Below are 56,376 nucleotides of genomic sequence, written 5' to 3'. Positions count from 1 at the left end.
TCGCCAGCCTGATCCTCTGGGGCGGCCTGGCCACGCTGACCGGCATGGTCCGCGACGTCTACCTGCTGGTGGGCATCCGCTTCCTGCTCGGCGTGGTCGAGGCGGCGGTGATGCCGGCCATGCTCATCTACCTCTGCCACTGGTTCACCCGCGCCGAACGCTCGCGGGCCAATACCTTCCTGATCCTCGGCAACCCGGTGACCATCCTCTGGATGTCGGTGCTCTCCGGCTACCTGGTGAGCCGGTTCGACTGGCGCTGGATGTTCATCATCGAGGGCCTGCCGGCGGTGCTCTGGGCCTTCATCTGGTGGCGCCTGGTGGATGATCGCCCGGCCCAGGCCAAGTGGCTCGACGAGGCCGAGAAGGCCGCGCTGCAGCGCGCCCTGGCCGCCGAGCAGCAGGGCATCAAGCCGATGAAGAACTACCGCGAGGCGTTCCGCTCGCCGAAGGTGATCATCCTCTGCCTGCAGTACTTCTGCTGGAGCATCGGCGTCTACGGCTTCGTGCTCTGGCTGCCGTCGATCCTCAAGCAGGCCTCGGGCCTGGACATCGTCAGCGCCGGCTGGCTGTCGGCGCTGCCGTACCTGGTGGCGGTGCTGGCCATGCTCGGGGTGTCCTGGGCCTCGGACCGCCTGCAGAAGCGCAAGCGCTTCGTCTGGCCGCCGCTGCTGGTCGCCGCGCTGGCCTTCTACGGCTCCTACGCCCTGGGCAGCCAGCACTTCTGGGCCTCCTACGCGCTGCTGGTGCTCGCCGGGGCCTGCATGTACGCGCCCTACGGGCCGTTCTTCGCCATCGTCCCGGAGGTGCTGCCGAGCAACGTCGCCGGCGGCGCCATGGCGCTGATCAACAGCATGGGCGCGCTGGGCTCGTTCTCCGGCTCCTGGCTGGTGGGCTACCTCAACGGCGCCACCGGCGGGCCCGGCGCCTCCTACCTGTTCATGTGCGGCTCGCTGCTGGCGGCCGTGGCCCTGACCGCCGTCCTCAACCCCTCGCAGAAAGCCGAGCGCCTTCGACCGGCGCTGGGCCACTAGGAAGACACGACCATGAAGAAACGCATCGTCCTCTACAAGCGCCTGTCCGACGCGCTGATGCAGCGCCTGCAGGCCCACGCCGACGTGACCCTGGTCGAGGACCCGGCCGCCGACGGCCTGGCCCGCCTGCGCGCGGCGCTGCCCGGCGCCCGGGGCCTGCTGGGCGCCAGCCTGCGCCTGGACGCCGGGCTGCTGGACCTGGCGCCGCAGCTGGAGGTGGTGTCCAGCGTCTCGGTGGGCGTGGACAACTACGACATCGCCGAGCTGGACCGCCGCGGCGTGCTGCTCACCAACACCCCCGACGTGCTGACCGAGACCACCGCCGACACCGGCTTCGCCCTGCTGCTGGCCAGCGCCCGGCGGGTGGCCGAGCTGGACCGCTGGATCCGCGCCGGCCACTGGCAGGCCGGCATAGGCCCGGCGCAGTTCGGCTGCGACGTGCACGGCAAGACCCTCGGCATCGTCGGCATGGGCCGCATCGGCGAGGCCCTGGCGCGCCGCGCCCAGGCCGGCTTCGGCATGCGCGTGCTGTACAGCGCGCGGCGCCCGCGGCCGGAGGTGGAGGCCCGCCACGGCGCGCGCCACCTGCCGCTGGAGGCGCTGCTGGGCGAGGCCGACTTCGTCTGCCTGTGCGTGCCGCTGAGCGCTGAAACGGAGGGGCTGATCGGCGAACGCGAGCTGGCGCTGATGAAGCCCTCGGCCATCCTGGTGAACATCTCCCGCGGCCGCGTGGTGGACGAAGAGGCGCTGTTGCGGGCCCTGCGCGAGCGGCGCATCCGTGGCGCCGGGCTGGACGTGTTCGTCCGCGAGCCGCTGCCGGCGGATTCGCCGCTGCTGCAACTGGACAACCTGGTGGCGACGCCGCACATCGGCTCGGCCACCGGGGATACCCGCGAGGCCATGGCCCGCTGCGCGGTCGACAACCTGCTGGCCGCGCTGGCCGGCGAGCGCCCGGCGAACCTGGTCAACCCCGGCGCCTGGGCCCGTCGATCCGGCTGAACCACCCCCCATGAGGCCGGTCCCACCCAGATGGACCCCCGTTGCCAAGGACACACTGCCATGTTCAAACCTGCCGCCCTGACCCTGCTACTGTGCGCCAGCACCGGCCTGTTCGCCGGCCCGGCCGGCGCCGCCCAGTACTACGACCTGCTGGTCGGCACCTACACCGGTGCCGGCAGCCAGGGCATCTACCGTTACCGCTTCGACAGCGCCAATGGCCGGATCCAGGCCAGGCCGCTGCAGGTGGTGCCCAGCGAGAACCCCTCCTGGCTGACCCTGGGCCCCGACCAGACGCGCCTGTACGCCGTCAACGAGAACGGCCCCGGCGGCAGGGACGTGGTCGGCAAGGTCAGCGCCTTCGCCATCGACCCGGCCAGCCACCAGCTGAGCCCGCTGAACCAGGTGGAAAGCCACGGCGACGAGCCCACCCACTCCAGCCTGGCGGCCGGCGGAAGGCACCTGTTCGTGGCCAACTACGCGGTGCACCCCGACCCCGGCGGCAACCTCGCGGTGCTGGGCATCGACGAGCAGGGCCAACTGACCGGGGTGGTGCAGCAGGAGCGCCACGGCGCCTCCCGCGTCAACCCCGAGCGCCAGGCCAGCAGCCACGTGCACTCGGTGGTGTCCGGGGTGGACGGGCGCCATGTGTACGTGCAGGACCTGGGGGCGGACAAGGTCTTCGTCTACCGCTACGACGCCGCCAACCGCGAGCACCCGCTGAGCCCGGCGCAGCCGCCGGCGGTGGACCTGCCGCCGGGCAGCGGCCCGCGCCACCTGCTGTTCAGCCGCGACGGCCGCTACGCCTACCTGACCCTGGAGATGGCGGGGCAGATCGCCATGTTCGAGGTGCGCGACGGCCAGCTGCAGCGCAAGCAACTGGTGGACATGGCCGCCGGCCAGGACGCCGCGCACAAGGCCGCCGCCGCCGTGCACCTGTCGCCGGACGGGCGCTTCCTCTACGCCAGCAACCGCGGCAAGGCCAGCGAACTGCTGGTGTACGCGGTGGACCCGGCCAGCGGCCAGTTGAAGGAGCTGCAGCGGCGCCCGGTGGAAGGCGTCGAGCCGCGCGAGTTCAGCCTGGACCCCAGCGGCCGCTTCCTGCTGGTGGCCAACCAGAAGAGCAACCAGGTCGTGGTCATGCGCCGCGACCCGGCCAGCGGCAAGCTGGGCGAGACGCTGCAGAAGCTCGCCATCGATGCGCCTTCCGATCTGAAATTCCTGCGGTGAGGTTGGGGTGGTGATGACGTTAATCCGGCGTCATCCCGGGTGCGTAGGGCGGATAACCGTTCGCGGTTATCCGCCGTCGGCCGTGCCACCGGGACGTCCGGCGTGGCCGGTGAATCCAATCGCGGACAAAGTCCGCTCCTACGTCCGTGCTCCCCTGTAACCGTAGGAGCGGACTCCGTCCGCGATTCGGCGGATAACGCCGTAGGCGTTATGCGCCCTATGTAGACATATCCGCCGGTGAGCTTTCGATAGCCACCTATGCTTACCGACACGAACAACAGCCCCGCGCGCCCAGCACCACCGGCCGCAAAAGGGGCGAGAAGACCTACACGACCTGATCGACCTGTTGGAAAAAGGAGATACCCAGCCATGTCCAACGAAGACCCCAGCGCCGCGCAACCGGCGCGGCGCGAGTTCCTGCGCAAGTCCCTGACACTGATCCCGGTGGCCACCCTGGCCGGCGCCGGGGTGGGCAACGTGGTGCTCGGCGAGCCGGCCCAGCCCGCGCCCACCCCGCAACCCGCCGCCGAGCCGGGGCAGGGTGGGGCGCGCGCCTACCAGCCGACCTTCTTCACCGCCCGGGAATGGGCCTTCGTCCAGGCCGCCGTGGCCGTGCTCATCCCCACCGACGGGCTGGGGCCGGGGGCGGCGGACGCCGGCGTGCCGGAGTTCATCGACCGTCAGCTGAACACCCGCTACGGCAGCGGCGGGCTCTGGTACATGCAGGGGCCCTTCCACCCGGACGCTCCGGCGGAGCTGGGCTACCAGCTCAAGCTCAGCCCGCAGGAAATCTACCGCCTGGGCATCCAGGAAACCGACGCCTGGTGCCAGGCGCAGTGGGGCAAGCCCTTCGCCGGACTGGAGGCCGCGCAGCAACAGCAGGCGCTGGAGACACTGGACGCCGGCAAGGCCGCGTTCCAGTCGGTGCCGGCGGCGACCTTCTTCGCCATGCTCTGGCTGAACACCCGCGAAGGCTTCTTCAGCGACCCGCTCCACGGCGGCAACCAGGGCCTGGCCGGCTGGAAGCTGATCGGCTTCCCCGGCGCCCGCGCCGATTTCATGGACTGGGTGGAGCGCGACGAGCGCTATCCCTTCCCCCCGGTTTCCATCAGCGGCGAGCGAGGTTGAGGCGATGGCCCAGGTATTGAAGAAAGTCGACGCGGTCATCGTCGGGTTCGGCTGGACCGGCGCCATCATGGCCAAGGAACTGACCGAGGCGGGCCTGCAGGTGGTGGCCCTGGAGCGCGGCCCGGCCCGCGACACCTACCCCGACGGCGTCTACCCGCAGACCATGGACGAGCTGACCTACAACTCGCGCAAGAAGCTGTTCATGGACATCTCCCGCGAGACCGTGACCCTGCGCCACGGCCTGAACGACATGGCCGTGCCCTACCGGCAGTTCGGCGCCTTCCTGCCCGGCACCGGCACTGGCGGGGCGGGGCTGCACTGGTCGGGCGTGCATTTCCGCGTCGACCCGGTGGAGCTGCGCCTGCGCAGCCACTACGAGGAACGCTACGGCAAGGCCTTCATCCCCGAGGGCATGACCATCCAGGACTTCGGCGTCGGCTACGACGAGCTGGAGCCGTACTTCGACTTCGCCGAGAAGGTCTTCGGCACCTCCGGCACGGCCTGGTCGGTCAAGGGCCAGGTGGTGGGCCGCGACAAGGGCGGCAACCCCTTCGCCGCCGACCGTTCCAGCGACTTCCCGCTGCCGGCGCAGAAGAACACCGTGTCCGCGCAGCTGTTCGAGAAGGCCGCCCGCGAGGTCGGCTACCACCCCTACAACCTGCCGTCGGCCAACACCTCCGGGCCCTACACCAACCCCTACGGCGTGCAGATGGGGCCGTGCAACTTCTGCGGCTTCTGCAGCGGCTATGCCTGCTACATGTACTCCAAGGCCTCGCCCAACGTGAACATCCTGCCGGCGCTGCGCCAGGTGCCGAACTTCGAGCTGCGCAACAACGCCCACGTGCTGCGGGTGAACCTCAACGCCGAGAAGGACCTGGCCACCGGCGTGACCTACGTCGACGCCCAGGGCCGCGAAGTGGAGCAGCCGGCGGACCTGGTGATCCTCGGCGCCTTCCAGTTCAACAACGTACGCCTGATGCTGCTCTCGGGCATCGGCAAGCCCTACGACCCGGTGAAGAACGAGGGCGTGGTGGGGCGCAACTTCGCCTTCCAGAACATCTCCACGGTGAGCGCCTTCTTCGACAAGGCCAGCCACCACACCAACCCCTTCATCGGCGCCGGCGGCAACGGCGTGGCGGTGGACGACTTCAACGCCGACAACTTCGACCACGGCCCCCACGGCTTCGTCGGCGGCTCGCCGTTCTGGGTCAACCAGGCCGGCACCAAGCCCATCGCCGGGGCCAAGGTGCCGCCGGGCACGCCCAAGTGGGGCAGCGCCTGGAAGGCCGCCCTGGCCGACAGCTACCGGCACATGCTGGCGATGGACACCCACGGCGCGCACCAGTCCTACCGCGACAACTACCTGGACCTCGACCCGGTCTACAAGGACGCCTACGGCCAGCCGCTGCTGCGCATGACCTTCGACTGGAAGGACAACGACGTGAAGATGAACCGCTTCATGGTCGCGCAGATGCGCAAGATCGCCGATGCCATGGGCGCCAAGGTGGTCACCGCGCCGATGAAGGACTTCGGCCAGCACTTCGACGCCACCGTGTACCAGACCACCCACCTCAACGGCGGGGCGATCATGGGCACCGACCCCAGGACCAGCGCGCTGAACCGCTACCTGCAGGTGTGGGACGTGCACAACGTGTTCGTGCCCGGCGCCTCGGCCTTCCCCCAGGGCCTGGGCTACAACCCCACCGGGCTGGTGGCGGCGCTGACCTACTGGTCGGCGCGGGCCATCCGCGAGGTGTACCTGAAGAACCCGGGCCCGCTGGTGCAGGCATAGGAGGCCGGAGCATGAAGAGATTCCCCATCGCCGCCCTGGCCCTGGCCGCCAGCACCGCGCTGCACGCCGCCGACGCCGCCGACCCGGCACAGGTGAAGCAGGGCGAATACCTGGCCCGCGCCGGCGACTGCGTGGCCTGCCACACCGCCAAGGGCGGCCAGCCGTTCGCCGGCGGCTTGCCGATGGCGACGCCCATCGGCACCATTTACTCGACCAACATCACCCCGGACAAGACCGGCATCGGCAACTACAGCTACGAGGACTTCGAGCGCGCGGTGCGCCAGGGTATCGGCAAGGGTGGCAGCACCCTGTACCCGGCCATGCCGTACCCGTCCTACGCGCGCGTCAGCGACGAGGACATGCGCGCGCTCTACGCCTACTTCATGCACGGCGTGGCACCGGTGGTGCAGGAGAACAAGGACAGCGACATCCCCTGGCCGCTGAGCATGCGCTGGCCGCTGGCGATCTGGCGCAACCTGTTCGCCCCGGAGGTGAAGCCCTTCGCGGCCGCCGGCAACGACCCGGCCGTGGCCCGCGGCGCCTACCTGGTGGAGGGCCTGGGCCACTGCGGCGCCTGCCATACGCCACGGGCGCCGACCATGCAGGAGAAGGCGCTGAGCGCCGCCGACGGCCCGGCCTACCTGGCCGGCAGCGCGCCGCTGGAGGGCTGGATCGCCAAGAACCTGCGCGGCGACCACAAGGACGGCCTGGGCAGCTGGAGCGAGGCGGAGATCGTCGCCTTCCTCAAGACCGGGCGCACCGAGCGCACGGCGGTGTTCGGCGGCATGGGCGACGTGGTGGAGCACAGCATGCAGTACATGACCGATGCCGACCTCACGGCCATCGCCCGCTACCTCAAGACGCTGCCGCCGGTGAACCCGGACGACAAGCCGTTCCAGGAGGACCGCCAGGTCGCCGAGGCGCTGTGGAAGGGCGACGACGGCAAGGCCGGCGCCGCGCTCTACGTCGACAACTGCGCCGCCTGCCACCGCACCGACGGCAAGGGTTACGCCCGGGTGTTCCCGGCGCTGGCCGGCAACCCGGTGCTGCAGAGCGCGGACGCCACCTCGCTGATCCACATCGTGCTCGACGGCCACACCCTGCCGGCCACGGCGACGGCGCCGTCCACCTTCAGCATGCCCGGCTTCGCCTGGCGGCTGTCGGACCAGCAGGTGGCCGAGGTGGTCAACTTCATCCGCAGCAGCTGGGGCAACCAGGCCGAAGCGGTGGACGCCGGCCAGGTGCAGGCCCTGCGCAGCCAGCCCAGGCCGGAGTTGAAGGCGGCGACGCTGATCCGCGATACCACGGGGGCGCAGGAGGAACCGTAGGGCGCCACCGGTGGGGCCAATCGCGGACGGAGTCCGCTCCTACGAAAAGCGCTGCCAGCCGGTGATGTAGGAGCGGGCCCTGCCCGCGATTTCGCGCGCAGGGCGCGCTCCTACAGGGGAGTGCAGCGGTGGGGCCGCGTAGGAGCGGACTCCGTCCGCGATGGGGCTATCCGTGCCAGCGGAAATCATCGCGTTCGCCGGCAACTCCGGCGTAACCGGCGGGCTCTACGATTGCGCCTCATGCCGAACGGCTCCCTCTCCCGCTTGCGGGAGAGGGCGGGGGGAGAGGGCAAGCGGACTTCCCCCGACACTCCAGCCAAACCGCCCCTCAATACCTGGGCAACGACTGCACCCGCGGATCGATCTGCTGCCGGGGTATCTGCTGGCGGCTGGTGCGGTCCTTGCTGTCCGTCTGCTGCCCGGGGGTACAGTCCTGGCTGCTGCAGGCGGCCGTTCCCAGGGCCAGGATGATCAGCGTGGCAAGCGGGAAAAGGAACTGCCGTCGCATGGCGAGCCCTCCGCGAAGGTAGTGCTTACAGCAAACACGCGAATACCCGCCGGCGCCTAAGCAGGCGACGAGCGGAGGGCCGGCCCGGCCGACCACCCATCCCCCTGTCGCCGTGGCCGGTGAACTCATCGTGCCGTTGCGCTGTCTGTCTGCTGTCGGCCCACCCGGGCGGCGGGCCAGGGCCTGCGCCACCCGGGTGACTGCGCTGCCCTGATTTCCCAGTTCGTAGCGTCCCTGACCATTTGCCTGGCCGGCTTTTTACCGCGCCCGCTCGCCGGGGTTCGTTTATCGCCATGTGAAGATTGCCCATGTCCCTATCCCGTCATTTCCCCGCCTCCGTATCCCTTCCCACCCGCGCCCTGGGCGCCTGCCTGCTGGGTGGCCTGCTGGCGGCCTGCGCCGCGGCGCAGGCCGAGGAGGGCGCCGGCAATGCGCGCTGGGTGAGCGACAGCCTGACGACCTACGTGCGCAGCGGCCCCACCGACGGCTACCGCATCGTCGGCACCCTGACCTCGGGGCAGAAGGTCGAGCTGCTGAACACCCAGGGCGACTACAGCCAGGTGCGCGCCGAGAGTGGCAACAGCGTCTGGATTCCCAGCCGCGACCTGCAGGACAAGCCCGGCCAGGCCGAGCGCCTGCCGCAGCTGGAACAGAAGGTGAGCGAGCTGAGCGCCGAACTGGCGGGCATCGACGACAGCTGGAAGCGCCGCGTACAGGGCATGCAGGAAACCCTGGACTCGCGCAAGAAACTCATCGACGAGCTGCAGGCGGCCCGCGCCGGCCTCGACGACGAACTCACCAAGGTCCGCTCCGAGCTGCGCGCGGCGCAGGCGCAACTGGGCGACGAGAACAAGCAGGTGCTGATGCGCTACATGGCCTATGGCGGCAGCATCGCCGGCGCCGGCCTGCTGGTCGGGCTGATCCTGCCCACCCTGCTGCGGGTGCGGCGCAAGCGCAACGACCAGTGGATCTGAGGCGCCGGCGCCGCGCACGCTGCGTTGAGGCGCTGGAACCGGCCGCGATAACGGCTATGCGAAAGCCGTCTCAAGGCCGGCAGGGGGCGGCCAGCGCCCTGGCCTAGGCTTGCTCAGAGTCCGTTCGCAACGCCTTCTGCGCCGATGCGATGCCGCCTCTGGCCATGCCGGGGCGGCGCCGCGCAGGGGCTGGCCGACGGCTGACGGAGCATCGCAGCGCCTCCCTCTGCGCGGCCGCGGAGAAACGGCCCGCCGTCGTCTAGGCTGTCTGCAGGCCCTGTCGTCTCCCCATAGGGGCCAGGCACCGACCGCGACCAGCACTGCAAGGAGACTCTCCCGTGAAAAACGCCGTCGCTTTCATCGGCAGGTGCGTGCTGGCCGGCCTGCTGGTCGTCCTGCCGATCTACCTGGCGCTCCTGCTGCTGCTCAAGGGCATGGGCTCGGCCGGCCAGCTGGTGCGGCCCTTCACCCGGCTGCTGCCGGAGAGCCTGCCGGCCCAGGAGATTCTGTCCGTCCTGCTGGTGCTGGTGGTCTGCTTCGTCCTGGGGCTGGCCGTGCGCACCCGGTTGGGGCGGGCGGCCCGTGGCCGGCTGGAAACGTCGGTGTTCGGCAGGATCCCGGGCTACGAGCTGCTGCGCAACCTGACGCTGCAGGTGGCGGGCGAGAAGAACGACGGCATCTGGAAGCCGGCGCTGGTGGAGATCGAGGAGGCGCTGGTGCCCGGGTTCATCATCGAGGCCTTCGAGGACGGCCGCTACACCGTGTTCGTGCCCTCGGTGCCGACGCCCTTCGCCGGCGCCGTCTACGTGCTGGACGGGCCCCGGGTGCACCCCATCGACGTGCCCTTCACCCAGGCGGTCAAGGTCATTACCAAATGGGGCTCGGGCGCCCGGGAGCTGGTGGAGGCCATGGAGTCCGCCCGTGGCCGCGACGGCGCCCCGGCGGCCGCGCCAGGCGAGCGCTGATTTCGCTTACAGCCGCCCGAGCCGCATGTTGATGGGCCAGGCCACCGGCTGCCGGCTGGCGGGGTCGCCCCAGCGCTCGGCGAGGTCGGCCGCGAACCGATGGAGCAACGCTTCCCGCCCGGCGTCCCTGGCGCTACGCACCGCCGACCAGGTGGAGACGTAGCCGAGGAACGCGTCGAGGTTCCATTCCAGCCGGATGGCTATCGAAGGGCCCTCCAGCTCCGCGAAGGGAAAGTCGAGGGTGGAGTAGCCGCTGTCCACCAGCTTGCGTTCGGCGGGCCAGTAGGGGCCGATCTCGTTCCAGTAGAACTGTTCGAAGCGCGCCCCCAGCTCGCCCTCCAGGCGCAGCACGCCGTAGCTGACCAGCGCGAGCAGCGCGCCCGGCTTCGCCACCCGGCGAACCTCGCTGTAGAACCTGGGCAGGTCGAACCAGTGCGCCGCCTGGGCGGCGCTGACCAGGCTGGCGCCGTGGCCGGCCAGCGGCAGCGCTTCGGCCTGGGCGCAGCCGTAGTGGACGTTCGCCTGTGGCGTGGCGTGGGCGATCTGGTCCGCGCTCGGGTCGAACCCGAGCACCGCGCCGAAATGCGCGGCAAGGTGCCGGGTCAACTGGCCGCTGCCACAGCCGACATCGACCGCGAGAAGCCGGTCGGGCGCCACCGAGGCCAGGTAGGCGGCAAGCTCCGGCGGGTACTCCGGCCTGAACTGCGCGTAGGCCTGGCCGCCCTGGTCGAACCAGTTCTTCGGTTCCGTGGTGGCGTCATTCATCGTGGGAGGCTCCCGTCGCGAGGTTTTGCTTGATGTGGCTCAGGCGTTGCGAAAAGCCCTGGCGCTGCAGTGCCCTGGCCGCGTCTTCCAGCACGCGGCGCAGTGGGTGGCCGATTTCCTCTTCGAGCTGTTCGATGGCCTCGAAGGTCGCGGCCCAGTGCGAATCCAGCTTGCCCAGCAGCGTCTTCCCGGCCGGCGTCAGGCGGATGACGCTCTTGCGGCCATCCTCGCCGCGCTGGCGGAAGATCACCCCGTCGGCCTCCATGTGGCCGACCGTCTGGCTGATGGCGCCCTGGGTCAGGTGGCTGCGCGCGGTGATCTCCGTGACCGTCTGCGCGCCGGCACGCAGGGCGCGCAGCACTGGGGTGTAGCGCGCCCGGTAGTCCAGGCCCATCTGCCGGTAGTGTTCCTCGGCGCCCAGCTCCACCAGCTCCGACACATGGCGCAGCAGTTCTCCCAGGCCGGGCTCGTTCTTTCCGCTCATGACGGGTCTCCCTGGAGGTTGGCGGCAAATTACATTAGCGCTAATGGAATTTGCAAGCCGGCCTGCCCGTTGGAGGGAGTCGTTATCCGGAGCTTCGCCGCCGCCCTGCCGCCCGGTTTTCCTAGGGCATCAGCTCGCCGGAAATGGCCGTCGCGGTTTCCTGCAGCAGCCGCAGGTAGCGGCCTTCGGCGCCGGGGGACTCCAGCACCGCTTCCGGCCCGGACAGGTTGATGGCGGCGACCACCTGGCCGCTGCGGTCGCGGATGCCGGTGGCGATGGCCGTGGAGTAGTCCGAGCGGTGCAGCACCCAGCCGCGTTCGCGGTCCTCGGCGATGGTGTGCTGCAGCTCCAGCAGGGTGCGCGGCGCCGGTGGCGGGTAGTCGTCCAGGCGTACCTGCTGGTAGAGCTGGGCCAGGCCTTCCTCGTCCAGGGCGGTGAGCAGCACCCGGCCCAGGGCGGTGACGTGGCAGGGCAGGCGGGTGCCCACGGGGATGTTCACCGTCAGCCGCTGCGGGGCGAAGGCGCGGTAAATGTAGAGGCTGTCGGTCTGCTCGCGGATGCTCAGGTGGCACGACAGCGAGGTGCTGTCGCGCAGGGCATTGAGGTGGGGCAGGGCGATTTCCACGATGTCGCGGCTGCACAGGTAGGCGAAGCCGTCGGAGATCACCCGCGCGCCCAGCTCGTACTGGTTGCGCTCCAGGCGGTTCAGGTAGCCCATGTCCTGCAGCGTCTGGACGATGCGGTAGAGCGCCGAGGGGCTCACCCCCAGGCGCTCGGCCATCTCGTTCATGCCCAGGCTGCGCTGGCGGGCGTTGAACAGCCCGAGCAGGTTCAGGCCGCGTTCCAGGGCCGGTACGCGGTAGTCGCTTTCACTCATGGGGCCTCCACGGCGGCGCCCCTCGCGGGGGCGCCGCCGGCCGGTCAGTCGAGCAGGGCGTCGATGCCCACCGGGCGGCCGTCGAACTCGGCCATGGCGTCGAGCAGCGCTTCCCAGAAGTACTGCACCGAGGCGCGGTCGCAGAGGATCTGCAGGTTGGGCAGGTCGTCGCCGCTGGCGTTGATGACGATGACGTTGATCCGCGCCGCCGAGGTCTGCGCCACCGCGCCGGGGCCGAAGGCCTGCGGGCGCAGGTCGACGCCGCAGAGCTTGGCCATCACCGCCGCGTAGTGCTCGCCGCTCAGCTGCAGCCAGGCGTGGCTGTCCTGGCGCGGCAGCAGGTAGTTGGCGCTGTCGTCCAGCTGCCAGGCGGCCTCTTCGCCGGCGACGCGCGCGCCGCCGTCGTGGAGGCTGCCCAGCAGCAGGTACTCGGTCTGTGACAGGCGCGCCACCAGGCCGCCGTCGGCCTGGCGCAGGGCGCGGTTGGGCGCCTCTGGCAGGGCGTAGCCGCGGGCTTGCAGGTAGGCGGCGGCATCGGCGCCGCGGAAACCGGCGCGGGGCAGGTTGCTCAGGTCGATCAGCGCGCAATTGCGCAACTGCGCGTGTTCTTCCTGCTCGCCGTAGCGGGCGACTATGGCGGCGCTGCCCAGGGCGGCCAGGCGCGCGCCCCGGTGCAGCGGGTACAGCGGGCTGCGTTCGATGAAGTCTTCGGCTTTCAGGCTGGACATGGCTCAGAGCTCCTGGCGCAGGTTCTGCGGGTCGTAGAAGGGCAGCTGGACGACGGTGGCGCGCACCATCTCGCCGCCCTCCACGCGGATCGGGATCTGCATCCCCGGGGTGGCCTGGTGGGCGCCGGCGTAGGCCAGGCCGACGATCAGGCCGAGGCTCTGCGAGTACTCGCAGGAGGTGACGTTGCCGCTGATGTCGGCGCCGTCCAGCACCAGGTGGCCTTCCAGCGGCTGGGTGCTGCCCCTGGGCAGGGTGAAGCCCACCAGCTTGCGCTTGAGCGGCTGCGCCTCGAGGATCTCGATGGAGCGCTTGCCGACGAAGAACGGCTTCTTGCGGCCGATGGCCCACTGCATGTCGATCTCCGCCGGGTGGGTCATGCCGTCGGTGTCCTGGCTGATGATCACGTGGCCTTTCTCCAGGCGCAGCAGGCGCTGGGTCTCCACGCCGAACGGGCGGATGCCGTGCTCGGCGCCGGCTTCCATCAACGCGTCCCACAGGCGCTCGGCGAAGCGTGCCGGCACGTGGACTTCGTAGCCCAGCTCGCCGACGAAGCCCACCCGCAGGATGCGCGCCGGGATGCCGGCCACGCTGCCGCTGCGTACGCCCAGGTAGGGGAAGGCCGTGGCGGACAGGTCGACGTCCTCGCAGAGCTTCTCCAGCACCAGGCGCGACAGCGGGCCGGCGAGGTTCACCGCGGCCAGGGCGGCGGTGACGTTGGTGATGTCGACGTTGAGCCGCCACTGCGCGTTCCACTTGAGCATCTGCTGGTAGATGCGGTCGACGCCGCTGGTGGTGGCGGTGACGTAGAAGTGCCGCTCGCCCAGGCGCGCGCACACGCCGTCGTCGATCACCACGCCGTGCTCGTTGGTCATCAGCGCGTAGCGGGTGCGGCCGATGGCCAGCTTGGCGAAGCCGAAGGTGTACAGGCGCTCCAGCAGCTCGGCCGCGTCCGGGCCGCGCACGTCCAGGCCGCCGAGGGTGGAGACGTCGATCAGGCCGACCTTCTCGCGTACGTGGCGGGCCTCTTCCTGCATGCAGCGCTCGCGGTCCTCGGCCTTGCCGTAGAAGGCCGGGCGCTGCCAGATGCCGGCGGGCATCATTTTCGCCCCGGCTTCCAGGTGACGGCGGTGCATGGGCGTCTGCCGGTAGGGGTCGAAGGCGCGGCCGGCGACGTGGGCGAGTTTCTCCGCCTCGAACGGCGGGCGCGCGGTGGTCACGCCGGTTTCGCCGATGCCGCGGCCGGTGGCCTGGGCCACCAGGCGCGCGGTGGGCAGCGCCGAGTGGCGGCCCTGGGACGGGCCCATGCCGACGGTGGAGAAGCGCTTGACCAACTGCACGTCGCGGTAGCCGCTGCGGGTGGCGTTGACGATGTCGCGCACCTGCAGGTCCTCGTCGAAGTCGACGAAGTCCTTGCCCTTGGGGTGGGGGAAGATCGGCCAGGCGAAGTTCACCTGTGCCTCGCTGGTGAAGGTCCGCGGCGCCGGCGCTTCCAGGCCCAGGGCGGCGAGGGCGGCGGCGGCCGCGCGGGCGCCGTCGGCGAGCACGTTGACCAGGGCGTGGCGGCCGTTCACCGAGCCGGCGATGTCCAGCCCGGCGGGCAGGCCGCTGATGGCGAACTCGGCGCGCTCCTCCTCGTAGGCCAGCTTGCCGCCGGCCTGGCACAGCAGCTGGTAGACCGGCATGTAGCCGGCGGACATGCACAGCAGGTCGCAGGCCAGTTGGGTGCCTTCGCCGGCGACGCTGCCCTGGCCGCTGATGCGGCGGATGTCGACGCCGCTGACGTGGCGCATGCCGGGCTCGTGCAGGGCTTCGTAGACGGTGCTGCCGGTGTGCAGCGCAATGCCGCGATACTGCAGCTCGTCCGCCAGCCGGGTGTCGGCCGGGGCGTCGCGCATGTCGACCACGGCGGCCACGGCCACGCCCTGTTCCTGCAGGTCTAGGGCGGCCAGGTAGCCGTCGTCGTTGCCGGTCAGCACCACGGCGCGGTTGCCCGGTTTCACCGCGTAGAGCTTCATCGCCCGTTGCGCGGCGCTGGTCAGCAGCACGCCGGGCAGGTCGTTGTTGCGGAACACCACCGGCTGGTCGAAGGAGCCGGCGGCCACCAGGCAGCGGGTGGCGCGCACCTTGTACATGCGCTTGTGCTGGATCACCGGCAGGTAGTTGTCGGTGAACCAGGCGTTGCAGGTGGCCTGGGTCAGCACCTGGATGTTCGGGTGGCCCTCGACGGCGGCCACCAGTTCGGCGCGCAGTTCGCCGGCGCGCTTGCCGGCGATGTCGAAGCGCGCGTAGTTCAGCGAGCCGCCGAGCACCGGCTGTTGCTCCACCAGCAGCACCTTGGCCCCGGCGTTGGCGGCGTCCAGCGCGGCGCGCAGGCCGGCGGGGCCGGCGCCGATCACAGCCAGGTCGACGAACAGGTAGGCCTTGTCGTAGTACTGCGGCCTGAATTCCAAGTCGAGCACGCCGAGGCCGGCCTTCTTGCGGATCAGCGGTTCCCAGACCTTCCACATGCCCTTGGGCTTGTAGAAGGAGCGGTAGTAGAAGCCCACCGGCATGAAGCGCGAGAACTTGCCCAGGTAGGCGTCGCGGTCGTGCTCGAGGCTGCCGGAGAAGTTCTGGCCTTCCACCGCCAGGCCTTCGCGGGCGGGGTGCATGTCGGCCAGCACGTTGGGTTCGTCGGGCAGTTGCACCAGGGTGTTGGCGTCCTGCCCGGCGAGGGTCAGGGGGCCGCGCGGGCGGTGGTACTTGAACGAGCGCGAGAGCAGCCAGCGGCCGTTGCCGAGCAGGGCGCTGGCGATGCTGTCGCCCTCGAAGCCCTGGTAGTCGCGGCCGTCGAAGGAGAAGCGCAGCGGCTTCTCGCGGTCGATCAGCAGGCCCATGGGGGCGGGCAGGCGGTTGAGGGCGCTCATTGGGCGGTCTCCTGCGGGGCGACGGCGAAGTCGATGCGGCGGTCGAAGATTTCCTTCGGGTCGAAGGTGCGGATCACCTGGTCGGTGACCGTGTGGCGCTCGGCCAGGAACCAGTAGCTGGAGGCGTTGTGCAGCCACCACTCGAGCACGATGCCGGCGGCGTTGTCGCTGTTGAACACGTAGTCGGCCCACTCGGCGTCGGAGCAGCTGGCCGGGTCGGGCATGCGCTTGAACTCGCCGCCGTAGGTGAATTCGCTGATGTTGCGCGGCCCGTTGAGCGGGCAGGTCAGGATCTTCATCGCTGGTTCCTCAGTGGCTGGCCGCGGTGGCGCCCATCTCGTTGACCTGCTGGAAGCGGCTGAAGCGCTCCAGGGCGAAGGGCGCGATCAGCTCCGGCACCTTGCCGCCGCTGGCCACCAGTTCCGCCATGGTCTTGCCGCAGATGGGCGTGGCCTTGAAGCCCCAGGTGCCCCAGCCGGCGTCGAGGTAGTAGTTCTCCACCGGCGACAGGCCCATGATCGGGCTGTAGTCGGGGGTCATGTCGGTGATCCCGGCCCACTGGCGCATCAGCTTGGCGTTGGCCATGAACGGGAACATCTCGATGGCGTGGGCCAGCAGGCTTTCCTTCAGGTCCAGGGTCGAGCGGGTGTTGTACAGCGGGTAGGGGTCGGAGCCGCCGCCGAAGACGATCTCGCCGCGGCTGGTCTGCTGCACGTAGCAGTGCAGCGCCGAGGAGCTCACCAGCGGGTCGAGGAACGGCTTGAACGGCTGGGTGACCATGGCTTGCAGCGGGTAGGTGTGGATGGGCGCGCGGATGCCGGCCTTGGCCATCAGCAGCGAGCTGGCCCCGGCGATGGCCTGGACCACGCAGCCGCACTGCACGGTGCCGCGGTTGGTCTTCACCGCCTCGATGCGGCCGTCGCGCACCACCAGGTCCTGCACTTCGGTGAGCTGGTGGATTTCCACGCCGCGCTTGGCCGCCTGCTTGGCGTAGCCCCAGGCCACGGCGTCGTGGCGCGCGGTGGCGCCGTCGATGTGCCACAGGCCGGCGAGCACCGGCAGGTGGCCGGGGTCGAGGTTGAGCGTGGGCACCAGCTCGCGGATCTGCTGGCGGTCGATCATCTCGGTGCGCCCGCCGAAGTGCCTGTTCACCTCTGCGCGCTGGCGGAAGGCGCGCACCGTGGCGTCGGTGTGCGCCAGGGTCAGCTGGCCGCGCTCGGAGTACATGATGTTGAAGTCGAACTCGTTGGACAGGCCCTGGAACATCCGCACCGACTCGGCGTAGAACTTCACGCCCTCGCTGGTGAGGTAGTTGGAGCGGATCACCGCGGTGTTGCGCGCGGTGTTGCCGCCGCCCAGGTAGGCCTTCTCCAGCACCGCCACGTTGGTCACGCCGTGGTACTTGGCCAGGTAGTAGGCGGTGGCCAGGCCGTGGCCGCCGCCGCCGATGATCACCACGTCGTAGCGCGGCTTGAGCTCGCAGGGCGGCGGCAGGTCGACTTCCACCGGGTAGTCGGCGCTCAGGCCGTATTTCAGGAGGGCGAAAGGCATGCTGCTTACTCCGCGGTGGCGCCGGCGCGTTGCAGGCGCGCGGCGGCCAGGGTGTTCTTCATCAGGTAGGCGATGGTCATCGGCCCGACGCCGCCGGGCACCGGGGTGATGGCCGCGGCCTGGGCCAGGGCGCTGTCGAAGTCGACGTCGCCGACCAGCTTGCTGCGGCCGTCCTCGTCGATGCGGTTGATGCCCACGTCGATCACCACGGCGCCGGGCTTCAGCCAGCTGGCGTCGACCAGGCGCGGCTTGCCGACGGCGGCCACCACGATGTCGGCCTGGCGGCACAGCTCGCGCAGGTTGGCGCTGCGCGAATGCACCACGGTCACCGTGCAGTGCGCCTTGAGCAGCAGCGCGGCCATGGGCTTGCCGACGATGTTGGAGCGGCCGATCACCACCGCGTGCTTGCCGGTCAGGTCGCCGCAGGTGTCGTGCAGCAGGCGCATGCAGCCGGCCGGGGTGCAGGGCGTGAGCACGTCGCGGCCCTGGCTGAGGCCGCCGACGTTCTCGCTGTGGAAGCCGTCGACGTCCTTCAGCGGGTCGATGGCCTGGAGCACGCGGTTTTCGTCGATGTGCCTGGGCAGCGGCAGTTGCACGAGGATGCCGTTCACCGCCGGGTCATCGTTGAGTTCGGCGATGAGTTGGAGCAGGGCGCTTTCGCCGGTGTCGGCCGGCAGCTTGTGCTCCAGCGAGCGGATGCCGACCTCCTCGGCGCGCAGCACTTTATTGCGCACGTAGACCTGGCTGGCCGGGTCGCTGCCCACCAGCACCACGGCGAGACCCGGCTGGATGCCGTGCTCGCGCAGGGCCAGGACTTCCTCGCGGACCTCGGCGAGCACCCGTGCCGAGGTGGCCTTGCCGTCGATGAGCTTGACGCTGGGAATGGCATTCATTTGAAGATCACCGTGCGGTCGTGGTTGAGGAAGACGCGGTGTTCCAGGTGGTACTTCACCGCGCGGGAGAGGGCGATGGTCTCGGTGTCACGGCCGATGGCCACCAGGTCGTCGGGGGCGTAGGCGTGGTCCACGCGCTGCACTTCCTGCTCGATGATCGGGCCCTCGTCGAGGTCGCTGGTGACGTAGTGGGCGGTGGCGCCGATCAGCTTCACGCCGCGCTCGTAGGCCTGGTGGTAGGGCTTGGCGCCCTTGAAGCCGGGGAGGAAGGAGTGGTGGATGTTGATGGCCTTGCCGGAGAGCTGCCTGCACAGGTCGTCGGAGAGGATCTGCATGTAGCGGGCGAGCACCACCAGTTCGGTGCCGGTCTCGGCGACGATCTTCAGCAGCTCGGCTTCCTGCTGGGCCTTGGTGTCTTTCGTCACCGGCAGGTAGATGAAGCGGATGCCCTCGCGCTCGGCCATGGGGCGCAGGTCGAGGTGGTTGGAGACGATGGCGGTGATCTGCATGTCCAGCTCGCCCTTGGCGTGGCGGTAGAGCAGGTCGGCCAAGCAATGGTCGAACTTGCTGACCATCAGCAGCACGCGCATGGGCTTGGCGCTGCTGTGCAGGCTCCAGTCCATGTCGAAGCGGCTGGCCACGTCGGCGAAACCGGATTCGATATTGCCGATGTCGCCATCCAGGCCCTGGTTGAAGCGGAACACGGCGCGCATGAAGAAGCGGCCGTTGCCTTCGTCGTCGAACTGCGCCATCTCGCTGATGTAGCAACCCTGCTCGGCCAGGTAGGTGGTCACCGCCGCGACTATCCCGGACACCGCCGGGCAACTGATGCGGATGATGAAGTGGCTGGGGGCGTGGTGCATGTCGGGTCCTCGAAGTGAGTGGGAGGCAGCTCGGCGCGCAAGGGCGGAAGGTTCGCCGGTGAAAGGGGCTTTCGCCGGCGAAGGATTTTTTACTGTTGGGAATATAAATTTCCTTTCGCGCTTTTATAGGCGAAGCGAATCCGTGGGTCCATACCCTTGGGAAAATTTTTATCCTGTCAGGAAAGTTTTCGGCCGAATGGTCGAGGGGAAGGAAGGACGCAGGGCATTGGTGCCACGGCCATCGGCGGATAACCGCGAACGGTTATGCGCCCTACGGGATACCGTGCTTCATGGCAATTGTAGGAGCGGGCCCTGCCCGCGAAATCGCGCGCAGGGCGCGCTCCTACAGGGGATGGTGCGATGGGGTCTTATCCGCGATAGGCCGAGCCCCGCTGGGAAATCGCCGATGAATCCGCTCCTGCGGAGGAAGGCCGTTCCCGGCTTCCCGGCGCCTCAGTCGTTGCCGTAGTTCATGATCGACAACAGCCGTATCGGCACCTGCACCAACTTCTCCGGGCCGTGGGGCGTCTCGCCGTCGAAGGTCAGGCTGTCGCCGGCCTGCATGGGGTAGAGCTGGTTGCCGTGGCGGTACACCAGCTCGCCCTCGAGCAGGTGGAGGAACTCGGTGCCGGGGTGGGAGAAGGTCGGGAACTCCTCGCTGGCGTCGTCCATGCTGACCATGTAGGCCTCGAAGTTCTTCTTCGGCCCGCGGGTGTGGTTGAGCAACTGGTAGGTGTGACCTTTCTCGGTGCCTCGGCGCACCACTTCCAGGCCGTCGCCGGCCTTCACCAGCAGGGCGTTGCCGTCGGGCTGGTCGTACTGGCTGAAGAGTTTCGACATCGGCATGCCGAGCACGTCGCACAGGCGGCTCAGGGTGTCGAGGCTGGTGGAGACCTGGGCGTTCTCGATCTTGCTCAGCATGCCCTGGCTGATCCCCGCGATGCGCGCCACGTCCGCCAGCTTGAGCTCCTGCGCCTGGCGCTGGCGCTTGATCTGCATGCCCAGGTACTGCTCCAGGCGGAGGCGCGGTTGGGTCTCGGTCGACATTCAGGGTTCCTGCACGGTTTAGGTTCAAGAATATTAGTTTCGCACTGAGAAAGTGCGGAGGGGCGAGTGGTGCGTTGCCACTTTCCCACAGTGAAAGCTAGTTTCCCATATATACAGAAGAAAAGCCGCCGTGGCTGCCATCCATCATGGTGCACCGGACTTGGCACTGGCATTGCATTCCTAATGGGAAAGTAAGTTTCCTGAGCGGAATTCGACGGGCGAAAGCCCCGGCGCAAACCGCCCCAGGCATCGACAACGCCTTGCCCATTCAACCGGAGAGCTCCCCATGTTGCCACCCGAAACCCAGCGCACCATCGACCAGCACGGCATCAAGTACGTGCTGGCGCAGTTCGTCGACATCCACGGCGCCGCGAAGACCAAGTCGGTGCCGGTGTCCGGCCTCAAGGCGGTGGCCGAGGAGGGCGCCGGGTTCGCCGGGTTCGCCATCTGCGGCATGGGCATGGAGCCCCACGGCCCGGACTTCATGGCCCGCGGCGACCTTGCCACGCTGATCCCGGTGCCCTGGCAGCCGGGCTACGGCCGGGTGGTCTGCATCGGCCACGTCGACGGCAAGCCGCACCCCTACGACAGCCGCTTCGTGCTGCAGCAGCAGGTGCAGCGCCTGGCCGACAAGGGCTGGGTGCTGAACACCGGGCTGGAGCCGGAATTCAGCCTGTTCCGCCGCGACGCCCAGGGCAAGCTGCAGCTGGTGGACGCCTCGGACAACCTCGACAAGCCCTGCTACGACTACAAGGGCCTGTCGCGCTCCCGCGAGTTCCTCGAACGCCTGACCGAGGCCCTGCAGCCGGTGGGCTTCGACATCTACCAGATCGACCACGAGGACGCCAACGGCCAGTTCGAGATCAACTACACCTACAGTGACGCCATGGAGTCGGCCGACCGCTTCACCTTCTTCCGCATGGCCGCCGGCGAGATCGCCAACGACCTGGGCATGATCTGCTCGTTCATGCCCAAGCCCGATCCCAAGCGCGCCGGCAACGGCATGCACTTCCACCTGTCGATCGCCAGCGCGACCAACAAGAACCTCTTCCACGACCCGTCCGACCCCAGCGGCATGGGCCTGTCGAAGCTGGCCTACCACTTCGCCGCCGGCTTGCTGGCCCACGGCCCGGCCCTGTGCGCCTTCGCCGCGCCCACGGTCAACTCCTACAAGCGCCTGGTGGTGGGCCGCTCGCTGTCCGGCGCCACCTGGGCCCCGGCGTTCATCGCCTACGGCGCCAACAACCGCTCGGCGATGGTGCGCATTCCCTACGGCCGCCTGGAGTTCCGCCTGCCCGACGCCGGCTGCAACCCCTACCTGGTGACCGCCGCCATCATCGCCGCGGGCCTGGATGGCATCGACCGCCAGCTGGAACCGGGCGAGATGTGCAACGAGAACCTCTACAACCTCAGCCTGGAAGCGATCGCCGCGCGCGGCATCAAGACCCTGCCGCAGTCGCTGAAGGAAGCCACCGACGCCCTGGAGGCCGACCCGCTGTTCCGCGAGGTGCTCGGCGCCGAGATCGTCGACGAGTTCATCAAGCTCAAGCGCATGGAGTGGGTGGAGTACAGCCGCCACGTCTCCGACTGGGAGATCCAGCGCTACACCGAATTCTTCTGACCGCCGCGCCCGCCGGGCGCACCCCATTTACCCCTCTGGGCGACCGTGAACACCACGCGGCGGTCGCCTGCTGCCTCGAAGGAGACGAACCATGTGCGGAATCGTAGGCCTCTACCTGAAGAAACCCGAGCTGGAGAGCCAGCTCGGCAAGCTCTTCGAACCCATGCTGCAAGCCATGACCGACCGCGGCCCGGACAGCGCCGGCTTTGCCATCTACGGTGACGAGGTGGCCGACGGCTGGGTCAAGCTGACCCTGCAGGCCAGCGACGCCGGCTACCCCTGGGCCGAGCTGATGGGCGCCCTGGAAGCGCGCCTGGGCTGCTCGCTGGACTGGTTCCAGAACGCCAGCGCCGCGGTGCTGAAGATCCACTGCGACGAAGCCGCGGTGCGCGAGGCCCTGGCCGAGCTGGCCCCGGCGGTGCGCATCATGAGCGCCGGGCAGAGCATCGAGATCCTCAAGGGCATGGGCCTGCCGCAGGAAATCTCCCAGCGCTTCGGCCTGGCCGGCATGAAGGGCAGCCACATCATCGGCCACACCCGCATGGCCACCGAGAGCGCGGTGACCATGGAGGGCAGCCACCCGTTCTCCACTGGCGCCGACCTGTGCCTGGTGCACAACGGCTCGCTGTCCAACCACTTCCGCCTGCGCCAGGAACTCAAGCGCCAGGGCATCGCCTTCGAGACCGACAACGACAGCGAAGTGGCCGCCGGCTACCTGACCTGGCGCCTGCGCCAGGGCGACAGCCTGGCCCAGGCCCTGGACGGCGCACTGAACGACCTGGACGGCTTCTTCACCTTCGCCATCGGCACCCGCAACGGCTTCGCGGTGATCCGCGACCCGATCGCCTGCAAGCCGGCGGTGCTGGCCGAGACCGACGACTACGTGGCCATGGCCTCGGAATACCAGGCCCTGGCCAGCCTGCCGGGCATCGACAAGGCGCGCGTCTGGGAGCCGGAGCCGGCCACCCTCTACGTCTGGGAGCGCGAGAGCGCCTGATCCGCACCGAGCAGAACATTCTGGAGACCTTTGCATGAAGACCATCGACCTTTCCAGCGCCTCGGTGCGCGAACTGAACCAGGCCCTGCACGGCGAAGTGCAGGACCGCGAATGGCTGGTGACCCACCCCGACGGCAAGCACAACCTGGCCGTGGGCATCGACCAGGCGGTGTCCGTGGATATCCAGGGCCACGCCGGCTACTACTGCGCGGGCATGAACCAGAAGGCCAGCGTCACCGTGCACGGCAACGTCGGCGTGGGCGTGGCGGAGAACATGATGTCCGGCAGCGTGCGGGTGAAGGGCAGCGCCTCCCAGGCCGCCGGCGCCACCGCCCATGGCGGGCTGCTGGTGATCGAGGGCGACGCCGGCGCGCGCTGCGGCATCTCGATGAAGGGCGTGGACATCGTGGTCGGCGGCAGCATCGGCCACATGAGCTGCTTCATGGGCCAGGCCGGGCGCCTGGTGGTCTGCGGCGACGCCGGCGACGCCCTGGGCGACTCGCTGTACGAGGTGCGCATCTACGTCAAGGGCGAGGTGAAGTCCCTGGGCTCGGACTGCATCGAGAAGGAAATGCGCGCCGAGCACCTGGAGGAACTCAGGGAACTGCTCAACCGCGCCGGCTTCGACGAGGACCCGGCCAGCTTCAAGCGCTACGGCTCGGCCCGCCAGCTGTACAACTTCAAAGTCGACAACGCATCCGCGTACTGATCCGCAGCGAGGAATCCCCCATGAGCGAGAAGAACACCCCGGTGCTGCGCGAGTCCGCCACCTTCGACCGCCTGACCATCCAGGAAATCCAGCGCGCCGCCGAGACCGGCATCTACGACATCCGCGGCGGCGGCACCAAGCGCAAGCTGCCGCACTTCGACGACCTGCTGCTGCTCGGCGCCAGCGTCTCGCGCTACCCGCTGGAAGGCTACCGCGAGAAGTGCGGCACCGACGTGGTGCTGGGCACCCGCTTCGCCAAGAAGCCGATCCACCTGAAGATCCCGGTGACCATCGCCGGCATGAGCTTCGGCGCGCTCTCGGCCAACGCCAAGGAAGCCCTGGGCCGCGGCGCCAGCATCGCCGGCACCAGCACCACCACCGGCGACGGCGGCATGACCCCGGAGGAACGCGGCCAGTCCCGGCACCTGGTGTACCAGTACCTGCCCTCGCGCTACGGCATGAACCCCGACGACCTGCGCAAGGCCGACGCCATCGAGATCGTCCTGGGGCAGGGCGCCAAGCCGGGCGGCGGCGGCATGCTGCTGGGCATGAAGGTTACCGAGCGCGTGGCCGGCATGCGCACCCTGCCGATCGGCGTCGACCAGCGCAGCGCCTGCCGCCACCCGGACTGGACCGGCCCGGACGACCTGGCGATCAAGATCGCCGAGCTGCGCGAGATCACCGACTGGGAGAAGCCCATCTACGTGAAGATCGGCGCCAGCCGCCCGTACTACGACGTCAAGCTGGCGGTGAAGGCCGGCGCCGACGTGATCGTCCTCGACGGCATGCAGGGCGGCACCGCGGCCACCCAGGAAGTGTTCATCGAGCACGTCGGCATTCCCATCCTGCCGGCCATTCCCCAGGCCGTGCAGGCGCTGCAGGAGATGGGCATGCACCGCCAGGTGCAGCTGATCGTCTCCGGCGGCATCCGCAACGGCGCCGACGTGGCCAAGGCCATGGCCCTGGGGGCCGACGCGGTGGCCATCGGCACCGCCGCGCTGGTGGCCCTGGGCGACAACCACCCGCGCCTGGACGAGGAGCTGAGGAAGATCGGCTCAGCCGCCGGTTTCTACGACGACTGGCAGAACGGCCGCGACCCGGCCGGCATCACCACCCAGGACCCGGAGCTGTCCAGGCGCCTGGACCCGGTGGAAGCCGGCCGCCGCCTGGCCAACTACCTGCGGGTGCTGGTGCTGGAGGCCCAGACCATGGCCCGCGCCTGCGGCAAGTCGCACCTGCACAACCTCGACCCCGAGGACCTGGTGGCCCTGACCGTGGAAGCCGCGGCCATGGCCCGCGTGCCGCTGGCCGGCACCAGCTGGGTGCCGGGGCAGGTGCAGTACTGAGCCCCAGCGGGTGATACCGAAGGCCGGCGAGCGATCGCCGGCCTTTTTGTTTTCTCCGGCAGGGGACATCGCGGACGGAGTCCGCTCCTACGGTTCCTGGGCGCTCGGTGGCGTCTTCCGCAGGATGGGTATCGCTTCGCTCCACCCATCCTGCGAGGAGCCGTATTCGTCGGCAGCCCCGGGCACCGGTGTTCCGGTCAACGGCGGATAACCGCGAACGGTTATGCGCCCTACGGGGTACCGTGCCTCATGGCAATTGTAGGAGCGCGCCCTGCCCGCGAAATCGCGCGCAGGGCGCGCTCCTACAGGGGATGGTGCGGTGGGGTGGCGGAGCGGATCTTATCCGCGATTTGCCGAGCCCCGCACCAACGCCAGACAGGGCTGCCATATTGCCTGGCAGGAAATTCAAATTCGCACCAAGAAAATGCGCGACCTGCCGATCAGGGCCTCGGCCTGCTTACCCGCCTGCCAAAACAAACCCTTTCCATTCAACCACATAGCAAAAATTGGCCGCCCCCGACGGGCCTTGGCAGGCCAATTGCTATGCCTACAAGGAAATAAAGTTGCCCTACAGGAAGGCACTGGCTGCGGCCCGTCCACCTGCCCAGGGCGCTCGAAACGCCGGCCCGTGCATCCGACCGCGGGCCGGCCCCGTCCCCGTCGGTTGGAGGCAACAGGCAATGATCCGGTTTTCACATGTGAGCCGCAGTATGTTGGGCCTTTCCCTGCTGTTCGGCAGTGTCGCCGCCCTGGCGGACGAGGCGCCGCCGGCGATCAACAGCGGCGACACCGCCTTCGTCGCGCTCTGCTCGCTGGTGGTGCTGCTGATGACCCTGCCGGGCCTGGCGCTGTTCTACGGCGGCATGGCGCGGACCAAGAACGTGCTGTCGATCCTCATGCAGGTGTTCTGCACCGCGTCGCTGATGTCGGTGTTGTTCGCCGTCTACGGCTACAGCCTGACCTTCACCGACGGCGGCGCGCTGCAGTCGGTGATCGGCGGCCTGGACAAGCTGTTCATGGTCGGCATCACCAAGGACTCGGTGGTCGGCACCATCCCCGAGTACCTGTACTTCCTGTTCATGCTGCTGTTCGCCGCCATCACCCCGGCGATCATCGTCGGCGCCTTCGCCGAGCGCATGAAGTTCGGTGCGGTCATGGTGTTCATGGCGGTGTGGCTGACCATCAACTACATCCCCATGGCGCACATGGCCTGGGGCGGCGGCTGGGTGTTCAACCTGGGCGTGCAGGACTTCGCCGGCGGCAACGTGGTGCACCTCAACGTCGGCATCGCCTCGCTGGTGGGCGCCTGGCTGCTGGGCCGCCGCCGCGGCTTCGGCACCGCCACCCTGGCGCCGCACAACATGACCATGACGCTCACCGGCGGCTCGCTGCTGTGGGTGGGCTGGCTGGGCTTCTGCGGCGGCTGCGCGCTGGCCGCCAGCGGCTTCGCCATGCTGGTGATGGTCAACACCATGCTCGCCAGCTGCGCCGGCGCCCTGGCCTGGATGCTGGTGGAGTGGCAGCACAAGGGCCGGCCGAGCCTGTTCGGCGCGGTCTCCGGCGCCATCGCCGGGCTGGTGGCGATCACCCCGGCCTGCGGCTACGTCGGCCCCATGGGCGCCATCCTGCTCGGCCTGATCGCAGGCCCGGTGTGCGTCTGGTCGGTGGACAAGCTCAAGCCGATGATCGGCCTGGACGACGCCTTCGACGTGTTCGGCGTGCACGGCGTGGCCGGCATCCTCGGCGGCCTGCTGACCCCGGTGTTCGCCCTCGGCGCCATCGGCGGCCAGGGCTTCCCCGAGGGCCGCGGGCTGTTCGACCAGCTGCTGGTCAATGGCGGCGTGCTGCTGTTCAGCATCGGCTTCTCGGCCATCACCAGCCTGGTCGCCTTCAAGGTGGCCGCGGCGCTGTGCGGCGGGCTGCGCGTGGACGAGGAAGCCGAGGTGGACGGGCTGGACCTCTCCGCCCACGGCGAAGTCGGCTACAAGTACTCCAACTGAGGATCGCCACCATGAAACTCATCACCGCGATCATCAAGCCGTTCCGCCTGGACGACGTGCGCCTGGCGCTGACCGAGGCCGGCGTGCACGGCGTGACCGCCACCGAGGTCAAGGGCTACGGCCGGCAGAAGGGCCATTCGGAGGTCTACCGGGGCGCCGAGTACGTCGTGGAATTGCTGCCCAAGGTGAAGCTGGAGGTGGTGGTCGCCGACGCCCTGTGCCAGGCCGCCGTCGACGCCATCCTCAAGGCGGCGCGCACCGGCAAGATCGGCGACGGCAAGGTGTTCGTCCAGGACCTGGAGAGCATCGTGCGCATCCGCACCGGCGAGCTGGGCGAAGACGCCGTCTGAGCCCCTCGCGACACCCTGCGCCGACGCCCCGCGTCGGCGTTCTTTTTGGGAAAGGAGAAATGACCGATGGCCTGGTTGAACGGCTGGGGCTACCTGGTCCTGGCGGGGCTCTGCGAAGTGCTCTACGCCTCGATCATCCCCCGCACCGAGGGCTTCACCCGGCTGGGGCCGAGCCTGTACTGCGGGGTGTTCCTGGCGCTGAGCATCTACCTGCTGAGCCTGTCCGTGCGCGAGCTGCCGCTGGGCCTGGCCTACGCCGTCTGGGTGGGTATCGGCACCCTGGGGACGGTGGCCTACGGCAGCCTGTTCCTCGGCGAACCGCTGGGGGCGCTGAAGGCGCTGTGCCTGGTGATGATCGTGGGTGGGATCGTCGGGCTGAAGCTGGTGGGGGGAGGGCAGGTGGCGTAGGAGGCCATCGTGGATGCTGTCCCATTCGCGCCATTGCCATGTAGGAGCGCGCCCTGCGCGCGAAATCGCGGGCAGGGCCCGCTCCTACAGGGGGATAGAGGTGTTGGGGTTGAGAGCGCCCTCTCCCCAGCCCTCTCCCTGAAGGGAGAGGGCTGGGGAGAGGGGACGGCGTTCATCTCAAGCACAGCTGCTGCCGGCGAGCACCGTTCGCGAGCAAGAGCTAGGCGCCCCCTCGATCCTATGAAAAGCGTGCGCCCTGCCAGTTCAGTGCTGCTGCAGCATCGCCTGGATCTGCTGCACCGATTCCTGGGTGCGCCGCGCCAGGTTGCGCACCTCGTCGGCCACCACGGCGAAGCCGCGGCCCTGGTCGCCGGCGCGGGCGGCTTCGATGGCGGCGTTGAGGGCCAGCAGGTTGGTCTGTTCGGCGATGCCGCGGATCACCCCGGCCACCTGGGCGATCTGCCCGTAGGTGGCCTGGATGTTCGCCTGCTCGCGTTCGTGCAGGGCCGCGGCGGCTTTCTCGTCGCTGATCTCGCGCACCGCGCCGGTGACGTACACCAGCCGACCGCGGCCGTCGCGCAGGCAGCGGCCGCGTTCGCGGAACCAGACCTCGCCGCGGGTCTTGTGGCGCATGCGGTATTCCACTGCGTAGGAACCGTCGCCGCTGGCGTCGGCCATGGCGGCGTTGAAGGTCTGCATGACCGCCTTCAGGTCGTCCGGGTTGACCACGCCGAAGTAGCTGTCCCAGCCGTCGGGGAATTCCTCGCGCCTGTAGCCGATCAGCTCGCGGAACTGCTCGGACCAGCGGATCAGGTTGTGCGGGTGGTCGGGGTCGCCGTTGACCACGTTCATCGCCCAGCAGCCCTCGGTGAGGGTGCGCTGGGTCAGCTCCCAGACCTCGCGTTCCTCCTGCCATTGGCGGCGCTCGGCCTCCAGGGCCGTCAGCTGACCCTGCTGCTGTTCCAGCTCGCCGCGCAATTGCAGGTTCTGCTGTTCGGCCTGGGCCAGGCGTTTCGTCAGCGCGGCGTATTCCTCGGCGCTGCAGGGCGGCGGCGCCTGGCGTTCGGCGTGCTGGCGGAAGCTCAACAGTTCGTGCCAGCCGCTCTGCAGGCGCTCCAGGCTGCTACGCAGGCGCGGTTCGCAGTGCCGCGGGGGCGCCGTGTCCGGTGCGCTGGGAAGCTGGTCGAGCCACTGGCCGAGTTCCTCGGCCAGGTTGCGGGATGCCTTGCTGAACCACATCGGCCTTTCCTCCTGGGGCTGCGAGCGACGTGTCTGGCTGCAGCCTTGCAAAAGCCACTCCAGAAAGCGCCTCAGGCGCGCACGCGGCTCTTCTGCGGGTCGTAGGCCACGGTGCCGGCGGCCACCCGCGCGGGGATGCGCTTCTGCTGGCCGTCGAGCTTGCCGACCTGCACCGGCGTGCCCGGCTCGCAGTAACCCACGTCCAGCCTGCACAGGGCGATGTTCCTGCCCAGCAGCGGCGAGCGGGTGGCGCTGGTGATTACGCCCACCTGGGCGCGGCCGACGTGCACGCAGTCGCCGTGGTGCGCCGTCTCGTTACCCTCCAGTTCCAGCCCCACCAGGCGGCGTTGCGGGTTGGCGCTGCGCCTTAGCAGGGCATCCTTGCCGATGAAGTCGGCCTGCTTGGTCTTCAGCGGCACGCAGAAGCCGATGCCGGCCTCGAAGGGGTCGGTCTGGTCGTCGAACTCGTAGCCGGCGAACACCAGCCCGGCCTCGATGCGCAGCGTGTCCAGCGCGTGCAGGCCCAGGGGCACCAGGCCCAGGGGCTCGCCCAGTTGCCACAGGCGGTTCCACACGGCCATGGCGTCGCTCGGGTGGCACCACAGCTCGTAGCCCAGCTCGCCGGTGTAGCCGGTACGCGATACCATCAGCGGCGGGCCGTTGTAGTCGTCCAGGCGGCCGCTGAGGAAGCGGAACCAGCCCAGGTCCTCCAGCTTCGGCTGGGTGCCCGGCGTCCACACCATGCCCTTGAGCAGTTCGCGGGCCAGCGGGCCCTGCACGGCGATGTTGTGGATCTGCTCGGAAGCGCTCTTCACCCACACCTTCATGCCCAGCTTCTGCGCCTGCTCGCGCAGCCAGTCGCCGGCGTAGTCCTCGCCGCCGATCCAGCGGAAGGCGTCCGGCCCCAGGCGCAGCAGGGTGCCGTCGTCGAGCATGCCGCCGTGCTCGTAGCACATGGCCGAGTAGACCACCTGGCCCACCGCGAGCTTGCGCACGTCGCGGGTCAGGCAGTAGTCCAGCAGTGCCTCGGCGTCGGGGCCCAGCACCTCGAACTTGCGCAGGGCGGAAAGGTCCATCACCGCCACCTTCTCGCGGCAGCCGTGGTACTCCTCGATGGCGCCGTAGCCGTCGAAGTGGGTCGGCGTCCAGAAGCCGCGGTAGTCGACGAACTGCCGGGTGAGGGCGGAGGTGCCGGGGTGGAAGCCGCTTTCGCGGGTCAGCACCGGGTCGGCGTCGGGCGTCTTGCGGTTGGCCATGGCGATACTGAAACGCTCCTTTTCGCTGTACACGCGGACGTGGATGTCGGTGGGCTGCCAGCCGTTGGCCGGGTCGATGTCGTCGGGGCAGGAGCTGCTGGCGCAGACCAGGTCGGTCATGGCGCGCAGCAGCACGTAGTCGCCGGGGCGCGACCAGGGCTCGTCGAGGGTCAGCTGCTGGTGCGCGTCCACCCCGGTGTTGAAGAAGAAGTTGATCGCCGGCCAGCCGGCGCGGCCGCGCACGCCGTGGGCGGCGAGGGCGCGGCTGAGGTTGTCGCTGCAGTTGGCGTGGCCGAAGTAGCCCTGGGCCTCGTAGTAGCGCGCGGTGCAGGCCAGGGCGAAGGTGTCGTGGCGGCCCACGGTGTCGCGCAGCACTTCCAGCATCGGCTGCAGGTCGCGGTCGTAGAAGCGGCTGTACAGGCCCGGGCCGGGGTAGGCGTTGCCGTTGAGGGTGCGGGTGACGGTGGGGTCGAGGTCGATCTCGCGGCCGGCGTCCAGGCCGCGGCGGTCGAAGGCGACGAAGTCCGAGCACTGCCGGCCGGCGACGTCGAGCACCTGGATGTATTGCCCGGCGGCGACTGTGTAGGCGTTGGCTGTGCCGGGGCGGATGGTGAATTCGTCCAGCACCTCGCCCAGCGGCACCGGCAGCGGCGGGGCGAGCACCTGGCGCGGGTTGGCGCGGTGCACCAGCAGGCGCAGCTCGCTGGCCCGCGCCTGGCTGTCCACCGCCGTGCGTCCGCCGGGGGCGGCGACCAGCACCAGCAGCGCCGCACCGGCGTCGAGTGTGCGGCTGTAGCCGGCCGGCGTACCGCTCTCCCACAGCCGCGCGGGGCTCGGCAAGTGGCGGCAGTCGACGCCGCGCCGCGCCAGGCCGGCGCTGACGTGGGCGGCCTCGCGGCTGCCGTCGTGCAGCAGGTGGTGGATGAAGGCGGCGCCGGGGCTGGGCGCCAGGCCGAGTTCGGCCAGCGCCGGCCGGCCGTCGGTGGTGAAGGCCAGCAGCTCGGCGGCCTGGTCGCCTTCCAGGTCGACGACCTGCAGGCGGTCGCCGGCTTCCAGGGCCAGCACGGTCAGGCCGCCGGGGGCGACGCGGTGGCGCTCCAGCGCCGGGGCGCGGGCGAACAGGGCCGGCTCCAGGGGGCGGCTCGTCACGGGCAGGTTCATTCTCGTGCTCCACGCAAGGCGGGGCGGCGGGGCCGCCCCGGGAGAGGGCTCAGAGGGCTTTCCTGAGCTGGTCCACCGGCTGGTCGGCCAGGTAGGCCTCCAGCGAATCGTCCAGGGCCTGCAGCCAGGGCGTGTGGTGCGGCGTGGCGAGGGTGCCGGTGATCAGCGAGCGGTGGCACTTGTCGCGGTAGCCCATGATGTTTTCGTACTTGTCCTGCTTCCATTGCAGGAAGGTGTTGTTCACCTCGGCGATGTCGAAGCTGGGGTAGTCGGTGGCCTCGATCAGCTGGCGGATGTACTCGCCCTGGAACTCGAACATCTGCCGGGCGTTCTCCAGGGTTTCCTCCTCCTGGCGCCAGGCCAGGTCCTCGGCGCGCATCAGCGCCGGCTCCGGCAGGGCGATGCGCCCGAGGATGACGTCGCGGGCGTACCAGGCCTGGGCGTCGAACATGTTGAAGCTGTACCACTGGTCCTGCATGCCGAGGTAGATCAGCCGCGGGTTCTGCTCCCAGAACACGCCCTTGTAGAGGTTCAGCGGCCACAGGCGGTTGTCGGTCTTCAGCCGCAGCTCCTCGGGCAGGAAGGGGAAGTGGTGCTTGTAGCCGGTGCACAGGATGATGGCGTCGACGCGCTTGCTGCTGCCGTCGGCGAAGAAGGCGGTGCTGCCCTTGACGCGGGTGAGCAGCGGCTTTTCCTCCCAGTTCTCCGGCCACTTGTAGCCCATCGGCGCGCTGCGGTAGCAGCTGGTGATGGAGCGCGCGCCGTACTTGAAGCACTGCGAGCCGATGTCCTCGGCCGAGTAGCTGCCGCCGACGATGAGCACGTCCTTGCCCTGGAATTCCAGGGCGTCGCGGAAGTCGTGGGCGTGCAGCACGCGCCCGGCGAAGCTCTCGAAGCCGTCGAAGTAGGGCACGTTGGGCGTGGAGAAGTGGCCGCTGGCGACCACCACGTAGTCGAAGGCCTCGCTGTAGGTGCGGTCGTCGTCGTAGCTGTGGGCGGTGACCTCGAAGGTGCCGCTGGCCTCGTCCCAGGTGACGTTGCGCACCGTGGTGTTGAAGCGGATGTAGGGGCGCACGCCGGCCTTGACCACGCGGCCCTTGATGTAGTCCCAGAGCACCTCGCGCGGCGGGTAGGAGCCCATGGGCCGGCCGAAGTGCTCGTCGAAGCTGTAGTCGGCGAACTCCAGGCATTCCTTCGGCCCGTTGGACCAGAGGTAGCGGTACATGCTGCCGTGCACCGGCTCGCCGTGCTCGTCCAGGCCGGTGCGCCAGGTGTAGTTCCACATGCCGCCCCAGTCGGCCTGCTTCTCGAAGCAGACCAGTTCGGGAATGTCGGCGCCTTTTTCCTTCGCCGACTGGAAGGCGCGCAGCTGGGCCAGGCCGCTGGGGCCGGCGCCGATGATGGCGACTCTTTGCTTCATGTCCGGTGCTCCACGTTCGTAGTTGTCAGGAGAAGATCACGGTCTTGTCGCGGTTGATGAACACGCGGTGCTGCAGGTGGTACTTGAGCGCCCGGGAGAGGGCGACGGTCTCGGTGGCGCGGCCGATGGCCACCAGCGCCTCGGGGCTGTAGGCGTGGTCCACGCGCTGCACTTCCTGCTCGATGATCGGGCCCTCGTCGAGGTCGCTGGTGACGTAGTGCGCGGTGGCGCCGATCAGCTTCACGCCACGCTCGTAGGCCTGGTGGTAGGGCTTGGCGCCCTTGAAGCCGGGCAGGAACGAGTGGTGGATGTTGATGGCCTTGCCGGAGAGCTGCCTGCACAGGTCGTCGGAGAGGATCTGCATGTAGCGGGCGAGCACCACCAGTTCGGTGCCGGTCTCGGCGACGATCTTCAGCAGCTCGGCTTCCTGCTGGGCCTTGGTGTCTTTCGTCACCGGCAGGTAGATGAAGCGGATGCCCTCGCGCTCGGCCATGGGGCGCAGGTCGAGGTGGTTGGAGACGATGGCGGTGATCTGCATGTCCAGCTCGCCCTTGGCGTGGCGGTAGAGCAGGTCGGCCAGGCAGTGGTCGAACTTGCTGACCATCAGCAGCACGCGCATCGGCCGCTGGCTGTCGAACAGCTGCCAGTGCATGTCGAAGGGCACGGCGACGTCCTCGAAGCCGTCGCGCAGGGCCTGGATGTCGCCCTTGGCGTCGGCGTCGAAGCGGAACACGGCGCGCATGAAGAAGCGCCCGGTGATCTCGTCGTCGAACTGCGACAGCTCGCTGATGTAGCACTGCCGCCCGGCCAGGTAGGTGCTGACGGCGGCGACTATCCCGGAGCGCGCCGGGCAGTCGATGGTGAGGATGTAGTGGGTGTCCATTTGCGTTCTCGCGGCGTGGTGGAAGGCCGCCCGGCGGGCCGGGCGGAGGCGCTCAGCCCTTGGCGGTGCGCTTCTTCTTCTCGGGGTCGTCGAAGGGCAGGGTGTGGGCGATGGCGCTGGTCTGCAGGCTGCCGCGCACCTGCAGCGGCACGCCCTGCTCGGCGCAGTCGGTGCTCAGGCGGGCGATGGCCATGGAACGGCCGGTGAGGCGCGAGTACATGGCGCAGGTGATCAGCCCCACCTCCTGGCCGGCGTGCCACAGGGTGTCGCCGGCCTGGGCCGCCTGCTCGCCGTCGAGCAGCACGCCGAAGATGCGGAAGCGCTCCTGGCCCTTGAGCCGGTAGTGCTCGCCGGCGCCGCGGAAGTCCTGCTTGCCGGGCGACACCGTGAAGTCCAGGCCCAGCTCCCAGAGGCTGTCGCCGGCCTTCTCGTCGGCGAAGGGGTACATCTGCGAGTTGTCGTAGGGGTAGAACAGCAGGTAGCTCTCCACCCGCAGCCAGTCCAGGGCGGTGAAGGCGCAGGGGATGATGCCCAGGTCCTTGCCCTTTTCCAGGATGCCGTCCCAGATCGCCGGGGCGTCGGCGGCCTTGCAGAAAATCTCGTAGCCGCGCTCGCCGGTGTAGCCGGTGCGCGAGATCATCACCGGGTGCCCGAACAGCTTGCCCTGCAGGTGGTGGAAGTAGGGCAGCTCGCGGATGCCCGGCACGTGCTCGGCGAGGAAGTCCACCGCCAGCGGGCCCTGCAGCGACAGGTCGTGCAGGTCGTCGTCGAACAGCACCGCGACCTGGCGGCCCTGGGCCGAGCGGATCAGCATCTCGTGGCCGACGCCGGCGCCGTGCACCACCATGAAGGCGTTGGGGCCGGTGCGGTAGACGATGCAGTCGTCGGCGAACTTGCCGTCCTCGTCGAGCATGCAGGCGTACACCGACTTGCCCGGGTACAGCTTGGAAATGTCGCGGGTGGTGGCCCAGTCCAGCAGGCTCTCGGCGTGGGGGCCGACGTAGTGCACCTTCTTCAGCCCGGACACGTCCATCAGCCCGGCGCGGGTGCGGATCGCCTCGTGGTGGTCGGCGAGGTCGCTGGCGTAGGTCCAGGCGGTGCCCATGCCGTTCCAGTCCTCGAGTTTGGAGCCAAGTGCCAGGTGGCGTTCACGCAGGGCGCTGATGCGCCAGGAATTGGCCATGGGGTGATCCTCTTGTAGTGGGTGGCGGTTCTTCAGGCTTGCGGATCGAACGGCCGCAGCCAGTCGAGCAGGGCGCCGCGGTAGCGGGTCAGGCCCTTGTAGTCGGCGATCGGCTCGGGCAGGTCGCGCAGCACGCGGTACAGGCGCCGGGCCCAGTGCGGCTGGGTGGCCAGCTCGTTCATGCCGATCAGGTAGGTGCGGATGCTGAACATCAGCGCATGGCTGCGCGGCAGGCGCGCCATCACCTGCAGCTCCACGCGCAGGTGCACCAGCTCGCCCGCGTTCTGCGCGGTGACGGTGCCGCGGTCGGTGCCCCATTCGTGGTAGGTCTCGGGCGAAGTATCCAGGCGCGGGTTGATGGTCATGGTCCAGTTCAGCCGGCGCATCGGCTGGCCCACCTGCAGGTTCAGCAGGTACTTCAGGGCGCGGTCGAAAATGCCCATCTGGTGCGCCATGGGCACCGGCGAGTGCCACTGCTTGAAGCTCATGCCGGCGTCGAAGGCCAGCGACCAGTCGGCCGGCCCGGTGACCATGCCGGCGTCCATGAACAGGTCGCCGTCGCGCTGGTCGAGCAGGGCGAAGTCGCCCTGCACCTGGCGGGTGATGTATTCCAGCGGCTCGCAGGGCAGGGTGGCGGCGTCGCCGTAGGTGAAGTGCTGGTGGATGCCCAGGGCCAGGTTGCGCCACTCCCAGCGCTCGCCCTCGCGGCGCAGCTGGAAGTACTGCGGGTAGTCGCTGGCCAGGCGCTCCATCAGCAGCGCCAGGGCGTCCCAGGCGGCCGGCTGCATGTGCGGCATCACCAGGCAGCGCGACGGGTCGCGCTCCAGCACCAGGGCGCGCTCGGCCACCTCGGAGCGGTAGTGCTCGTCGATGTCGAACAGGTGCTCGAACACCGAACCCGGGTCGCGGGAGACCGCCGGCTCGATGTTCACCGAGTACTGGTACTGGTCTTCCGGGAAGGGGAACGGGAAGCGGCGGATGGCCTCCGGGCTGTTGGCGAAGCTGAAGGCCTCGCGGTAGCGCTCCACCGGCTTGAGGGTCGTGGGCATGGCGTCGGGTCTCCTAGAGGTCGAGCAGGATCGGGCCGCAGCCACGGGATACGCAGGGCATCAGGCTGCCTTCGCGTTCGCGGCTGTCGAGGAAGTGGTCGCGGTGCTCCACCTCGCCCTTGAGGTAGGGCGTGCGGCACTGGCCGCAGACTCCGCCGCGGCACAGGCTGGGCACTTCCACGCCGGCGCCTTCCAGGGCTTCGAGCAGGCTCTGCTCGGCGCCCACGTCCAACTGGCGGCCGCTGCGCGCCAGCTCCACGCGGAACGGCTGGCCGGGTTCGGGGGCGGCGAAGGCTTCCCAGTGCACCCGCGAGTCGCTCCAGCCCAGCGCCGCGGCCTGCTCGCGCAGGGCCAGCAGCAGGCGCTGCGGGCCGCAGGCGTAGACGTGGCTGCCCAGCGGGCGGTGGCGCAGCACCTGGTTGAGGTCCAGCGCGCGCTGCACGCCGTCGTATTCGTGTAGGCGCTCGCCCAGCAGCTCGCGCAACTCGCCCAGGTAGGCGTCGCTCAGGCCGGCGCGGTAGGCGTAGTGCAGTTCGAAGTCCGCGCCGCGGCGCAGCAGCTCGCGGCAGTGGGCGAGGAAGGGCGTGATGCCGATGCCGCCGGCCACCAGGATGTGCCGGCGCGCCTCGCCGTGCAGGGCGAACAGGTTGGCCGGCGCGCCGACGCGCAGCCGGTCGCCGACCTGCAGTTGCTCGTGCAGGTAGCGCGAGCCGCCGCGGGACTTTTCCTGGCGGCGCACGGCGATGCGGTAGTGGCTGCTGTCCGCCGGGTCGCTCAGCAGCGAGTAGGCGTTGCGCAGGCCGTTGGGCAGGCACAGCTGCACGTGGCTGCCGGCGGAGAAGCCGGGCAGCGCGCCGTCCATGGCCTCGAAGGTGAATTCGCGGATCACCGGGGTGACGGCGCGCACGGCGCTCACCCGCACGTCGAAGAAGGCGCTCATGGGCGGGCCTCCGCATAGGGCTGGTCGGCGTCGGCGCACACGCCCAGGTAGGCGCCCAGGCGCTGGGAGAAATGCCGCCGTACTTCGAGATGCACGCCGCAGTGCTGGCAGTCGTGGCGGTCGCCGCTGCCGGTGCCCTGCAAGGTGCCGCAGTGCACGCAGTACAGCGTGCGGGTGTCCTCGCCGCGGCGCAGCAGGTGGATCTCGTCGGGGCGCAGGCCGGCCTGGCGGGCCAGGGCGTGCAGCGGCCAGAGGAAGGCCTCGTCGCCGCACAGCAGCAACTGCAGGCCGACGCTGGCGCTGTCCAGGCGTTCCAGCAGGGCACGCTGCGGGCCCTGCGGGCCGCTGGCCAGCAGCTCCAGCTCGCCGGGGGCCAGGCCGAGGCGGCTGGCCAGGGCATGGGCGTAGTCGGCGTCGGCCCGCTGCATCACCAGCAGCGCGTGGCCGCCGGCCAGGCGCGGCAGGGCGTCGTAGCGGGGCAGGCTGGGCAGCGGCGGGGCGCTGCCGGAGAGAGCGGTATCGGTCATGGCTTCCTCGCTGGGTGGGCCGCCGCCGTGCCCGATCCTGAGGCGCGGGGCCTTGAGTTGGTGCGCATCCGGGCGCTGGCGGCGGCGAACTTTCGTGTTTCGCGTTGGGGAAGATATTTTCCTGATGCGAATAACCGCTCAATCCGCAGGAGGTGATATCTCCAAAGGGGTAAGGGCCGCGGGGAGGCCGCGCCGGGGGCATGAAAGTTGCTGTCTGTATGGCACTTGCGAACGAGGGCTGGGCATGGGTGCACGGCGTGCGGGGTGGCTGGATCGCTGGCGGCAACGATGGCTTGCAGGCGCCGTCGCGGCCGCGCCGCGGCGCGCCGAGGCCGAGCTGCTGCAGGGCCTGCTGGAGGAACCGGGCAACTGGGCGCCGCTGGCGCGCCTGCTCGCCGAGCTGGCGGCGGCCCATCCGGGGGCGGCGCCGTGCCTGCTGCTGGACGAGCCCGGCCTGGCGGAGCCGCTGCGGCGCCCGGCGGCCTTCTGCGCCGAGGCCGACTGCCCGCTGCGCGACCTGCCGGCCCTGCGCGCCGGCCCGTGCCGCCCCTGCCGGGCGCGCGGCGAGCCGCGCCAGCTCTGGCCGCTGGAGCAGGGCGGCCAGGCCGCGCTGGCGCTGCAGGACTTCACCGGCCGCCAGCACCGGGCGCTGCTGGCCTGGCTGCCGCTGCTGGCCGCCAGCGTCCACGGCATCACCCGGCAGCGTGCGCGGCTGCGCCTGGAGCGCCACGGCCAGGACACCCTGCTGGCCCGCGAGCTGCACGATTCGGTGGCCCAGCAGCTGGGCTTCCTGGCCTTCCAGGCGAACCGCCTGCAGGGCCAGCTGCAACGCCCGCAGCAGGCCGCGCCGCTGCTGGAGGAACTGCGCCACGGCCTGCAGGCGGTGCAGCGCCAGGTCCGCGAGCTGATCGGCAATGCCCGCCTGAGCCTGGACGGGCGCAGCCTGCGCCAGTCGCTGCTGGATTCGGTGGAGGAGTTCGGCCGGCGCAGCACCATCGTCTTCGAGCTGGACAACCGCCTGCCCGACGGCCTGCTCGACGACGAGCAGGCCCTGCAGGTGCTGCAGATCGTCCGCGAGGCGCTGGCCAACATCGTCCGCCACTCCCACGCGCGCACCGCGCGCATCGACCTGCGCCTGGCCCGGGGCGAGCTGCGGGTGGCGGTCGAGGACGACGGCATCGGCCTGCAGGCCAGCGGCGAGACCGGCCACTTCGGCCTGTCGATCATGCGCGAGCGGGCCCTGGCCATCGGCGCCAGCCTGAGCGTGAAGACCATCCCGCCACGGGGCACGCGGGTCGCGTTGCGGCTACCCGGCGTGGCCGCCCAACCGGAGGAGAAAGGCGATGCACAACGCCACCTTGCTGCTGATCGATGACCACCCGCTGTTCCGCCGCGGCCTGGCCGAGCTGTTCGGCGAAAGCGGCGAGTTCACCGTGGTCGGCCAGGCCTCCAGCGGCCGCGAGGGCATCAGCCTGGCCTGCCAGCTGAGCCCGGAGCTGATCCTGCTGGACCTGCACATGCCCGGCCTGGGCGGCCTGCAGGTGCTCGACGAGCTGCGCCAGCTGGAGCTGGACAGCCAGGTGATAGTGCTCACCGCCTCGGCCGAGCGCACCGAGCTGGCCGCCGCCCTGCGCCTGGGCGCCGAGGGCTACCTGCTCAAGGACACCGAGCCGGAGGCGCTGCTGGCCTACGTGCGCGGCTGCAGCCGCGGCTCGGTGCAGCTGGACGACAGCCTGGTGGCGCTGCTCGCCGAGCCCGCGCCGGCCGTGGCGCCGGCGGCGGACGAACTCACTGCCCGCGAGGGCCAGACCCTGGCGCTGATCGCCCAGGGCCTGAGCAACAAGCGCATCGCCCGCGAGCTGGGCATCAGCGACGGCACCGTGAAGATCTACGTGAAGAACCTGCTGCGCAAGTTCCACCTGGGCTCGCGCCTGGAACTGGCCGCCTGGGTCCACCGCGGCGGCGGCCTGCAATGAGGAGGACGAGCATGGCGACCCCGCCCGCCGACACCCGCGACGACGGCGACCGCTACCCGGTGGCGCTGCTGCACCTGGACGGCCGCGGCCGCATCCGCCGGGCCAACCGCGCCTGGCGCACGCTGATGGGCGACAGCGGCCTGGGCGAGGAACTGGCCGCCTGCCTGCACCAGGAAGACCTGCCCGGCTGGCGCGCGGTGCTGCGCCAGGCCCGCCAGGGCCAAGGCGCGCGGCAGTGCCTGCGCTTCATCGACGCCCACGGGCGCCTGCGCTGGTTCGACGTGCAGCTGGACGGCGACGCCGAGGCGCTCTACCTGTCGCTCAGCGACGCCACCAGCCAGCGCCGCCAGGACGCCCGCCTGGAGGCCAGCCGGCGCGGCGCCGCCAGCCTGCTCGACGGCCTGCCCGGGCTGATCTACCGCGGGCGCAACAACCGCCAGTGGACCATGGAATTCGTCAGCGCCGGCTGCCTGCAGCTCACCGGCTACCCGGCGCAGTACCTGACCGACACCTACGAGCACAGCTACAGCACGCTGATCCTCGAGGAATACGCCGAATACGTCTGGGCCGGCGTGCAGCAGGCGCTGCTGCGCCGCGAGCCCTACGAGCTGACCTACCGCATCCGCTGCGCCGACGGGCGCGTCAAGAACGTCTGGGAGAAGGGCGTGGGCATCTATGCCGACACCGGCGAGGTGCTCGGCATCGAGGGGGCCATCTTCGAGGTGGCGGCGGAGCCGCCGGCAACGCTCCCCTGACGATCTGTCCTGCCGCGACCACGCGCCTGGTCGATACTCAAGCGGTCATGCCGGCAACCGCCGGCGCGCGGGAGGACGAGTGCGATGACGAAAGAGACGGACGACGCCGCTGCACTGATCACGGCGCGGATCGCCGAGCTGGGCGACTGGCGCGGCGAGGTGCTGGCGCGGGTGCGGGCGCTGGTGCACGAGGCCGAGCCGGAGGTGGTCGAGCAGTGGAAGTGGCGGGGCGTGCCGGTGTGGTCCCGGGCCGGCATCCTCTGCACCGGCGAGACCTACAGGCAGGTGGTGAAGCTGACCTTCGCCAGGGGCGCGGCGCTGGAGGACCCGGCGGGGCTGTTCAATGCCAGCCTCGAAGGCACGACGCGGCGGGCCATCGACATCCACCAGGGCGACGTGCTGGACGAGGCGGCGCTGCGCGCGCTGATCCGCGCGGCCGTGGCGCTGAACCTGGCGAAGCGCCGCGGCTAGCGGCGCGTCAGTGGCTCTTCATGCCGGCGGCGGCCATGGCCAGGCGGATCAGCTCGGCGGCCAGCAGGACGCTGCCGACGCCGCCCAGCCACAGGGCGGCCAGCCACAGCAGTTGCCGGCGCAGGGGCCGGCTGGGTTCGGCGTTCGGCTGCTGCGTCGGCAGCGTGGGGTTCGGGGTGGGGTTCATGCGGGCTCCGGGGTGCCGGGCGGCACCTGGGTTTCAGTGGCTCATTCGCTCGGGTCTTCCCCGGCGAGGATGGTGCGCGCCTCGGCGAAGCATTTTTCCGCCAGGGCCGAGCGCGGCTCGGTGCGCCGCTGCAGCAGGCCGATGGGGCTGTGGATGCTGGCGCCGGCGATGGGGGTGATCTTCAGGTGCTCGCTGAGGGTTTCCAGGCCGCAGTTCAGCGGCATGATGGCGCAGCACATGCCTTCGCCGATGGCCTGGATCAGCTGGAAGCTGGAGTCGCTCTCCAGCACCGGCAGCGGGTCCATGCCGCGGCTGCGGAAGCTCAGGTCGACGGACTGGCGGTAGTGCATGCCCTTGCTCAGCAGCCCCAGGGGGATGTCGTTGAGCTTGTCCCAGCGCAGCTCGCCGTCGTCGAACTGGAAGTGCCGCACGTCGTGCAGCAGGCCCATGGTGGTGGTGGCCAGTTCCAGCACCTCGAAGTAGCTGGTGTTGACCTGGTCGAGGTAGCAGATGCCCAGGTCGAGCTGGTTGCGGCTGAGGCCGTCGATGATCTGCTCCGAGCTCAGCGAGGACAGCTGGAACTGCAGCTCCGGGTAGCGCTGGGACAGCGGCTTGAGCACCTGCATGGGGTTGAAGCTGGACAGCGGCACCAGGCCCAGGCGCAGGCTGCCCACCAGTTGCCCGCGGCAGCTGGCGGCCTCGGCCAGCAGGCCGTCGTAGGCGGCCAGCAGGGTACGGGCCCAGGCCAGGATGCGCTCGCCGGCCTCGGTGAAGCCCTCGAAGCGCTGGCCGCGGGTCACCAGCACCAGGTCCAGCTCGTCCTCGAGGTTGCGCAGGCGCATGGACAGCGTGGGCTGGGTGATGTGGCAGAGCGCGGCAGCCTGCCCGAAGTGCCGGGTCTGGTCCAGGGCGATGAGGAACTTGAGCTGCTTGATGTCCATGGGAGCTGCCTGTCGGGTAGTGGGGGCGAAGGCCTGGCCGGCGTCGTTCATTAGTGTGTAGCCGAACGTGCGGCGCTGCGCCGTCGGTCTTGTCGTGGGGCTGCTCGTCCGGCCCGGATGAACGGCACGTTACCGGGCGTTGCGGACGGCGTCCAATCATTGCTGCCGACCGCCCGATAGGCCGGTCCTATCATGCGTGAAAGCAGGCCGCGAAAGGCCGGAATCGCCGATAGAGGGCGTCGATCGCTCAGTCTGCCATATCGATTGGACGGGGTATGGGTTTGTCTCTAGCGTGGCTGCGAATTCCCTGTTCGGAGATGAAGGCGTGAGCGTCAAACCCAATGCGGAATTCGTTCCGCTGAATATCGCCGTGCTGACCGTCAGCGATACCCGCACGTTCGACAACGACACGTCCGGCGAGCTGCTGGCGAGCCGCTCGGTGGAGATCGGCCACCGCCTGGCCGCCCGCGTGCTGCTCAAGGACGACCTGTACAGGATCCGCGCCCAGGTCGCCACCTGGATCGCCGACGATGACGTCCAGGTGGTGCTGGTCACCGGCGGCACCGGCTTCACCGCCCGCGACAGCACCCCCGAGGCGGTCGCCTGCCTGCTGGACAAGCAGGTCGAAGGCTTCGGCGAGCTGTTCCGCGCGCTGTCGATCCTCGACATCGGCACCTCCACCGTGCAGACCCGCGCCCTGGCCGGCCTGGCCAACGGCACCCTGGTGTGCTGCCTGCCGGGTTCCACCAATGCCTGCCGCACCGCCTGGGAAGGCATCCTCGCCGAGCAGCTCGACGCCCGCCACCGGCCCTGCAACTTCGTCGCCCACCTCAAGCCCGGCAAGCCCTGCGAATCGCGGCAATGAGCCGCGCCTCGCCCTTCAGCTGAGGATGCAGTCCACCGGCGCCAGCGGCGGCGGCAGCGAGCGCTCGCCCAGGGCGCCGAGGATGTCGCGCTCGATGACGCGGACCATGGCGTCGGTGGGCAGGTCGTTCTCGTCGCGGCCGAAGGGGTCTTCCAGCTCGTTGCTGATGGCGTCCAGGCCGAAGAAGGTGTAGCTGACGATGGTGGTGAACAGCGGCGCCATCCAGCCCAGTGGCTCGGCCATGGCGAAGGGCAGCAGGATGCAGAAGATGTAGATGGTGCGGTGCAGCAGCAGGGTGTAGGGGAAGGGCAGCGGCGTGCCCTTGATCCGCTCGCACACCGCCTGCGCCTCGCTGAGCCCCACCAGGCGCTGTTCCAGGGTGACGTAGCGCCATTCGCCGAGGGCATTGCAGCGGGCCTGCGCCGAGCAGGCCCCGCCGACCTGCTGGAGGATGCCGTCGCTGACGTTGTGCAGCGCCACCGGCGCATCGGCCGCCAGCCACGGCCGCGCCGCCTGCAGTTCGTCCTCGCCCCGCAGCCGCGCGTTGAGCGCATGGGCATAGCCGCAGAGCGCGCGCAGCAGCTTCTCGCGCAGCGCCTGGTCGCCGATGGCGACGCTCTCGCGGATGAACGAGCGCATCTCGATGACCACCTTGCCCCAGGCCTTGCGGCCCTCCCACCAGCGGTCGTAGCAGGCGTTGTTGCGGAAGCTCATGAAGATCGACAGCGACAGCCCCAGCAGGGTGAAGGGCGTGGCGTTGACCCGCGCGAAGAACGCCGGGTGACGGGTCTCGACCAGCACGATCAGCGACGCCAGCAGGGTGACCATCAGGCTGCGCCAGGCGATGCGCCTGGCAATGGACCCCTTGAGCGTGAACAGCACGCTGAACATGTTGGGGTGGGGGTGAACGATCATGGTACGTCCGTGGACAGGGGAGGGGTGACGAAGCGCCCCGCCATGGGGTGCGGCTCGTCTGCCGGGGCATCTCTGGAAGAGTCGGAAGTTCGTTTCCAAGGCCGTGGCTACAGCCTTGCGCCGAGGCTAGAGAGCCACTCGAAGAGCGTCAAATCGCTTTTGATTACCAGCCGATAAGTGTGCTCTATCGGCATGGGAATTCGCGTTGTTGAGCTGTCCATCCGGTAACCCGGTATTCAAAACAGTGGACTGGACGCGTTGTTCTGCAGATATCGGAAGCGGTAGCGCAGGCGTAATCCCATCAGCACGGTAATTGCGCAGAGCCCGATGGCCAGCCCTATCCAGATTCCGGCTATCCCGAGATCCAACGTGAAGCCGAAGAGGTATCCACATCCGAGCCCTACGATCCAGTATCCGAAGAATGCGATCAGAACAGGGATATATTCATCGCGAGTTGCACGTACGGCATGGTAAAGGACTGTTTGAGCCGCATCGAAAAACAACGACAGACTGGCGGCGACAACGAAAGTGCCGAGTACGATATCTACGTCATCCGCATTGACGTTGCCATCTTCCGATAGAAAGATGGCGGAAACCAGGTCCGGCGAAAAGATCAGGCCGCTTGAGATGAACGCTGCAATTACAAAACTGAAGGCAAGGGCGATTCCACAGACTCTGTAAGCGATTGAGTAGTTCTTGAGCCCTATGTTTTTTGCAACGCGGATCATCGTGCCTTCGCCAAACCCGAGCACGACGAGAATGCCCAGCTCCAGCACCGCGTACACCATGTTGTGAGCGGCCAGGGCCTCCACGGACAATGACCCCACCAGAATGGCGACGACGGCAAACATGCCGTTCTCAAGCAGGGTAATCACACCCTGGCCGCCACCCACACGCAGGATATATACGAGAATTCTGCGTTCCATCTTGAGGATATTGGCCATCAGGGCGGCAAGGATGCCCGGCATCCACCGGTAGACGTAGACTGCCAGCGCTACAAACATCGCGAGGTTCACAAGGGCGGTCGCGTACCCGGCACCTGCAACGCCATGCCCGGGCAATGGACCAAAACCGAAGACGAAAATGATGCTGAGCGCCAGGTTGGCCGGCACAGCCATGAGTGCAATCCCGGTTATGGGGGCCGAAACTTCGAGGCCGATCAGGAGGCTTCTCAGCCAGGCGAACAGAAGTGCTGGCGGGAGTGCCCAGACTATGGCGTGGGTATAGGCTTCGATGATCGGCAGTAACTCGCGTTGCAAGCCGGTCAAGGCCAGGAGATTCGACATGAACCCTATTGCCGGAGCGATGAGCACGATCATCATGATGCACACCCAGAAACCCTGTGCGCCGTAACGACCGACTTCATTCTCCTGCACCGCGCCGGCGCATTTTTCCGCGACCAGGACGCCCACCACCGAAATGACGGAAATCCCGACAATCACGAATACCCAGAAGAACGTGATCGCCAGGCCGACCGCCGCAAATTCCAGTGCACCGAGTCTGCCGACGACAACCAGATCGGTCAGGACCAGGAAATGGCCTACCACTTCGATCACCCCGATCGGAATGGCAAGGTTGAGCAGTTTTCTGGTCTGGTCGAAGGGGCGCGCATGCGTCAAGGTCTATATCTCTTGTTGAACTGATGTATGGAACTTGGCGCTGCGATTCAACAACTCTTCCTTTGCCTGCATCCAATGCGTTCCTGATGCAGGCAACCATGGACTCGGCCGGCCGCCAATCCGCAATTCCTGTAGGAATATCGGGGATGCCGGAAATAGCTGCTTTCCGGCTGAGCGAAGTGTTGACCATTTATTTCGGGCAATAGGGGATGTGGCAAGTTGTTGCGCTGCCGGCTTTCAGCCGCTGATCAATGCCTTTGCTTTGCGCAGCGGCATACTTCAGCAGGGATTTACTTTGGTCGGAGTTCCCCGGATTGGAACCCTGGAAAGTTCGGCTTGAGCCTGTTCTTACTGATTATCCTGGCCAGGGTTTCCCCTGCGCGTCAGCCCTCGGCCAGGCACACCCGGTCGCGGCCCTGCTGCTTGGCCTGGTAGAGCAGGCGGTCGCAGTGGGCGAGCAACTCGCCCGGTTCGGTGAAGCCGCCGCTGTCGGGCAGCCCGCCGCCCAGGCTGATGGTCAGGCGGCAGAGGCGGTCGGGGCGGTGCAGGTGCTCGATGTCCAGTTCCGCCACCCGCTCGCGCAGGCGTTCGGCGACCTGGCGCAGTTCCTGCGGGCTGGCCACCTGGAGGAGGATGACGAATTCCTCGCCGCCGTAGCGGAACAGTTGCGCCTGGCCGCTGCGCAGGGCCTCGGCCATGCAGGTGGCCACCTCGCACAGGCAGCGGTCGCCGGCCGGGTGGCCGTAGTGGTCGTTGTAGGGCTTGAAGTAGTCGATGTCGGCCAGCAGCAGGGCGAAGGGCCGGCCGTGGCTGCGCATCTGCCGCCAGCTCTGCTCCAGGCGCAGGTCGAAGGCGCGGCGGTTGCCGATGCCGGTGAGGGCGTCGGTGGCGGCCAGTTCCTGCAGGCGCTGGTTCAGCTCGGCCAGCTCGGCGCGCTGGCGCTGGCCTTCCAGGTCGGCGAGGAAGGCCCGGCGCACGCCATGGATGTTGGTCCAGCTGATGAACAGGCTGAACACCAGCACCGGCAGGTAGACCAGGGTGAACACCAGCACCGCCTTGGGCTCGCCGGCGTGGATCAGCGCCACGTTGCCGAGGATCACCGCCGAGATCGCCAGGGAGCAGGCGAGGATGCCGGCGAAGGAATAGCGCACGCCCAGGTTGGCGAGCACGATGAACACCACCGAGGCGTAGAGGAAGGTGGGCACGTCCGGCGAGGCGCTGCGCTTGAGCAGTTCGAACCAGGCGATGGCCGAGACGATGTCGTGCAGCGGCATCAGCAGGTCCATCAGCAGCACGCTGCGGCTGTGGCGGAACACCAGGTAGATGTTCAGCAGGCCGACCAGGCTGAGCAGGCCGCGCACCAGCAGCGACTGCAGCGCCATGTCCGGGATCAGCGCGGCGTCGGCGAAGACGTAGGCGTCGTAGGCCGCCATGGCGATGAAGTTGATCGCCAGCAGGAAGCCGCGGTAGTGCTGCAGCACGTAGGCGCGCAGGGCCTGCTGCAGGTGCGCGGGGATCTGCCGTTCGCCGCTGGCGGTGGGGTACTCCGGTAGGCTCATGGTTCCCGCCTGTGGCCGTTCCATCGGTATGTCGCACGCAGGGCCGCGCCCGACAAGCTGTCGCAGGAATGTGTCGGCAGCCCGTGCGGCGGCTTGAGCGGGCGTGCGCGTGGGCTGCCGTGCGGCTCACAGTTCATCGAGCATCTCCCGGCCCACCTGCAGCGCGCCCTTGAAGTCCAGGGCCTGGACCAGGTCGTTGAAGCGCAGGAAATGCCGCGGCCAGGCGTGCTGGTGGCGGGCCAGCGCCTCCAGGCGGTCGAGGGCGTCGAGGTTGCCCGATTCCAGCAGGGCGAGGATTTCCTCCAGCCGTTCGCGCACCTGCGGGCGGCTGAGCTGCGCGGCCGTGCCTTCGGCCAGGCCCGGCGGTTCGGCGAACAGCGCCTGCAGTTCGCCCAATGTCACCGCCAGCAGTTGGCGCAGCTCGTCCACCGGCAGGGTGGCCAGCGCGTCCGCCTGGGCCTCGGCCGGGGCGCGCAGCAGCTCGGCCTCCAGGGCCGCGCAGCGTTCGGCCAGGGCGCTGGCGCCCATGGTCCCGGCGCTGCCCTTGAGGGTGTGCAGCAGGCCGGCGCCGGCCTTCACGTCGCCGCTGCCACGCAGCCGGTTGAGGCGCTCCAGCAGCTTGTCCATCTCCGGCTCGAAGCTGCGCAGCACGCGGTGGATCAGCTTCTCCTCGCCGCCGAAGCGCCCCAGCACGCTGTCGCGGCTCTCGACGATGGCGTCCGCTGTTGTTGCCTGCGGCGGCACTTCGCGGACGGGCTGCCGCGCTTCCAGGTGGGCCAGCAGGCAACTGACCAGGCGCTCCTTGTCGATCGGCTTGGCGATGTGGTCGTCCATGCCCGCCAGCAGGCAGGCCTCGCGGTCGGACTGGGCGGCGTTGGCGGTCATGGCGAGGATCGGCAGGGCGGCGAAGCGGCCGTCGGCGCGGATCCGCCGGGTGGCTTCCAGGCCGTCGATGTCCGGCATCTGCACGTCCATCAGCACCGCGTCCAGGGGCACGCCGCCGTGGCACACCTGCTCGACGCCTTCCAGGCCGCCCTCGGCCAGCAGCACCTCGGCGCCCTCGCTGGCCAGCAGCTCGGCGGCCACCTGGCGGTTCAGCGCGTTGTCCTCCACCACCAGCAGGCGCCGCCCGGCCAGGCGGCGGGCGCTGGCCACGGGGGCGGCGGGCGCTTCGGCGGGTTCGCCGCCCAGGGCCTGCTGCACGCTGTCGGCCAGCTGCCGCGGGGTGACCGGCTTGGTCAGGAAGTCGATGAAGGGCGGGGTGTCGCCGTCGCGCACGTCGGCCAGCACCTCGCGGCCGTAGGCGGTGATCATGATGATGGTCGGCGGCGTGCGCGCCCCGGCCTCGCGCTGGATCAGGCGCGCGGCGCGCAGGCCGTCGAGGTCGGGCATGCGCCAGTCCATCAGCACCACGTCGTAGTGCTGGCCCTGGCGCGTCGCCTCGCGGTAGCGCGCCACCGCCTGCATGCCGCCGCTGACCTGGTCGGCGTGCCAGCCCAGGGACTCGCAGGTGCGCAGCAGCAGCTCGGCGGCGCTGGGGTTGTCGTCCACCACCAGCAGCCGCAGCGGCCGGTCGATGACGGCGCAGCCGGCCTTCAGCGGGCGCTCGCCGACCACCGCCAGGTCCAGGTCGAACCAGAAGTGGCTGCCGTTGCCCAGCCGGCTCTCCACCTGCAGCCGGCCGCCCATCAGTTCCACCAGGCGCTTGCAGATGAACAGGCCCAGGCCGGTGCCGCCGAAGCGCCGGGTGGTGGAGGCCTCGGCCTGGGTGAAGCTGTCGAAGATGCTCTGCAGCTGCGCCGGGCCGATGCCGATGCCGCTGTCGCGCACGCCGATGCGCAGGCGCAGGTGCTCGCCCGTGCGGCCCAGCTGCTGGACGCTGACCACCACCTGGCCGTGGTCGGTGAACTTGATGGCGTTGCCGGCCAGGTTGATGAGGATCTGCTGCAGGCGCAGCGGATCGCCGAGCAGGCTGCCGGGCAGGTTGGGGTCGATGTCGAAGAGCATCTCCACGTCCTTGCTGCCGAGGTTGCCGGAGAGCACCACGGCGAGGTCGCGCATCAGCGCCTCCAGCTCGAAGGGGTGTTCCTCCAGCAGCAGCTTGCCGGCCTCGATCTTGGAGTAGTCGAGGATGTCGTTGAGCAGGCCGAGCAGGGCGTTGGCGGCGGAGTGGGCCTTGTCGATGTAGTCGCGCTGGCGCGGGTTCAGCTCGGTCTGGCGGGCGAGGAAGAGCATGCCCAGCACGGCGTTCATCGGCGTGCGGATCTCGTGGCTCATGTTGGCCAGGAAGCTGGACTTGGCCGCGCTGGCGGCGTCGGCCTGTTCCTTGGCCTGGCGCAGCGAGGCCTGCATCTCGCGCTCGCGGGTGATGTCCAGGTTGATGCCGGTGACGCGCAGCGGCGTGCCGTCGGCGTCGTACTCGACGCGGGCGGCGGCCTGGATGTAGCGCACCTGGCCGTCGGGGCGGACGATGCGGAAGGTCGGCTCGTAGTGGCCGCGGCCTTCCACCGCGTCCGCCAGGCTGGCGAGGGTGGTGTCGAGGTCCTCCGGGTGCAGGCGCTCGCGCCAGTGTTCCAGGCACAGGCCGTTGCCGTTCAGCGCCGGCGGCTGCTGGTACAGCTCGAACATGCGCTCGTTCCAGTGCAGGGTGTCGTCCGCCGGGCGCCACCACCAGATGCCCAGGCCGGCCGCCTCGGCGGCCAGGGCGAGCTGGTCGTGGGCCAGGCGCAGGCGGTCCTCGGCGGCCCTGCGCTCGGTGATGTCGACGGCGATGCCGAGGTAGCCGCTGACCTGGCCGGCCTCGTCGCGGATGGCGGTGACCACCAGGCTCATCGGCACCCGGCTGCCGTCCTTGCGCACGTAGGTCCACTCGCGGGTCTCGGCGCCCTGGTCCTCGGCCTTCTGCACCAGGGCGCGGAAGCCCGGCACCGGGCGGCCGTATTCCTCGCTCAGCTGGGCGGCGCGGGTGGCCAGTTCTTCCTCCAGGTGCAGGTGCTGCGGCGTGACCTGGCCGACCACCTCCTCGGCACGGTAGCCGAGCAGGCGCTCGGCGCCGCGGTTGAAGATGCGGATGACGCCGCCGGCGTCGGTGGCGATGATCGACACCTCCGAGGCCGAGCGCAGCACGTTGGTCAGCAGGCGGTTCGCCTCGGCCAGTTCCGCGGTGCGCTCGGCCACCTGGCGTTCCAGGCCGCTGTTGAGCTCGCGGATGCGCGCCTCGGCGGCCTTCTGCGCGGAGATGTCGCGCACCGTGGTCGAGGTGCCCACCACCTCGCCGCGCGGGCCGAGGATGGGCGAGGCGCTCAGCGACACCTCGATCAGCCGGCCGTCCTTGTGCCGGCGCTGGGTGTCGAAGGGCGGCAGGCGCTCGCCCCGGGCCACGCGCCTGAGCAGGGGCTCCTCTTCCGCCGCCCGCTCGGCGGGCACCAGCAGCCCGTTGGCCTGGCGCCCGAGCACCTCCTCGGCGGCGTAGCCGAACAGCTTCTGCGCGCCGGCGTTCCAGCTGGTGATCTCGCCCTGCAGGTTCTTGCCGGCGATGGCGTCGGCGGAGGATTCGACGATCGCCGCCAGCCGCGCCTGCTGCTCCAGTACCTGGCCGCGGCGCTGGCGGCTGACCGCCATGGCCCCCAGCAGCGCGGCCAGCAGCAGGCTGCCCAGGCAGCCGGCGCCGAACACCAGGGGCGGGGAGAGCGGGTGCAGGCGCTGGACGAAGGCCGGGTGGGCGCTGAAGTCGATCTGCCAGCGGCGGCCGAACACGTCGCGCTGCAGGCTCTGCGGGTACAGCCGCGGCGCCTTGGCGTCGTCGCCGCTGCTGTAGAAGGTGTCGCCGGGGATGCCGTCGGTCACGTCGGCGAGCTGGAAGTGCACCGCGGGGTCGTCCAGGTGCAGGTCGTCCAGCACGTCGCGCATCAGCAGCGGAGCGTAGCTCAGGCCGATGGCCTCGGCCTGGCGCTGCTCGATGTCGGCGGGCGTCGCGCCGCCGCGGTAGATGGGCAGCAGCATGAGGAAGGACTGCTGCGAGGCGCCCGAGGCCTGCACCAGGGTGATGGGCGCGCTCAGCCGCGGCAGCCCGGTGCGCAGCGCGGCCTGGGCGGCCTGGCGGCGGCGCGGCTCGGAGGCCACGTCCAGGCCGATGGCGGCCAGGTTCGCCGGCTCCGGCTCCAGGTACTGGATGACGTAGCGCTCGCCGGGGTTGGGCGTCACTTCGCGCACGGCGAAGTCCGGCCGGCCCTCGGCGCGGGCGCTGCGCAGGAAGTCGTCCAGCGCCTCGGCCGGCACCCGGCGGATGAAGCCGAAGCCGCGCGCGCCGGGGAATTCGCTGGCGATGTCGCGGGTCTGGGCGTAGCGGTGGAAGACCTCGCGGCTGATGTGCGCCTCGCCCGCGGTCAGCACCGCCCCGCGGGCGCCGCGCAGGCCGTACTGGTACAGCTCGATGCGCGCCAGCACGGTGTCGGCCAGGCGCCTGGCCTCCTGCGCCACGGCGGCGCTGGCCTGCTGCTCGTTGCCGCGCTGCACCAGCCAGGCGCCCAGCGCCGAGCAGAACACGCCCAGGGCCAGGACGGCCCAGGACCAGCGGTTGAACCTGAGGTTGCCCGGTGTCGTCTTCACCCGATCCTTCCCGTTGCGCTCGTGCCTGTGGTCATGGCTGCAGGCCGTCGGCCAGCAGGCGGCTCATGTCGTCGCGGGGCACCGGGCGGCAGTAGAGGTAGCCCTGCATCACCGGGCAGCCCAGCGCCACCAGCGCGCTCTCCTGGTTCGGGCATTCCACCCCTTCGGCCACCAGCTCCAGGTCCAGGGCCTGGGCGAGCTTGATGATGGCCTCGATGATCGCCGAGTCGCTGCGGTCCTGGAGCATGTCGCGGACGAAGCTCTGGTCGATCTTCAGGACGTTCACCGGGAAGCGCTTGAGGTAGGCCAGGCTGGAGTAGCCGGTGCCGAAGTCGTCGATGGCGATGCGCACTCCCAGGTCGCGCAGCGCGGCCAGGGTCTGGCGCGAGGCGTAGCGGTCGCTGGCCAGCACGCCCTCGGTGATCTCCAGCTCCAGGTTGCCCGGCTGCATGCGCGTCTGGGCGAGGATCTCGGCCACCTGGCCGACGAAGTTCTCGTTGCGGAACTGCACCGCCGAGATGTTCACGCTGACCGTCAGCGGGTGGCCGGCGTCGTTCCAGGCGCGGGCGTCCTGGCAGGCGCGCAGGAGGATCTGCTGGCCGATGGGCACGATCAGCCCGGTTTCCTCGGCCAGGGGGATGAACTCCGCCGGCGGCACCAGGCGGCCCTCGCCGTCGCGCCAGCGGATCAGCGCCTCGACGCCGACGATGGCGCGCGTGGCGGCGTGCACCTTGGCCTGGTAGAACACCTCGAATACGCCCATCTCCAGGGCCAGGCGCATGTGCCGCTCGAGCAGGTGGCGGGCGCGCATGCGGCTCTCGATGTCCGCCGAGAAGAAGCTGTAGCCGTTGCGCCCGGCGGCCTTGGCCTGGTACATGGCGGCGTCGGCGTGGCGGTAGAGGTCCTCGGCGCCCTCGCTGTCGTCGGGGTAGAGGCTGATGCCGATGCTGGCGGTGAGGTGGTAGCTGGTGCCGCGGATGACGTAGGGCTCGCCGAGGGCCGCCTGCACCCGCGCGGCGAAATCGCCGATGGCCTCCAGGCTGTGCACTTCCGGCAGCAGCACGGCGAACTCGTCGCCGCCGGGCCGGCACACGGTGTCCATGGCCCGGCAGTGCCGGCTGAGGCGCAGCGCGGTCTCCTGCAGGATGGCGTCGCCCAGGGAGTGGCCCTCGGCGTCGTTGATCGCCTTGAAGTTGTCCAGGTCCAGCAACAGCAGGCCGACGCGCTGCTGGTTGCAGCGCGCGCCCTCGATGGCCTGGGCCATGCGGTCGCCGAGCAGGGCGCGGTTGGGCAGGTTGGTCAGCGGGTCCTGGTTGGCGAGGATCTTCGCCATGTGCCGCAGGCGCGCGTGGGTGCGGATGCGCGCACGGGCCACCGGCAGGTTCATCGGCTTGGTGATGAAGTCCACGCCGCCCATCTGCAGGGCGCGCAGTTCGTGGGCCACCTGGTCGTAGGCGGTGACGAAGATCACCGCGGCGTCGCTGAGCTTGGCGTCGGCCATCAGCGCCTGGCACACCTCGAAGCCGTCCATGCCGGGCATCTCGATGTCCAGCAGGACCACGTCCGGACGGATGCGCCGGGCCAGCTCGAGGGCCTGGCGGCCGTCGGCGGCGAAGTGCGTCACGCCCAGCCCCCTGGCCGCCTCGCCCAGCAGCTGTATGTCGCTGACCTGGTCGTCGACGATCAGGATGACCGAGTCGAAGTTACGCGGATCTTCCGGCATTCCCTTGCTCCAGCGGAAAACTTTTGTAGGAGAATTCTGGCATGAGGCTAGCCTAGATCATGAGGGCCCACCCCTGCATGATGTCAAATTGATATTCCTTGTCGGGGGTGCCCCGTGGCCGGCGGGCGATGAGCTGTGCCTGCCAGCCGATGGGTAGCCATGACGTCAGAACGCCATTATGGATAGACTCATCAGGGCTATGGCCGACTTTCCTGGCGGCATCCGTGGATGCCTGAGCGAGCAGTGTGCAGATGCAGTCCGTGAGTACTGGGTGCGCGATGGAGAGTGTGGGCGAGCGACATCATGCCGGGCTGCTGCGTCTGGCACTGGGGCACCTGGCCCTGGACGCGGCGGCGTTGACCTGCGACGGCGGCGGCACCTGGCGGCTGTGCGCCTGCCTGGGCCTGGGCGCGGAGGACAGGGCCTGGCTCGAATGCCTGGGCGGGCCCTTCGACGGCGGCGTGGCGGGGTTGGCTGCGCGCTGGGCGTTCCTGCGCATCTGCCCGGTGCGCTCGGCCGGCGGCCAGTTGCTGGGGCAGCTCTGGCTGCTGGGCGAGCGCCCGCGTGAACTGGACGCCCGGCAGGGCGAGGCCCTGGCCGAGTACGCCGGCATGGCCGCCGCGCTGCTGGAGCTGGAGCGCGGCGCCGAGCGCACCCGCGCCACCGAGCGGCGCCTGGCGCTGGCGGTGGAGGGCAGCGGCACCGGCATCTGGGACCGCCACGTGCCCAGCGGCACCATCCACTATTCCCGCGGCTGGAAGGCCCTGCTCGGCTACGCCGAGGAGGAGATCGGCGAGCGCATCGAGGAAAGCTACACGCGGGTGCACCCCGACGACCTGGCCTACGTCAGGGCGACCCTGGAGGCGCACTTCGCCGGGCGGACCCCGGCCTACGAGGTGGAGCACCGCCTGCGCCGCAAGGACGGCAGCTACATGTGGGTGTGCAGCCGCGGCAAGGTGGTCGAGCGCGACGACCAGGGGCGGCCGCTGCGCATGCTCGGCACCACCACCGACATCACCGCCCAGCGCGTGCTGGCCGAGCGCCTGCGGCAGAACCTGGAGCTGCTCACCAACCTGACCAACGAGATTCCCGGGATGGTCTTCCAGTTCCGCCGCCTGCCCGACGGCTCGGCGCGCTTCCCCTACGTCAGCGCCGGCTGCCGGGAAATCTACGGCATGGCCCCGGAGGACCTGGCCGACGGCCCCGTCGAGCGCATCCGCGGGATCATCCATGCCGAGGACCTGCCGCGCTACCTGGCCGCCCTGGAGGTCTCGGCGCGGACCCTGGTGCCCTGGGAGATGGAGTACCGGGTGCAGTTGCCGGGGCAGGGCGTGCGCTGGCGCCAGGGCCACGCCCACCCGCGCCTGCAGGCCGACGGCAGCGTGCTCTGGCACGGCTTCATCACCGACATCACCGAGCGCAAGCGCATCGAGGCCGAGCTGCAGGTGCTGGCCACCACCGACTTCCTCACCCAACTGCCCAACCGGCGCTGCTTCATGCACCAGCTGCAGGCCGAGCTGGGCCGTGTGCAGCGCGGCGGCGAACGCAGCGCCGCGGTACTGATGTGCGACCTGGACCACTTCAAGGCCATCAACGACCGCTGGGGCCACGCGGTGGGCGACCTGGCCCTGCGCCACTTCGCCGACATCCTCGCAGGCCTCGTGCGGCGCAGCGACAGCGTCGGGCGCATGGGCGGCGAGGAATTCGCCGTGCTGCTCAGCGACGCCAGCCGCGAGAACGCGGTGGCCTTCGCCCAGCGCCTGCAGGAGCATCTGGCGCAGACCCCGCTGGTGCACGCCGGCGAGCGCATCCCGCTGACGCTGAGCATCGGCGTCGCCGACATGCTCGCCGGCGACGCCACGGCCGAGGCGGTGCTGTCGCGCAGCGACCTGGCGCTGTACCGCGCCAAGCAGGCCGGGCGCAACCGCATCGAGTACCTCTAGGGGGCCACGGCGGGCCGGATGACGGCCCGATGGGCTATGGTGCATGGACCACTGCCCAAGGGAGGCCGTCGTGAACCCGCAAGTCGAAGTGCAGGTCGCCGGCATGGACGAGGAGCCACTGCTGTCGGCCATGCTGCCGGGCTACCTGCGCGAGCTCGGCGTCGAGTCGGACCTGTATCCCTACCTGGCGCTGTACTGGGTGGAGCCCGGCCGCCGGCCCTACCTGATCCGCGTCGACGGCCAGGTCGCCGGCTTCGCCCTGGTGCGCGCCCTGGAGCGGCCGGGCCTGCACGAGCTGGCCGAGTTCTACGTCGGCCAGGCGTTCCGCCGCCGGGGCGTGGGCCGTGCCGCGGCCCGGGCGTTGTTCGCCCGCCAGCCCGGCGACTGGCAGCTCAACGTGTTGACCGGCAACCGCGACGCCCTGGCGTTCTGGCTGCGGGTGGTGCCGCGCGGCACCGTGCCGCTGCCGGTGGACGACCCCGACGCCTGGCCGCACCTGCGCTTTCGCTTTCACGTCGGCTGACCCTTGCCAGGCGCCGCCGCGCCGGGCAGATTGGCGCCCGCATTCCTTTCCCCAGCCCTGGAGCCTCCCATGCCGCACTTCACCGCCACCGTCACTGTCAGCGCCGAGCACCGGGGGCGCGAAGCCGAGGCCGTGGACAATCCGGCCATTGCCGTCGAGCTGCGTACCCTGGAGCCGGGGGTGATGGAGCTGGTGTTCCAGGGGCAGCTGGATGCGCCGGAGGAGCCGACTCACGTCTGTGTGAGCCTGGATAATGGCCTCAACTACTACGGGCCGATCACTGGTGGCAGCGCCGATGAGGCTGGTGGCCGGATCAGCTTCGAATGCGACATGGTCGAGCCGGAACTGCTGGTCTGATCGCTTCACCCCTGTAGGAGCGAGCTTGCTCGCGAACGGAGTTTGCCGGTGGCCTCGGCGTTTGAGGTCAACTCCGTTCCCTCTCCCCAACCCTCGCCTACGCGGCCCGCCCTGAAGGGAGAGGGGGCTGTCCTGAGCGATGCGTCGGTCAGGCGCCATCCTCCCAACCTCCGTCATTTCCGCGAACGCGGGATGCGGCTCCATCGCGAACAGCGCTTGCGCTGGCCCGAAGGGGAATAACCCAGCTGCCTTGGCTTGGGTGTTTCTGCGCCGCTCCGAGTCTGCCCGGCCTTCTTGTTTCGCCCCCTCGGGCGAGTCACTTTTGTCAAACGGTGGAAGGCCACCCCCGCAAAAAGGAACCAAAAAGGCTTGCCCCGCATACGGGCCCGATGGAGCCGGGCTACCCTCACGAATTCCCCCGCCACGGAGGCCCGCCCCGACAGCACGTCCCTGTGCTGATCGGGGCTCTCGCGACATCCATGTCGCATGACCTCCTGAGCGCCGGTTTCGCTCGGCCTTCTGAAGGGGCGTTCCGGTGCGCTCGGTTGTTTCTCTGGAAATCTAAAAACCAGAGCAAGAGCGGCACTGCTCTTCGTAGGAGCGAGCTTGCTCGCGAACCCTGACTCCGTCCCCCCTCCCTAACCCTCCCCCGCAAGCGGGAGAGGGGACCGTTCGGTGTGGTGCAGAACCACGAAGCTCCCGGGCTCCCCGTAGGGCGCATAACGCCTACGGCGTTATCCGCCGAATCGCGGACAGAGTCCGCTCCTACGGTTCCAGG

48 protein-coding genes and 1 pseudogene (1 of these 49 only partly in view) are annotated in these 56,376 nt (G+C 69.5%); 23 read left to right on the top strand and 26 right to left on the bottom strand.

Annotation, left to right across the window (positions count from 1 at the left end; all coding sequences use genetic code 11):
• The 6 genes from VV867_RS22330 to VV867_RS22305 form a co-directional block, all read left to right on the top strand.
• Window positions 1-1,031: the 3' portion of an MFS transporter gene (locus tag VV867_RS22330; RefSeq protein WP_328567596.1), read on the top strand. 247 nt of this gene lie to the left of the window's left edge; the window shows 1,031 of its 1,278 coding nt (coding positions 248-1,278); its start codon lies off the left edge, out of view; it ends in the stop codon at window positions 1,029-1,031.
• A gap of 12 nt (window positions 1,032-1,043) precedes the next feature.
• On the top strand, window positions 1,044-2,030 hold the full coding sequence (locus VV867_RS22325) for a 2-hydroxyacid dehydrogenase (protein WP_328567595.1): 987 nt from the start codon (window positions 1,044-1,046) through the stop codon (window positions 2,028-2,030).
• A gap of 60 nt (window positions 2,031-2,090) precedes the next feature.
• Window positions 2,091-3,257, top strand: coding sequence for a lactonase family protein (locus VV867_RS22320; RefSeq protein WP_328567594.1), 1,167 nt, complete (start codon window positions 2,091-2,093; stop codon window positions 3,255-3,257).
• A 369-nt stretch (window positions 3,258-3,626) separates the two neighbouring features.
• A complete protein-coding gene (locus VV867_RS22315; protein WP_328567593.1) occupies window positions 3,627-4,385 on the top strand; it encodes a gluconate 2-dehydrogenase subunit 3 family protein in 759 nt (252 codons plus the stop codon).
• Between the two features lie 4 nt (window positions 4,386-4,389).
• Window positions 4,390-6,177 carry a GMC family oxidoreductase gene (locus tag VV867_RS22310; protein ID WP_328567592.1) on the top strand — a complete coding sequence of 596 codons (1,788 nt, stop codon included), beginning with the start codon at window positions 4,390-4,392 and terminating at the stop codon, window positions 6,175-6,177.
• Between the two features lie 11 nt (window positions 6,178-6,188).
• Window positions 6,189-7,505 (top strand): cytochrome c, encoded by a 1,317-nt coding sequence (locus VV867_RS22305; RefSeq protein WP_328567591.1) that lies wholly within the window; start codon window positions 6,189-6,191, stop codon window positions 7,503-7,505.
• A gap of 328 nt (window positions 7,506-7,833) precedes the next feature.
• On the opposite strand, the gene VV867_RS22300 is transcribed toward VV867_RS22305, so the two are convergent.
• Window positions 7,834-8,013 (bottom strand): hypothetical protein, encoded by a 180-nt coding sequence (locus VV867_RS22300; RefSeq protein ID WP_328567590.1) that lies wholly within the window; start codon window positions 8,011-8,013, stop codon window positions 7,834-7,836.
• 308 nt (window positions 8,014-8,321) lie between these two features.
• Here VV867_RS22300 and VV867_RS22295 point away from each other — a divergent pair, with 308 nt between their 5' ends.
• Window positions 8,322-8,987 (top strand): TIGR04211 family SH3 domain-containing protein, encoded by a 666-nt coding sequence (locus tag VV867_RS22295; protein ID WP_328567589.1) that lies wholly within the window; start codon window positions 8,322-8,324, stop codon window positions 8,985-8,987.
• A gap of 338 nt (window positions 8,988-9,325) precedes the next feature.
• On the top strand, window positions 9,326-9,952 hold the full coding sequence (locus VV867_RS22290) for a DUF502 domain-containing protein (protein WP_328567588.1): 627 nt from the start codon (window positions 9,326-9,328) through the stop codon (window positions 9,950-9,952).
• A 6-nt stretch (window positions 9,953-9,958) separates the two neighbouring features.
• Here the strand turns inward: VV867_RS22290 and VV867_RS22285 are convergent, their stop codons facing one another.
• The 10 genes from VV867_RS22285 to VV867_RS22240 form a co-directional block, all read right to left on the bottom strand.
• Window positions 9,959-10,717 (bottom strand): class I SAM-dependent methyltransferase, encoded by a 759-nt coding sequence (locus VV867_RS22285; protein WP_328567587.1) that lies wholly within the window; start codon window positions 10,715-10,717, stop codon window positions 9,959-9,961.
• Window positions 10,710-11,201: a MarR family winged helix-turn-helix transcriptional regulator gene (locus VV867_RS22280; RefSeq protein WP_275626734.1), complete on the bottom strand. Its 492-nt coding sequence runs from the start codon at window positions 11,199-11,201 to the stop codon at window positions 10,710-10,712. The genes VV867_RS22285 and VV867_RS22280 overlap by 8 nt, the downstream gene beginning before the upstream one ends.
• A 121-nt stretch (window positions 11,202-11,322) precedes the next feature.
• Complete coding sequence (locus VV867_RS22275) at window positions 11,323-12,078, bottom strand: IclR family transcriptional regulator (RefSeq protein ID WP_089392366.1); 756 nt, start codon at window positions 12,076-12,078, stop codon at window positions 11,323-11,325.
• A gap of 44 nt (window positions 12,079-12,122) precedes the next feature.
• Entirely contained in the window at window positions 12,123-12,806 is a 684-nt protein-coding gene (locus tag VV867_RS22270) for a sarcosine oxidase subunit gamma (RefSeq protein ID WP_328567586.1), read from the bottom strand.
• A 3-nt stretch (window positions 12,807-12,809) separates the two neighbouring features.
• Entirely contained in the window at window positions 12,810-15,713 is a 2,904-nt protein-coding gene (locus tag VV867_RS22265) for a 2Fe-2S iron-sulfur cluster-binding protein (RefSeq protein WP_328567585.1), read from the bottom strand.
• Window positions 15,710-16,012 carry a sarcosine oxidase subunit delta gene (locus tag VV867_RS22260; protein WP_089392364.1) on the bottom strand — a complete coding sequence of 101 codons (303 nt, stop codon included), beginning with the start codon at window positions 16,010-16,012 and terminating at the stop codon, window positions 15,710-15,712. The genes VV867_RS22265 and VV867_RS22260 overlap by 4 nt, the downstream gene beginning before the upstream one ends.
• Window positions 16,013-16,022: 10 nt before the next feature.
• Window positions 16,023-17,264 carry an FAD-dependent oxidoreductase gene (locus VV867_RS22255; protein WP_109935280.1) on the bottom strand — a complete coding sequence of 414 codons (1,242 nt, stop codon included), beginning with the start codon at window positions 17,262-17,264 and terminating at the stop codon, window positions 16,023-16,025.
• A gap of 5 nt (window positions 17,265-17,269) precedes the next feature.
• Window positions 17,270-18,157 (bottom strand): bifunctional methylenetetrahydrofolate dehydrogenase/methenyltetrahydrofolate cyclohydrolase FolD, encoded by an 888-nt coding sequence (gene folD / locus VV867_RS22250; RefSeq protein ID WP_328567584.1) that lies wholly within the window; start codon window positions 18,155-18,157, stop codon window positions 17,270-17,272.
• Window positions 18,154-19,020: a formyltetrahydrofolate deformylase gene (gene purU, locus VV867_RS22245; RefSeq protein WP_328567583.1), complete on the bottom strand. Its 867-nt coding sequence runs from the start codon at window positions 19,018-19,020 to the stop codon at window positions 18,154-18,156. The genes folD and purU (VV867_RS22245) overlap by 4 nt, the downstream gene beginning before the upstream one ends.
• 453 nt (window positions 19,021-19,473) lie before the next feature.
• Window positions 19,474-20,067, bottom strand: a complete 594-nt coding sequence (locus VV867_RS22240; RefSeq protein ID WP_009622552.1) for a helix-turn-helix domain-containing protein — start codon at window positions 20,065-20,067, stop codon at window positions 19,474-19,476.
• A 286-nt stretch (window positions 20,068-20,353) separates the two neighbouring features.
• Here VV867_RS22240 and glnT point away from each other — a divergent pair, with 286 nt between their 5' ends.
• The 7 genes from glnT to VV867_RS22205 all read left to right on the top strand — a co-directional run bounded on the left by glnT (window position 20,354) and on the right by VV867_RS22205 (window position 27,498).
• Window positions 20,354-21,688 (top strand): type III glutamate--ammonia ligase, encoded by a 1,335-nt coding sequence (glnT, locus tag VV867_RS22235; RefSeq protein ID WP_109934975.1) that lies wholly within the window; start codon window positions 20,354-20,356, stop codon window positions 21,686-21,688.
• Between the two features lie 91 nt (window positions 21,689-21,779).
• Window positions 21,780-22,685: a class II glutamine amidotransferase gene (locus VV867_RS22230; RefSeq protein ID WP_109934974.1), complete on the top strand. Its 906-nt coding sequence runs from the start codon at window positions 21,780-21,782 to the stop codon at window positions 22,683-22,685.
• Between the two features lie 34 nt (window positions 22,686-22,719).
• A complete protein-coding gene (locus VV867_RS22225) occupies window positions 22,720-23,394 on the top strand; it encodes a protein glxC (protein ID WP_328567582.1) in 675 nt (224 codons plus the stop codon).
• Between the two features lie 20 nt (window positions 23,395-23,414).
• Complete coding sequence (locus VV867_RS22220) at window positions 23,415-24,740, top strand: FMN-binding glutamate synthase family protein (RefSeq protein ID WP_089392357.1); 1,326 nt, start codon at window positions 23,415-23,417, stop codon at window positions 24,738-24,740.
• Window positions 24,741-25,420: 680 nt separating this feature from the next.
• Window positions 25,421-26,740, top strand: coding sequence for an ammonium transporter (locus tag VV867_RS22215; RefSeq protein WP_425343553.1), 1,320 nt, complete (start codon window positions 25,421-25,423; stop codon window positions 26,738-26,740).
• An 11-nt stretch (window positions 26,741-26,751) separates the two neighbouring features.
• A complete protein-coding gene (locus tag VV867_RS22210) occupies window positions 26,752-27,090 on the top strand; it encodes a P-II family nitrogen regulator (RefSeq protein ID WP_089392355.1) in 339 nt (112 codons plus the stop codon).
• 66 nt (window positions 27,091-27,156) lie between these two features.
• On the top strand, window positions 27,157-27,498 hold the full coding sequence (locus VV867_RS22205) for a DMT family transporter (protein ID WP_109934972.1): 342 nt from the start codon (window positions 27,157-27,159) through the stop codon (window positions 27,496-27,498).
• A 273-nt stretch (window positions 27,499-27,771) separates the two neighbouring features.
• Here the strand turns inward: VV867_RS22205 and VV867_RS31205 are convergent.
• The 8 genes and pseudogenes from VV867_RS31205 to VV867_RS22165 form a co-directional block, all read right to left on the bottom strand.
• Window positions 27,772-28,350: pseudogene (locus VV867_RS31205) on the bottom strand (methyl-accepting chemotaxis protein); the annotation flags it as partial.
• 458 nt (window positions 28,351-28,808) lie between these two features.
• Entirely contained in the window at window positions 28,809-31,154 is a 2,346-nt protein-coding gene (locus tag VV867_RS22195) for a DUF1989 domain-containing protein (protein ID WP_328567579.1), read from the bottom strand.
• Window positions 31,155-31,203: 49 nt separating this feature from the next.
• A complete protein-coding gene (locus VV867_RS22190) occupies window positions 31,204-32,574 on the bottom strand; it encodes a flavin-containing monooxygenase (protein WP_109934969.1) in 1,371 nt (456 codons plus the stop codon).
• 25 nt (window positions 32,575-32,599) lie between these two features.
• Window positions 32,600-33,457 carry a formyltetrahydrofolate deformylase gene (gene purU / locus VV867_RS22185; RefSeq protein ID WP_089392350.1) on the bottom strand — a complete coding sequence of 286 codons (858 nt, stop codon included), beginning with the start codon at window positions 33,455-33,457 and terminating at the stop codon, window positions 32,600-32,602.
• Window positions 33,458-33,509: 52 nt separating this feature from the next.
• On the bottom strand, window positions 33,510-34,640 hold the full coding sequence (locus VV867_RS22180) for an aminomethyltransferase family protein (RefSeq protein ID WP_275626726.1): 1,131 nt from the start codon (window positions 34,638-34,640) through the stop codon (window positions 33,510-33,512).
• 32 nt (window positions 34,641-34,672) lie between these two features.
• Window positions 34,673-35,689 (bottom strand): heme-dependent oxidative N-demethylase family protein, encoded by a 1,017-nt coding sequence (locus VV867_RS22175; protein WP_328567578.1) that lies wholly within the window; start codon window positions 35,687-35,689, stop codon window positions 34,673-34,675.
• A gap of 13 nt (window positions 35,690-35,702) precedes the next feature.
• Entirely contained in the window at window positions 35,703-36,629 is a 927-nt protein-coding gene (locus VV867_RS22170) for a PDR/VanB family oxidoreductase (RefSeq protein WP_328567577.1), read from the bottom strand.
• Entirely contained in the window at window positions 36,626-37,156 is a 531-nt protein-coding gene (locus tag VV867_RS22165) for a dimethylamine monooxygenase subunit DmmA family protein (protein WP_089392346.1), read from the bottom strand. The genes VV867_RS22170 and VV867_RS22165 overlap by 4 nt, the downstream gene beginning before the upstream one ends.
• Window positions 37,157-37,400: 244 nt before the next feature.
• Between VV867_RS22165 and VV867_RS22160 the strand changes: the two genes are divergently transcribed.
• The 4 genes from VV867_RS22160 to VV867_RS22145 all read left to right on the top strand — a co-directional run bounded on the left by VV867_RS22160 (window position 37,401) and on the right by VV867_RS22145 (window position 40,358).
• A complete protein-coding gene (locus VV867_RS22160; protein WP_328567576.1) occupies window positions 37,401-38,531 on the top strand; it encodes a sensor histidine kinase in 1,131 nt (376 codons plus the stop codon).
• A complete protein-coding gene (locus VV867_RS22155; RefSeq protein ID WP_109935287.1) occupies window positions 38,500-39,132 on the top strand; it encodes a response regulator in 633 nt (210 codons plus the stop codon). Before VV867_RS22160 ends, VV867_RS22155 begins: the two co-directional genes overlap by 32 nt.
• Window positions 39,133-39,143: 11 nt before the next feature.
• On the top strand, window positions 39,144-39,887 hold the full coding sequence (locus VV867_RS22150) for a PAS domain-containing protein (protein WP_328567575.1): 744 nt from the start codon (window positions 39,144-39,146) through the stop codon (window positions 39,885-39,887).
• Window positions 39,888-39,971: 84 nt separating this feature from the next.
• Window positions 39,972-40,358: a DUF1801 domain-containing protein gene (locus VV867_RS22145; RefSeq protein WP_109935289.1), complete on the top strand. Its 387-nt coding sequence runs from the start codon at window positions 39,972-39,974 to the stop codon at window positions 40,356-40,358.
• A gap of 7 nt (window positions 40,359-40,365) precedes the next feature.
• Here the strand turns inward: VV867_RS22145 and VV867_RS22140 are convergent, their stop codons facing one another.
• Window positions 40,366-40,545 carry a DUF2474 family protein gene (locus tag VV867_RS22140; RefSeq protein WP_275626721.1) on the bottom strand — a complete coding sequence of 60 codons (180 nt, stop codon included), beginning with the start codon at window positions 40,543-40,545 and terminating at the stop codon, window positions 40,366-40,368.
• A gap of 41 nt (window positions 40,546-40,586) precedes the next feature.
• Window positions 40,587-41,486 carry a LysR family transcriptional regulator gene (locus VV867_RS22135; protein ID WP_328567574.1) on the bottom strand — a complete coding sequence of 300 codons (900 nt, stop codon included), beginning with the start codon at window positions 41,484-41,486 and terminating at the stop codon, window positions 40,587-40,589.
• Between the two features lie 325 nt (window positions 41,487-41,811).
• On the opposite strand from VV867_RS22135, the gene moaB reads away from it, so the two are divergent.
• Window positions 41,812-42,351 carry a molybdenum cofactor biosynthesis protein B gene (gene moaB / locus VV867_RS22130; protein ID WP_089392340.1) on the top strand — a complete coding sequence of 180 codons (540 nt, stop codon included), beginning with the start codon at window positions 41,812-41,814 and terminating at the stop codon, window positions 42,349-42,351.
• A 15-nt stretch (window positions 42,352-42,366) separates the two neighbouring features.
• Here the strand turns inward: moaB and VV867_RS22125 are convergent, their stop codons facing one another.
• The 5 genes from VV867_RS22125 to VV867_RS22105 form a co-directional block, all read right to left on the bottom strand.
• Window positions 42,367-43,266 carry a bestrophin family protein gene (locus VV867_RS22125; RefSeq protein WP_109935952.1) on the bottom strand — a complete coding sequence of 300 codons (900 nt, stop codon included), beginning with the start codon at window positions 43,264-43,266 and terminating at the stop codon, window positions 42,367-42,369.
• Window positions 43,267-43,502: 236 nt separating this feature from the next.
• Window positions 43,503-44,885, bottom strand: a complete 1,383-nt coding sequence (locus VV867_RS22120) for an MATE family efflux transporter (protein ID WP_328567573.1) — start codon at window positions 44,883-44,885, stop codon at window positions 43,503-43,505.
• A gap of 383 nt (window positions 44,886-45,268) precedes the next feature.
• Window positions 45,269-46,444 carry a GGDEF domain-containing protein gene (locus tag VV867_RS22115; protein WP_328567572.1) on the bottom strand — a complete coding sequence of 392 codons (1,176 nt, stop codon included), beginning with the start codon at window positions 46,442-46,444 and terminating at the stop codon, window positions 45,269-45,271.
• 126 nt (window positions 46,445-46,570) lie between these two features.
• Entirely contained in the window at window positions 46,571-51,052 is a 4,482-nt protein-coding gene (locus VV867_RS22110) for a PAS domain-containing hybrid sensor histidine kinase/response regulator (protein WP_328567571.1), read from the bottom strand.
• Between the two features lie 31 nt (window positions 51,053-51,083).
• Complete coding sequence (locus tag VV867_RS22105; RefSeq protein ID WP_328567570.1) at window positions 51,084-52,775, bottom strand: putative bifunctional diguanylate cyclase/phosphodiesterase; 1,692 nt, start codon at window positions 52,773-52,775, stop codon at window positions 51,084-51,086.
• A gap of 251 nt (window positions 52,776-53,026) precedes the next feature.
• Here VV867_RS22105 and VV867_RS22100 point away from each other — a divergent pair, with 251 nt between their 5' ends.
• The 3 genes from VV867_RS22100 to VV867_RS22090 all read left to right on the top strand — a co-directional run bounded on the left by VV867_RS22100 (window position 53,027) and on the right by VV867_RS22090 (window position 55,598).
• Entirely contained in the window at window positions 53,027-54,718 is a 1,692-nt protein-coding gene (locus tag VV867_RS22100; RefSeq protein ID WP_109935949.1) for a sensor domain-containing diguanylate cyclase, read from the top strand.
• 70 nt (window positions 54,719-54,788) lie between these two features.
• Window positions 54,789-55,241, top strand: coding sequence for a GNAT family N-acetyltransferase (locus VV867_RS22095; RefSeq protein WP_158546438.1), 453 nt, complete (start codon window positions 54,789-54,791; stop codon window positions 55,239-55,241).
• A 69-nt stretch (window positions 55,242-55,310) separates the two neighbouring features.
• Complete coding sequence (locus VV867_RS22090) at window positions 55,311-55,598, top strand: hypothetical protein (protein WP_328567569.1); 288 nt, start codon at window positions 55,311-55,313, stop codon at window positions 55,596-55,598.
• The last annotated feature ends 778 nt before the right edge of the window (window positions 55,599-56,376 follow it).

It is taken from the genome of Pseudomonas sp. JH-2 (assembly GCF_036231725.1).
Taxonomy (GTDB): Bacteria; Pseudomonadota; Gammaproteobacteria; order Pseudomonadales; family Pseudomonadaceae; genus Pseudomonas; species Pseudomonas delhiensis.
This window is presented reverse-complemented; position numbering and strand designations above follow the sequence as displayed.

What these genes read in the sequence shown, in the direction of transcription:
- VV867_RS22135 (WP_328567574.1), bottom strand. Translation starts at nt 41,486, where the DNA reads ATGGACATCAAGCAGCTCAAGTTCCTCATCGCCCTGGACCAGACCCGG.
- VV867_RS22180 (WP_275626726.1), bottom strand. Translation starts at nt 34,640, where the DNA reads ATGGCCAATTCCTGGCGCATCAGCGCCCTGCGTGAACGCCACCTGGCA.
- VV867_RS22260 (WP_089392364.1), bottom strand. Translation starts at nt 16,012, where the DNA reads ATGAAGATCCTGACCTGCCCGCTCAACGGGCCGCGCAACATCAGCGAA.
- VV867_RS22150 (WP_328567575.1), top strand. Translation starts at nt 39,144, where the DNA reads ATGGCGACCCCGCCCGCCGACACCCGCGACGACGGCGACCGCTACCCG.
- VV867_RS22115 (WP_328567572.1), bottom strand. Translation starts at nt 46,444, where the DNA reads ATGAGCCTACCGGAGTACCCCACCGCCAGCGGCGAACGGCAGATCCCC.
- VV867_RS22090 (WP_328567569.1), top strand. Translation starts at nt 55,311, where the DNA reads ATGCCGCACTTCACCGCCACCGTCACTGTCAGCGCCGAGCACCGGGGG.
- VV867_RS22295 (WP_328567589.1), top strand. Translation starts at nt 8,322, where the DNA reads ATGTCCCTATCCCGTCATTTCCCCGCCTCCGTATCCCTTCCCACCCGC.
- VV867_RS22100 (WP_109935949.1), top strand. Translation starts at nt 53,027, where the DNA reads ATGCAGTCCGTGAGTACTGGGTGCGCGATGGAGAGTGTGGGCGAGCGA.
- VV867_RS22225 (WP_328567582.1), top strand. Translation starts at nt 22,720, where the DNA reads ATGAAGACCATCGACCTTTCCAGCGCCTCGGTGCGCGAACTGAACCAG.
- glnT (WP_109934975.1), top strand. Translation starts at nt 20,354, where the DNA reads ATGTTGCCACCCGAAACCCAGCGCACCATCGACCAGCACGGCATCAAG.
- VV867_RS22140 (WP_275626721.1), bottom strand. Translation starts at nt 40,545, where the DNA reads ATGAACCCCACCCCGAACCCCACGCTGCCGACGCAGCAGCCGAACGCC.
- VV867_RS22125 (WP_109935952.1), bottom strand. Translation starts at nt 43,266, where the DNA reads ATGATCGTTCACCCCCACCCCAACATGTTCAGCGTGCTGTTCACGCTC.
- VV867_RS22240 (WP_009622552.1), bottom strand. Translation starts at nt 20,067, where the DNA reads ATGTCGACCGAGACCCAACCGCGCCTCCGCCTGGAGCAGTACCTGGGC.
- VV867_RS22305 (WP_328567591.1), top strand. Translation starts at nt 6,189, where the DNA reads ATGAAGAGATTCCCCATCGCCGCCCTGGCCCTGGCCGCCAGCACCGCG.
- VV867_RS22215 (WP_425343553.1), top strand. Translation starts at nt 25,421, where the DNA reads ATGATCCGGTTTTCACATGTGAGCCGCAGTATGTTGGGCCTTTCCCTG.
- VV867_RS22195 (WP_328567579.1), bottom strand. Translation starts at nt 31,154, where the DNA reads ATGAACCTGCCCGTGACGAGCCGCCCCCTGGAGCCGGCCCTGTTCGCC.
- VV867_RS22285 (WP_328567587.1), bottom strand. Translation starts at nt 10,717, where the DNA reads ATGAATGACGCCACCACGGAACCGAAGAACTGGTTCGACCAGGGCGGC.
- purU (WP_328567583.1), bottom strand. Translation starts at nt 19,020, where the DNA reads ATGCACCACGCCCCCAGCCACTTCATCATCCGCATCAGTTGCCCGGCG.
- VV867_RS22165 (WP_089392346.1), bottom strand. Translation starts at nt 37,156, where the DNA reads ATGACCGATACCGCTCTCTCCGGCAGCGCCCCGCCGCTGCCCAGCCTG.
- VV867_RS22265 (WP_328567585.1), bottom strand. Translation starts at nt 15,713, where the DNA reads ATGAGCGCCCTCAACCGCCTGCCCGCCCCCATGGGCCTGCTGATCGAC.
- VV867_RS22230 (WP_109934974.1), top strand. Translation starts at nt 21,780, where the DNA reads ATGTGCGGAATCGTAGGCCTCTACCTGAAGAAACCCGAGCTGGAGAGC.
- VV867_RS22325 (WP_328567595.1), top strand. Translation starts at nt 1,044, where the DNA reads ATGAAGAAACGCATCGTCCTCTACAAGCGCCTGTCCGACGCGCTGATG.
- VV867_RS22175 (WP_328567578.1), bottom strand. Translation starts at nt 35,689, where the DNA reads ATGCCCACGACCCTCAAGCCGGTGGAGCGCTACCGCGAGGCCTTCAGC.
- VV867_RS22155 (WP_109935287.1), top strand. Translation starts at nt 38,500, where the DNA reads ATGCACAACGCCACCTTGCTGCTGATCGATGACCACCCGCTGTTCCGC.
- purU (WP_089392350.1), bottom strand. Translation starts at nt 33,457, where the DNA reads ATGGACACCCACTACATCCTCACCATCGACTGCCCGGCGCGCTCCGGG.
- VV867_RS22190 (WP_109934969.1), bottom strand. Translation starts at nt 32,574, where the DNA reads ATGAAGCAAAGAGTCGCCATCATCGGCGCCGGCCCCAGCGGCCTGGCC.
- VV867_RS22105 (WP_328567570.1), bottom strand. Translation starts at nt 52,775, where the DNA reads ATGCCGGAAGATCCGCGTAACTTCGACTCGGTCATCCTGATCGTCGAC.
- VV867_RS22255 (WP_109935280.1), bottom strand. Translation starts at nt 17,264, where the DNA reads ATGCCTTTCGCCCTCCTGAAATACGGCCTGAGCGCCGACTACCCGGTG.
- VV867_RS22205 (WP_109934972.1), top strand. Translation starts at nt 27,157, where the DNA reads ATGGCCTGGTTGAACGGCTGGGGCTACCTGGTCCTGGCGGGGCTCTGC.
- VV867_RS22300 (WP_328567590.1), bottom strand. Translation starts at nt 8,013, where the DNA reads ATGCGACGGCAGTTCCTTTTCCCGCTTGCCACGCTGATCATCCTGGCC.
- VV867_RS22145 (WP_109935289.1), top strand. Translation starts at nt 39,972, where the DNA reads ATGACGAAAGAGACGGACGACGCCGCTGCACTGATCACGGCGCGGATC.
- VV867_RS22220 (WP_089392357.1), top strand. Translation starts at nt 23,415, where the DNA reads ATGAGCGAGAAGAACACCCCGGTGCTGCGCGAGTCCGCCACCTTCGAC.
- VV867_RS22170 (WP_328567577.1), bottom strand. Translation starts at nt 36,629, where the DNA reads ATGAGCGCCTTCTTCGACGTGCGGGTGAGCGCCGTGCGCGCCGTCACC.
- VV867_RS22275 (WP_089392366.1), bottom strand. Translation starts at nt 12,078, where the DNA reads ATGAGTGAAAGCGACTACCGCGTACCGGCCCTGGAACGCGGCCTGAAC.
- VV867_RS22270 (WP_328567586.1), bottom strand. Translation starts at nt 12,806, where the DNA reads ATGTCCAGCCTGAAAGCCGAAGACTTCATCGAACGCAGCCCGCTGTAC.
- VV867_RS22280 (WP_275626734.1), bottom strand. Translation starts at nt 11,201, where the DNA reads ATGAGCGGAAAGAACGAGCCCGGCCTGGGAGAACTGCTGCGCCATGTG.
- VV867_RS22210 (WP_089392355.1), top strand. Translation starts at nt 26,752, where the DNA reads ATGAAACTCATCACCGCGATCATCAAGCCGTTCCGCCTGGACGACGTG.
- VV867_RS22315 (WP_328567593.1), top strand. Translation starts at nt 3,627, where the DNA reads ATGTCCAACGAAGACCCCAGCGCCGCGCAACCGGCGCGGCGCGAGTTC.
- folD (WP_328567584.1), bottom strand. Translation starts at nt 18,157, where the DNA reads ATGAATGCCATTCCCAGCGTCAAGCTCATCGACGGCAAGGCCACCTCG.
- VV867_RS22310 (WP_328567592.1), top strand. Translation starts at nt 4,390, where the DNA reads ATGGCCCAGGTATTGAAGAAAGTCGACGCGGTCATCGTCGGGTTCGGC.
- VV867_RS22160 (WP_328567576.1), top strand. Translation starts at nt 37,401, where the DNA reads ATGGGTGCACGGCGTGCGGGGTGGCTGGATCGCTGGCGGCAACGATGG.
- VV867_RS22320 (WP_328567594.1), top strand. Translation starts at nt 2,091, where the DNA reads ATGTTCAAACCTGCCGCCCTGACCCTGCTACTGTGCGCCAGCACCGGC.